This window comes from Curtobacterium sp. GD1, from assembly GCF_020882855.1.
GTDB lineage: Bacteria > Actinomycetota > Actinomycetes > Actinomycetales > Microbacteriaceae > Curtobacterium.
Map to the genome: position 1 here is coordinate 1 of NZ_JAFEVQ010000003.1, position 55,710 is coordinate 55,710.

56 protein-coding genes, 3 tRNA genes and 1 pseudogene are annotated in these 55,710 nt (G+C 70.6%); 39 read left to right on the top strand and 21 right to left on the bottom strand.

Annotated elements, in window-relative coordinates:
* Window positions 1-125, bottom strand: a pseudogene (locus tag JSX79_RS02375) (Asd/ArgC dimerization domain-containing protein); the annotation flags it as partial.
* A gap of 399 nt (window positions 126-524) precedes the next feature.
* On the opposite strand from JSX79_RS02375, the gene JSX79_RS02380 reads away from it, so the two are divergent.
* Window positions 525-1,085, top strand: coding sequence for an AAA family ATPase (locus tag JSX79_RS02380; protein ID WP_229085052.1), 561 nt, complete (start codon window positions 525-527; stop codon window positions 1,083-1,085).
* 14 nt (window positions 1,086-1,099) lie between these two features.
* A tRNA-Arg gene (locus tag JSX79_RS02385) sits at window positions 1,100-1,172 on the top strand.
* Window positions 1,173-1,230: 58 nt separating this feature from the next.
* Here JSX79_RS02385 and JSX79_RS02390 read toward each other — a convergent pair.
* Window positions 1,231-2,571: a hypothetical protein gene (locus JSX79_RS02390; RefSeq protein WP_229085053.1), complete on the bottom strand. Its 1,341-nt coding sequence runs from the start codon at window positions 2,569-2,571 to the stop codon at window positions 1,231-1,233.
* A 112-nt stretch (window positions 2,572-2,683) separates the two neighbouring features.
* On the bottom strand, window positions 2,684-2,950 hold the full coding sequence (locus tag JSX79_RS02395; RefSeq protein WP_070416608.1) for a hypothetical protein: 267 nt from the start codon (window positions 2,948-2,950) through the stop codon (window positions 2,684-2,686).
* Between the two features lie 164 nt (window positions 2,951-3,114).
* On the opposite strand from JSX79_RS02395, the gene msrA reads away from it, so the two are divergent.
* The 3 genes from msrA to JSX79_RS02410 all read left to right on the top strand — a co-directional run bounded on the left by msrA (window position 3,115) and on the right by JSX79_RS02410 (window position 4,639).
* A complete protein-coding gene (gene msrA / locus JSX79_RS02400) occupies window positions 3,115-3,642 on the top strand; it encodes a peptide-methionine (S)-S-oxide reductase MsrA (RefSeq protein ID WP_070416607.1) in 528 nt (175 codons plus the stop codon).
* A 38-nt stretch (window positions 3,643-3,680) separates the two neighbouring features.
* Window positions 3,681-3,884: a hypothetical protein gene (locus JSX79_RS02405; protein ID WP_070416606.1), complete on the top strand. Its 204-nt coding sequence runs from the start codon at window positions 3,681-3,683 to the stop codon at window positions 3,882-3,884.
* A 131-nt stretch (window positions 3,885-4,015) separates the two neighbouring features.
* Complete coding sequence (locus tag JSX79_RS02410) at window positions 4,016-4,639, top strand: single-stranded DNA-binding protein (protein WP_229085054.1); 624 nt, start codon at window positions 4,016-4,018, stop codon at window positions 4,637-4,639.
* A 28-nt stretch (window positions 4,640-4,667) separates the two neighbouring features.
* Here the strand turns inward: JSX79_RS02410 and JSX79_RS02415 are convergent, their stop codons facing one another.
* Window positions 4,668-5,390, bottom strand: a complete 723-nt coding sequence (locus JSX79_RS02415; RefSeq protein ID WP_070416604.1) for a hypothetical protein — start codon at window positions 5,388-5,390, stop codon at window positions 4,668-4,670.
* A 157-nt stretch (window positions 5,391-5,547) separates the two neighbouring features.
* Here JSX79_RS02415 and ettA point away from each other — a divergent pair, with 157 nt between their 5' ends.
* Entirely contained in the window at window positions 5,548-7,233 is a 1,686-nt protein-coding gene (ettA, locus tag JSX79_RS02420) for an energy-dependent translational throttle protein EttA (protein ID WP_071295909.1), read from the top strand.
* Window positions 7,234-7,262: 29 nt separating this feature from the next.
* Entirely contained in the window at window positions 7,263-7,718 is a 456-nt protein-coding gene (locus JSX79_RS02425) for a thioesterase family protein (RefSeq protein ID WP_070416602.1), read from the top strand.
* Window positions 7,719-7,744: 26 nt separating this feature from the next.
* On the opposite strand, the gene JSX79_RS02430 is transcribed toward JSX79_RS02425, so the two are convergent.
* Complete coding sequence (locus JSX79_RS02430) at window positions 7,745-8,602, bottom strand: acyl-CoA thioesterase II (RefSeq protein ID WP_071295908.1); 858 nt, start codon at window positions 8,600-8,602, stop codon at window positions 7,745-7,747.
* A 58-nt stretch (window positions 8,603-8,660) separates the two neighbouring features.
* On the opposite strand from JSX79_RS02430, the gene JSX79_RS02435 reads away from it, so the two are divergent.
* Window positions 8,661-9,362: a hypothetical protein gene (locus tag JSX79_RS02435; RefSeq protein WP_071295907.1), complete on the top strand. Its 702-nt coding sequence runs from the start codon at window positions 8,661-8,663 to the stop codon at window positions 9,360-9,362.
* A gap of 38 nt (window positions 9,363-9,400) precedes the next feature.
* On the top strand, window positions 9,401-10,243 hold the full coding sequence (locus tag JSX79_RS02440) for an NAD(P)H-binding protein (RefSeq protein ID WP_229085055.1): 843 nt from the start codon (window positions 9,401-9,403) through the stop codon (window positions 10,241-10,243).
* 90 nt (window positions 10,244-10,333) lie between these two features.
* Here JSX79_RS02440 and JSX79_RS02445 read toward each other — a convergent pair whose 3' ends face one another.
* From JSX79_RS02445 to pepN, 3 genes are all read right to left on the bottom strand, one after another.
* Window positions 10,334-10,774, bottom strand: a complete 441-nt coding sequence (locus JSX79_RS02445; RefSeq protein ID WP_229085056.1) for a globin — start codon at window positions 10,772-10,774, stop codon at window positions 10,334-10,336.
* Entirely contained in the window at window positions 10,771-11,847 is a 1,077-nt protein-coding gene (locus JSX79_RS02450; protein ID WP_229085057.1) for a mechanosensitive ion channel family protein, read from the bottom strand. The genes JSX79_RS02445 and JSX79_RS02450 overlap by 4 nt, the downstream gene beginning before the upstream one ends.
* A 77-nt stretch (window positions 11,848-11,924) precedes the next feature.
* Window positions 11,925-14,504, bottom strand: a complete 2,580-nt coding sequence (gene pepN, locus JSX79_RS02455) for an aminopeptidase N (RefSeq protein ID WP_229085058.1) — start codon at window positions 14,502-14,504, stop codon at window positions 11,925-11,927.
* 208 nt (window positions 14,505-14,712) lie between these two features.
* On the opposite strand from pepN, the gene JSX79_RS02460 reads away from it, so the two are divergent.
* Window positions 14,713-15,273 (top strand): disulfide bond formation protein DsbA, encoded by a 561-nt coding sequence (locus tag JSX79_RS02460; protein ID WP_229085137.1) that lies wholly within the window; start codon window positions 14,713-14,715, stop codon window positions 15,271-15,273.
* 146 nt (window positions 15,274-15,419) lie between these two features.
* Here the strand turns inward: JSX79_RS02460 and JSX79_RS02465 are convergent, their stop codons facing one another.
* The gene (locus JSX79_RS02465) at window positions 15,420-15,947 is read right to left on the bottom strand and encodes a GNAT family N-acetyltransferase (RefSeq protein WP_071301725.1); all 528 of its coding nucleotides are present in this window, start codon (window positions 15,945-15,947) and stop codon (window positions 15,420-15,422) included.
* Between JSX79_RS02465 and JSX79_RS02470 the strand changes: the two genes are divergently transcribed.
* From JSX79_RS02470 to JSX79_RS02480, 3 genes are read left to right on the top strand one after another with little or no spacing between them, the layout of a single operon-like run.
* Window positions 15,946-16,575 carry an XRE family transcriptional regulator gene (locus JSX79_RS02470; protein WP_229085059.1) on the top strand — a complete coding sequence of 210 codons (630 nt, stop codon included), beginning with the start codon at window positions 15,946-15,948 and terminating at the stop codon, window positions 16,573-16,575. The genes JSX79_RS02465 and JSX79_RS02470 overlap by 2 nt on opposite strands.
* Window positions 16,576-16,597: 22 nt before the next feature.
* Entirely contained in the window at window positions 16,598-17,086 is a 489-nt protein-coding gene (locus JSX79_RS02475; RefSeq protein ID WP_070416594.1) for a ribose-5-phosphate isomerase, read from the top strand.
* 19 nt (window positions 17,087-17,105) lie between these two features.
* Window positions 17,106-18,032, top strand: coding sequence for an Fpg/Nei family DNA glycosylase (locus JSX79_RS02480; protein WP_070416593.1), 927 nt, complete (start codon window positions 17,106-17,108; stop codon window positions 18,030-18,032).
* Window positions 18,033-18,038: 6 nt separating this feature from the next.
* Here JSX79_RS02480 and JSX79_RS02485 read toward each other — a convergent pair whose 3' ends face one another.
* A complete protein-coding gene (locus JSX79_RS02485; RefSeq protein WP_229085060.1) occupies window positions 18,039-19,514 on the bottom strand; it encodes an amidohydrolase in 1,476 nt (491 codons plus the stop codon).
* Window positions 19,511-20,170: an FMN-binding negative transcriptional regulator gene (locus JSX79_RS02490; protein WP_229085061.1), complete on the bottom strand. Its 660-nt coding sequence runs from the start codon at window positions 20,168-20,170 to the stop codon at window positions 19,511-19,513. The genes JSX79_RS02485 and JSX79_RS02490 overlap by 4 nt, the downstream gene beginning before the upstream one ends.
* Before the next feature lie 180 nt (window positions 20,171-20,350).
* On the opposite strand from JSX79_RS02490, the gene JSX79_RS02495 reads away from it, so the two are divergent.
* The 7 genes from JSX79_RS02495 to JSX79_RS02525 are packed head-to-tail and all read left to right on the top strand — an operon-like array spanning window position 20,351 to window position 28,891.
* The gene (locus JSX79_RS02495; protein WP_229085062.1) at window positions 20,351-21,943 is read left to right on the top strand and encodes an ABC transporter substrate-binding protein; all 1,593 of its coding nucleotides are present in this window, start codon (window positions 20,351-20,353) and stop codon (window positions 21,941-21,943) included.
* Window positions 21,944-21,959: 16 nt separating this feature from the next.
* On the top strand, window positions 21,960-23,387 hold the full coding sequence (locus tag JSX79_RS02500; protein WP_229085063.1) for a M14 family zinc carboxypeptidase: 1,428 nt from the start codon (window positions 21,960-21,962) through the stop codon (window positions 23,385-23,387).
* Entirely contained in the window at window positions 23,387-24,328 is a 942-nt protein-coding gene (locus JSX79_RS02505; RefSeq protein WP_229085064.1) for an ABC transporter permease, read from the top strand. The genes JSX79_RS02500 and JSX79_RS02505 overlap by 1 nt, the downstream gene beginning before the upstream one ends.
* Complete coding sequence (locus tag JSX79_RS02510; RefSeq protein ID WP_092384058.1) at window positions 24,325-25,215, top strand: ABC transporter permease; 891 nt, start codon at window positions 24,325-24,327, stop codon at window positions 25,213-25,215. Before JSX79_RS02505 ends, JSX79_RS02510 begins: the two co-directional genes overlap by 4 nt.
* A 39-nt stretch (window positions 25,216-25,254) precedes the next feature.
* The gene (locus JSX79_RS02515; RefSeq protein ID WP_229085065.1) at window positions 25,255-26,664 is read left to right on the top strand and encodes a serine hydrolase; all 1,410 of its coding nucleotides are present in this window, start codon (window positions 25,255-25,257) and stop codon (window positions 26,662-26,664) included.
* Window positions 26,661-27,242 (top strand): GbsR/MarR family transcriptional regulator, encoded by a 582-nt coding sequence (locus JSX79_RS02520; protein ID WP_092384056.1) that lies wholly within the window; start codon window positions 26,661-26,663, stop codon window positions 27,240-27,242. Before JSX79_RS02515 ends, JSX79_RS02520 begins: the two co-directional genes overlap by 4 nt.
* Window positions 27,239-28,891 carry an ABC transporter ATP-binding protein gene (locus JSX79_RS02525; protein ID WP_229085066.1) on the top strand — a complete coding sequence of 551 codons (1,653 nt, stop codon included), beginning with the start codon at window positions 27,239-27,241 and terminating at the stop codon, window positions 28,889-28,891. The genes JSX79_RS02520 and JSX79_RS02525 overlap by 4 nt, the downstream gene beginning before the upstream one ends.
* 77 nt (window positions 28,892-28,968) lie before the next feature.
* Here the strand turns inward: JSX79_RS02525 and JSX79_RS18565 are convergent, their stop codons facing one another.
* Both JSX79_RS18565 and JSX79_RS02535 read right to left on the bottom strand, forming a co-directional pair.
* The gene (locus JSX79_RS18565; RefSeq protein ID WP_229085067.1) at window positions 28,969-29,796 is read right to left on the bottom strand and encodes a helix-turn-helix domain-containing protein; all 828 of its coding nucleotides are present in this window, start codon (window positions 29,794-29,796) and stop codon (window positions 28,969-28,971) included.
* 66 nt (window positions 29,797-29,862) lie between these two features.
* Window positions 29,863-30,441 (bottom strand): hypothetical protein, encoded by a 579-nt coding sequence (locus tag JSX79_RS02535; protein WP_229085068.1) that lies wholly within the window; start codon window positions 30,439-30,441, stop codon window positions 29,863-29,865.
* Window positions 30,442-30,536: 95 nt separating this feature from the next.
* On the opposite strand from JSX79_RS02535, the gene JSX79_RS02540 reads away from it, so the two are divergent.
* From JSX79_RS02540 to JSX79_RS02550, 3 genes are read left to right on the top strand one after another with little or no spacing between them, the layout of a single operon-like run.
* Window positions 30,537-32,048, top strand: a complete 1,512-nt coding sequence (locus JSX79_RS02540) for a sensor histidine kinase (protein WP_229085069.1) — start codon at window positions 30,537-30,539, stop codon at window positions 32,046-32,048.
* A gap of 39 nt (window positions 32,049-32,087) precedes the next feature.
* Window positions 32,088-32,750 (top strand): response regulator transcription factor, encoded by a 663-nt coding sequence (locus JSX79_RS02545; protein ID WP_070416588.1) that lies wholly within the window; start codon window positions 32,088-32,090, stop codon window positions 32,748-32,750.
* A gap of 10 nt (window positions 32,751-32,760) precedes the next feature.
* Window positions 32,761-33,636, top strand: a complete 876-nt coding sequence (locus tag JSX79_RS02550) for a DMT family transporter (protein ID WP_229085070.1) — start codon at window positions 32,761-32,763, stop codon at window positions 33,634-33,636.
* A gap of 35 nt (window positions 33,637-33,671) precedes the next feature.
* On the opposite strand, the gene JSX79_RS02555 is transcribed toward JSX79_RS02550, so the two are convergent.
* The 3 genes from JSX79_RS02555 to JSX79_RS02565 form a co-directional block, all read right to left on the bottom strand.
* Window positions 33,672-33,824, bottom strand: coding sequence for a hypothetical protein (locus tag JSX79_RS02555; protein WP_156794738.1), 153 nt, complete (start codon window positions 33,822-33,824; stop codon window positions 33,672-33,674).
* A gap of 101 nt (window positions 33,825-33,925) precedes the next feature.
* Window positions 33,926-34,249, bottom strand: a complete 324-nt coding sequence (locus tag JSX79_RS02560; RefSeq protein ID WP_070416587.1) for a hypothetical protein — start codon at window positions 34,247-34,249, stop codon at window positions 33,926-33,928.
* A gap of 105 nt (window positions 34,250-34,354) precedes the next feature.
* Entirely contained in the window at window positions 34,355-35,386 is a 1,032-nt protein-coding gene (locus JSX79_RS02565; RefSeq protein ID WP_229085071.1) for a LacI family DNA-binding transcriptional regulator, read from the bottom strand.
* 111 nt (window positions 35,387-35,497) lie between these two features.
* On the opposite strand from JSX79_RS02565, the gene JSX79_RS02570 reads away from it, so the two are divergent.
* From JSX79_RS02570 to JSX79_RS02605, 8 genes are all read left to right on the top strand, one after another.
* Window positions 35,498-36,793: a sugar ABC transporter substrate-binding protein gene (locus JSX79_RS02570; RefSeq protein ID WP_229085072.1), complete on the top strand. Its 1,296-nt coding sequence runs from the start codon at window positions 35,498-35,500 to the stop codon at window positions 36,791-36,793.
* Window positions 36,793-37,671, top strand: a complete 879-nt coding sequence (locus tag JSX79_RS02575) for a carbohydrate ABC transporter permease (RefSeq protein ID WP_070416584.1) — start codon at window positions 36,793-36,795, stop codon at window positions 37,669-37,671. Before JSX79_RS02570 ends, JSX79_RS02575 begins: the two co-directional genes overlap by 1 nt.
* Window positions 37,668-38,654, top strand: coding sequence for a carbohydrate ABC transporter permease (locus JSX79_RS02580; protein WP_229085073.1), 987 nt, complete (start codon window positions 37,668-37,670; stop codon window positions 38,652-38,654). Before JSX79_RS02575 ends, JSX79_RS02580 begins: the two co-directional genes overlap by 4 nt.
* Window positions 38,654-40,039, top strand: coding sequence for a cellulase family glycosylhydrolase (locus tag JSX79_RS02585; protein WP_229085074.1), 1,386 nt, complete (start codon window positions 38,654-38,656; stop codon window positions 40,037-40,039). Before JSX79_RS02580 ends, JSX79_RS02585 begins: the two co-directional genes overlap by 1 nt.
* Window positions 40,040-40,105: 66 nt before the next feature.
* Window positions 40,106-43,114: a glycoside hydrolase family 38 C-terminal domain-containing protein gene (locus JSX79_RS02590; protein WP_229085075.1), complete on the top strand. Its 3,009-nt coding sequence runs from the start codon at window positions 40,106-40,108 to the stop codon at window positions 43,112-43,114.
* Window positions 43,115-43,142: 28 nt separating this feature from the next.
* On the top strand, window positions 43,143-44,057 hold the full coding sequence (locus tag JSX79_RS02595; protein WP_229085076.1) for an endo-beta-N-acetylglucosaminidase H: 915 nt from the start codon (window positions 43,143-43,145) through the stop codon (window positions 44,055-44,057).
* Between the two features lie 219 nt (window positions 44,058-44,276).
* The gene (locus tag JSX79_RS02600) at window positions 44,277-44,567 is read left to right on the top strand and encodes a DUF1905 domain-containing protein (RefSeq protein ID WP_229085077.1); all 291 of its coding nucleotides are present in this window, start codon (window positions 44,277-44,279) and stop codon (window positions 44,565-44,567) included.
* A 331-nt stretch (window positions 44,568-44,898) separates the two neighbouring features.
* A complete protein-coding gene (locus JSX79_RS02605; protein WP_229085078.1) occupies window positions 44,899-45,231 on the top strand; it encodes a hypothetical protein in 333 nt (110 codons plus the stop codon).
* 36 nt (window positions 45,232-45,267) lie between these two features.
* Here the strand turns inward: JSX79_RS02605 and JSX79_RS02610 are convergent, their stop codons facing one another.
* Both JSX79_RS02610 and JSX79_RS02615 read right to left on the bottom strand, forming a co-directional pair.
* A complete protein-coding gene (locus JSX79_RS02610) occupies window positions 45,268-45,504 on the bottom strand; it encodes a hypothetical protein (protein ID WP_070416577.1) in 237 nt (78 codons plus the stop codon).
* On the bottom strand, window positions 45,501-46,091 hold the full coding sequence (locus JSX79_RS02615) for a transcriptional regulator (protein WP_229085079.1): 591 nt from the start codon (window positions 46,089-46,091) through the stop codon (window positions 45,501-45,503). Before JSX79_RS02615 ends, JSX79_RS02610 begins: the two co-directional genes overlap by 4 nt.
* Window positions 46,092-46,323: 232 nt before the next feature.
* On the opposite strand from JSX79_RS02615, the gene JSX79_RS02620 reads away from it, so the two are divergent.
* Together JSX79_RS02620 and JSX79_RS02625 are read left to right on the top strand one after the other, a co-directional pair.
* Window positions 46,324-47,493 (top strand): hypothetical protein, encoded by a 1,170-nt coding sequence (locus tag JSX79_RS02620; RefSeq protein ID WP_229085080.1) that lies wholly within the window; start codon window positions 46,324-46,326, stop codon window positions 47,491-47,493.
* Complete coding sequence (locus JSX79_RS02625) at window positions 47,490-49,175, top strand: glycosyltransferase (protein WP_229085081.1); 1,686 nt, start codon at window positions 47,490-47,492, stop codon at window positions 49,173-49,175. The genes JSX79_RS02620 and JSX79_RS02625 overlap by 4 nt, the downstream gene beginning before the upstream one ends.
* A 16-nt stretch (window positions 49,176-49,191) precedes the next feature.
* Here the strand turns inward: JSX79_RS02625 and JSX79_RS02630 are convergent.
* Window positions 49,192-49,262 (bottom strand) — tRNA-Gly (locus JSX79_RS02630).
* 54 nt (window positions 49,263-49,316) lie between these two features.
* Between JSX79_RS02630 and JSX79_RS02635 the strand changes: the two genes are divergently transcribed.
* From JSX79_RS02635 to JSX79_RS02655, 5 genes are all read left to right on the top strand, one after another.
* Window positions 49,317-49,655 (top strand): hypothetical protein, encoded by a 339-nt coding sequence (locus tag JSX79_RS02635; RefSeq protein WP_229085082.1) that lies wholly within the window; start codon window positions 49,317-49,319, stop codon window positions 49,653-49,655.
* Window positions 49,656-49,713: 58 nt separating this feature from the next.
* Window positions 49,714-49,790, top strand: a tRNA-Pro gene (locus JSX79_RS02640).
* Between the two features lie 36 nt (window positions 49,791-49,826).
* The gene (tig, locus tag JSX79_RS02645) at window positions 49,827-51,134 is read left to right on the top strand and encodes a trigger factor (RefSeq protein ID WP_070416574.1); all 1,308 of its coding nucleotides are present in this window, start codon (window positions 49,827-49,829) and stop codon (window positions 51,132-51,134) included.
* Between the two features lie 168 nt (window positions 51,135-51,302).
* On the top strand, window positions 51,303-51,932 hold the full coding sequence (locus JSX79_RS02650; protein WP_070416573.1) for an ATP-dependent Clp protease proteolytic subunit: 630 nt from the start codon (window positions 51,303-51,305) through the stop codon (window positions 51,930-51,932).
* Between the two features lie 29 nt (window positions 51,933-51,961).
* Window positions 51,962-52,621 (top strand): ATP-dependent Clp protease proteolytic subunit, encoded by a 660-nt coding sequence (locus JSX79_RS02655; protein WP_070416572.1) that lies wholly within the window; start codon window positions 51,962-51,964, stop codon window positions 52,619-52,621.
* A gap of 65 nt (window positions 52,622-52,686) precedes the next feature.
* On the opposite strand, the gene JSX79_RS02660 is transcribed toward JSX79_RS02655, so the two are convergent.
* Both JSX79_RS02660 and JSX79_RS02665 read right to left on the bottom strand, forming a co-directional pair.
* Window positions 52,687-53,250: a copper resistance CopC family protein gene (locus JSX79_RS02660; protein WP_229085083.1), complete on the bottom strand. Its 564-nt coding sequence runs from the start codon at window positions 53,248-53,250 to the stop codon at window positions 52,687-52,689.
* A gap of 143 nt (window positions 53,251-53,393) precedes the next feature.
* Window positions 53,394-54,119, bottom strand: coding sequence for a YcnI family protein (locus tag JSX79_RS02665; RefSeq protein ID WP_229085084.1), 726 nt, complete (start codon window positions 54,117-54,119; stop codon window positions 53,394-53,396).
* Between the two features lie 216 nt (window positions 54,120-54,335).
* On the opposite strand from JSX79_RS02665, the gene clpX reads away from it, so the two are divergent.
* Entirely contained in the window at window positions 54,336-55,616 is a 1,281-nt protein-coding gene (gene clpX / locus JSX79_RS02670; protein WP_022907244.1) for an ATP-dependent Clp protease ATP-binding subunit ClpX, read from the top strand.
* Window positions 55,617-55,710: the final 94 nt, after the last annotated feature.

Genomic DNA, 55,710 nt, shown 5'->3' on the forward strand with positions numbered 1-55,710 from the left:
CCGAGCAGTTCCTCGACGCCGGCGAGCCCGGAACCCGAGACCGCCTGGTAGGTGGTGGCGACGAGACGACGGAGGCCGGCCTCGGTGTCGAGCACCTTGAGGACCGGCATGATCGCCATCGTCGTGCGGGTGGCGGCGGATTCGGTGGTGCCGGGAGCCTGCTCGGCGGGTCCACCGACGTCTCCTCGACGCTGCGGAAGGCGCTCCTGGAGGACGCCGACGACTACACCTGGGTCGCCGCCACCATCGGTTCGAACAGTGCCGCGACCTACCAGCTCGCGACCGGCGCCTCGGTGATGCCCATCGGCGGCTTCAACGGCTCGGACCCGTCACCCACCCTCGCGGAGTTCCAGGCAGACGTCGCTGCCGGGAAGATCCACTACTTCATCGCCGGTAGCGTCGGGCAGTCGAACGGCGGCAGCGACGCGGCGTCGGAGATCTCCGAGTGGGTCGAGTCGACCTTCACCTCGTCGACGATCGGAGGCGTCACGGTCTACGACCTCACGGCGGGCTAGGGTCGACGAGTGCTCGGAGCCGACGACCCCCTGGACCCGCTGCCCCGTCGCGTCCTCGTCGCCGGCACCACGGGCGTCGGGAAGACCACCACCGCAGGGCGGATCGGCCAGGTCCTCGGGATCCCGCACACCGAGATCGACTCGCTCTACCACGGGCCCGGCTGGGTCCCGCGGGACACCTTCGTCGCCGACGTCGAGCGGTACACGAGCGAACCCGCGTGGGTGACGGAATGGCAGTACACCTCCGTCCGGGCGATGCTCGCGGAGCGGGCGGACACCCTCGTGTGGATCGACCTGCCGACTGCCCAGGCGCTCTGGCGGCTGCTGCGTCGGACGCTCCACCGTCGGTTCGGGCGCATCGAGATGTGGAACGGCAACGTCGAACCGTCGTTGTGGACGTTCTTCACCGATCGCGGCCACATCCTCCGCTGGGGCATCAGCACCCGGAACGTGACGCGTCGTCGGGTGCCCGAGCTCGTCGAGACCGCGCCGCACCTGCGCATCGTCCACCTCCGGTCGCAGCGGGAGGTCGACCGGTTCGTGCAGCACCTCGGCGAGGGTCGCGGATAGAATCGGGGCCGTCCGCCTCCGTAGCTCAGTGGATAGAGCAGGTGGTTTCTACCCACCGTGCCGCGGGTTCGATTCCTGCCGGGGGCACACACGACGAAGGCCGCCGTCCATCGGGACGGCGGCCTTCGTGTCGTTCGGCGACTGCCTACTCGTCGTCGTCGGCAGCGCGTCGACGGAGTTCGCTCGCGCTGATCGGCTGCGTGTAGGGCGCTTCCGAGGTCTCGTTCGCGTCGGCCGGTTCGGCGGGACCGTCCGCGATGCGGGTCGGGATCGACCGGGTGTGTGCGGTGGTCGAGGTGTCGACACCGCGGGCGTCGGACTCCGTGGTGCGGTTGACGTGCGCGTCCGCCGACGTCGGCTTGGCGACCGGCGGTGCTGCGCTCGCGTCGGGACCGGTCGTGTCCGTCCCGCGGGGCCCGCTGCTCCGGGGGTCCGTGGTCGGACGGTCGGTGCCGCGAGGGCTGCTCGGCCGGACGTCGTCGACGGCGTCGGCGTTGTCGGTGTCCGTGCCGGACGCGGCCGACTCGGTCGCCGAGCCGCGGCGGCCGGCGGGCGATGCCGGCGAACCCAGGGGCGCCCGGGTCGGGGCGGCGGCGGCGTCGCCGTACGCGCGGGTCGCGCCCTCGCCGTACGCGCGCGTGGCGTTCGTGTCGGAGATCGGGGTCGTCCGGTTCGTGCTGGAGGTGTCCGAGATCGGCGTCGTCGCGTTCGGGTCGACCGGTGCGGAGCCGCCGCGGGTGACCGAGAAGCCTGCGCCCGCGGACGGGGCAGCAGTGGTGCCTGCCGCGGCGGCGCCGGTGCCGGGGGCTGCGGCGGCCGTGCTCGACGGGGCGGGCGTGCTCGCCGGAGCGGGCCGGAGGGAGGTCGTCGTCGGCGTCGGGCGCTCGGCGGGGACGGCGGTGGTCGTACCAGCGTCCGTCGGTCGCGCGGGGGCGGCCTGGTCGGCGTTCCAGTCCTGCTGTCGCGTGATCAGCTCGGCGTCGGGGTCGGGCGAATCGAACTTCCAGCGCTCGAGGTCGCTCTTGAAGAGCTTGCGCGCCCGGTTCGGTCGTGCCTGCCACTCGAGGATGCGGTCACGGAACTCGGCGAGCGACTGCTCCGCCTGGAAGCTGAAGGTCGAGGAGTTCTTCTTGATGTCCGCGATCTCGTGCTGCGTCCAGTTCGCCGCGAGGGGCGCACCGGCAACGGGGAGCAGACGGAGTCGGATGTCGGCGTCCTCGGCGAGGTGGTCGGCGTACGCGCGCTCGTCGTGCCCGAGGGAACCCCAGGTCGCGGCCTTGCGTGCAGCCGAGACGATGCCCGCGACGGCGGCGTTCCGCGCTTCGCGTTCCTGCATCGCCACGACCCGCTTCGTCGCCCCGCGGCCGATGAGCGCCGCGATGACGCCCGCCACGACGATCGCGACGAACGGGATGAGCGCGCCGGAGATCACGCGCCAGCCGTTGTCGGACGAGATCCAGTCGGTCAGGTCGTTCCACCAGTCCATGCGCGCACCCTACTCACGAAACGGTCAGGCATCGGGGAGGTCGGGCGGTGTTCCGCGCATCCGACCGGACATGATTCCAATGTGGAACATCATGTCGTCCGGTGAGGCCGGATCAGCCCCAGCGCAGGCAGTCCACGGCGTCGTCGGCCGACCAGACGTTCGGGAGCTCGACGAAGCGTCGCTCGGTCGACACGTACCGACGGGCGCGGTAGGCGGTGCCCCCGGCGACGTCGACGCGGTCCACGTACCCGACGATCTCGCCGTTCGCCCGGGTCACGCGGCTGAGGTCGTCGCGGACGTCGAGGATCCGGAGGTCGCCGCGGGAGCGGGCCACGGGCGCGGTACGGATCCGGAAGACCGGTTCGTTCGTCGTCTGCATCGTGGTGCCTCCTGCTCGTCGGTGTGTCTTCGACGGTACGGCCCACCACCGACACGCCGAGTGCGCTCGGACGATCCGGGGAGCGTTGCCGGGGACGTGCGCGTTGTGGAGGAGGCGTGCCCCGGTCGCGGCTCGCTCCGAGCGGGGAGCGGTAGGTTGCGGCCATGACGACCTTCGTGCTCGCAGGTGGATGTTTCTGGTGTCTCGACGCCGTGTACCGCACGCTCCAGGGCGTGCAGGACGTGGTGTCCGGCTACGTCGGCGGCGAGGTCGAGAACCCCTCGTACGAGTCGGTGTGCACGGGGACGACCGGTCACGCCGAGGCGGTGGCGGTCACCTTCGACGAGACGGTCATCCCGGCCGACGTCATCCTCGACGTGTTCTTCACGCTGCACGACCCGCGGCAGCTGAACCGCCAGGGAGCCGACGTCGGCACGCAGTACCGCTCGGCGATGTTCCCGGCCGACGACGACCAGAAGGCCCTGTTCGAGCGGGCGATCGCGCGCGCCTCGGACATCTGGGACGGCGGCATCGTGACGACGATCGAACCGCTCGGTACCTTCTACCGTGCGGAGGAGTACCACCAGGACTTCTTCGCGAAGAACCCCGGTCAGGGCTACTGCCTCGCGGTGGCACTGCCCAAGGTGAACAAGGTCCGCAAGGCCTACAGTCAGTACATCCTGGCGTCCTGAGACTCCGGACGTCGGGGCCACGAGGAGGTGGTCGAACGATGACGAACAACACCGGGACCTGGGTCGCGGTCGGACCAGCGGGAGCGGTCGGCAGCATCCACCGAGCAGACGGCGGGTTCCGCGTCGAGCTCTACGGTCGGAGCGCGGGCGGTGGGACGTACCCGTCGCTCGAGTCGGCGAAGGGTGCTGTGCACGCAGCGCTCGGCCCGTTGGCGGACCGACCCGAGTTCCGCGCGCACTGAACGCGCGGTGCCCACGTCTCGACCAGGAGGCGCGGGGGACTCGTCCTCCACAACGCACCTGATCGAGTCATCCAGTCACAGATCGAGCCCCGGGTCGCTTCCGCGACCCGGGGCTCGATGACGATCGACGCATGAACGACACCATCACCGTCTGCGGGATCATCGCCACCGAGCCACGTCACCTCGTGACCGACACCGGCATCGCCATCACGAGCATGCGCCTCGCCTCACCGTCCCGACGCTGGGACCGAGCGACCTCGACCTGGACCAACGGCGCCACGAACTGGTACACCGTCACGGCCTTCCGATCGCTCGCGGCCAACGTGCACCGTTCCCTGAAGAAGGGCGACCGCATCGTCGTCACCGGGCGCATCCGCATCCGGACGTGGGAGCGGGACGGTCGCGGCGGCACCTCCGTGGAGATCGACGCAGAGGCACTCGGGCACGACCTCGCCTGGGGCATCAGCAACTGGGTGCGCGTCCCGCGGCACACGGGTGAGGCGACCGCGCCTCCGGGGAGCACCTCGGGCGTCCTGCCGAACGTCGACCCGGTCACCGGCGAGGTCGGCGCGGTGGGCACGGACCGCACCCCCGTGCCGGGTGTCGACCCCGACCCGACGGAGCCGGACGTCCGCGAGGAACTGCCCGACGGCGCCGAGGCCGCTCGCCACGCCGCGGCGGCGATCGGTCACGAGTTCGACGTCGTCGTGGGCGTCGACCCGGTGGTGGACGGGGACGAGCGTGCCGCGGCCTGAGCCGGTCCCCGTCCCCGCTCCCGGGCGCCTACCGCCAGTTCTGGGCGATCATCGCGATGCCCGCGACCTCGGTGGTGTCCCAGTTGCCGCCGCGGGGGAGCCCCGAGACCCGTCCGTCGATCGAGAAGCTCGCACCCTGGACCTTCGGGCTGTTCGTCTGCTTCGCCTTGAGCCCGTGGAACGAGAAGCTCGTGTTCCACGTGCCGGCGAGCCCCGTCCGACCGGACGAGTCGCCGACCTTGATCGAGATGTCGTTCACCTGCGAGTGCACGACGTCACCGTTGAGCCGGGCGTTCGCCTCGGCGTTGAAGAAGAGCCGCCCGTCGAGGTTCAGGGCGATCGTGCCGACCGTGCGGTTGTTGAGGATGACCGACGCGACGTCGTTCTTGTACCAGCGCAGCCCCACCGACGTCTTGCTGTGCGAGGCGCCGCCCATGTAGCCGTACGTGAACTTGCCGTTCTGCACCCGCTCCCAGATGAACCGGGGCTGCCCCTTGCTCACGGACGAGGCGGTGTCGGACTGGATCCCCACGGCGAACGCGTTGTTGTGGGCGTCGTGGACGTTGATGTACGACGAGTACCCGGTGCCCGAGCCGCTCTCGATGAGGTGCGCGGTGTACTGGACGTAGGGGTTGCCGCGCGGGACGGGCGACGCTGCCGAGGCAGCCGTCGCGGGGGCGAGCAGCGCGACGGTGAGCGCGGTGGCTCCCGCGAGGGGGAGCGCGAGACGGCGCAGACGCTTGGTGAACATGTCCTGATCCTCTCCGGTGGTCGATCGACCGTGCTCCCGGTGCGGAGCGGGGAAACGGTACGTCGAAGTCGGCGAGCGCAACAGCCCCCGTGCGTGATCCGGCGAACCGGCGACCGGGCAGACGGACGCCCCGCACTGTCAGTACACTTGGCGCGATATGGCTGAGTACATCTACCAGATGGTCCGCGCCCGCAAGGCGGTCGGCGACAAGCTGATCCTCGACGACGTCACGATGTCGTTCCTCCCCGGCGCCAAGATCGGCGTCGTCGGGCCGAACGGCGCGGGCAAGTCGACGATCCTGAAGATCATGGCGGGTCTCGACCAGCCGTCCAACGGCGAGGCGAAGCTCACCCCGGGCTTCACCGTCGGCATCCTCATGCAGGAGCCCGAGCTCGACGAGTCGAAGACGGTGCTCGAGAACGTGCAGGAAGGCGTCGGCGAGATCCACGCGAAGATCACGCGCTTCAACGAGATCTCCGCGCAGATGGCCGAGCCGGACGCCGACTTCGACGCGCTCCTCGCCGAGATGGGCACCCTGCAGGAGGACATCGACGCGGCGGACGCGTGGGATCTCGACTCGCAGCTCGAGCAGGCCATGGCCGCGCTCCAGTGCCCCCCGGGGGACGAGCTCGTCACGCACCTGTCCGGTGGTGAGAAGCGTCGCGTGGCGCTCTGCAAGCTGTTGCTCCAGAAGCCGGACCTGCTCCTCCTCGACGAGCCCACCAACCACCTCGACGCCGAGTCCGTCCTCTGGCTCGAGCAGCACCTGCAGCAGTACCACGGTGCCGTCCTGGCCGTGACCCACGACCGGTACTTCCTCGACCACGTCGCGCAGTGGATCGCCGAGGTCGACCGCGGTCGTCTCTACCCGTACGAGGGCAACTACTCGACCTACCTCGAGAAGAAGCGTGCCCGGCTCGAGGTCCAGGGCAAGAAGGACGCCAAGCTCGCGAAGCGCCTCTCCTCGGAGCTCGACTGGGTCCGCAGCAACACGAAGGGCCGCCAGGCGAAGTCCAAGGCCCGTCTCGCCCGCTACGAGGAGATGGTCACCGAGGCCGAGCGCACGCGCAAGCTCGACTTCGAGGAGATCGTGATCCCCGTCGGCCCGCGCCTGGGCTCGCAGGTCATCGACGCCGAGAAGCTGCACAAGCAGTTCGGCGAGCGCATCATCATCGACGACCTGTCCTTCACGCTGCCCCGCAACGGCATCGTCGGCGTGATCGGCCCGAACGGCGTCGGCAAGACCACGCTGTTCAAGACGATCGTCGGCCTCGAGCCGCTCGACGGCGGCACGCTGAAGATCGGCGACACGGTCGACATCTCGTACGTCGACCAGAGCCGTGGTGGCATCGACCCGAACAAGAACCTGTGGGAGGTCGTGTCCGACGGACTCGACTACATCCAGGTCGGCAAGACCGAGATCCCGTCGCGTGCGTACGTGTCGCAGTTCGGGTTCAAGGGTCCGGACCAGCAGAAGAAGGCCGGGGTGCTCTCCGGTGGTGAGCGCAACCGTCTGAACCTGGCGCTGACGCTCAAGCAGGGCGGCAACCTGCTGCTCCTCGACGAGCCGACGAACGACCTCGACGTCGAGACCCTCGGCAGCCTCGAGAACGCGCTGCTCGAGTACCCGGGTTGTGCCGTGGTCATCACGCACGACCGGTGGTTCCTCGACCGCATCGCGACGCACATCCTCGCGTGGGAAGGCCTGAACGAGGACGGCACGCCGAACTGGTACTGGTTCGAGGGCAACTTCGAGGCGTACGAGGAGAACAAGATCGAGCGGCTCGGCGCCGACGCGGCGAAGCCGGGTCGGGCGACCTACCGCAAGCTCACCCGCGACTGACCGTGGCGCGGTTGCACGCTCCGGTCCGCATGCGGTGGAGCGACATCGACGCCTACGGTCACGTCAACAACTCCGCGATGCTGCGCCTCCTGGAAGAGGCGCGCATCGTGGGGTTCTGGGGACCCGACCCGGAAGAGCGCGCTCCGGACGGGTCGGTCCCGGAGCCGATCATCGACGGGCGGCCGGGTTCCGGTACCATGACCGTGATCGCGGCGCAGCGCCTCGAGTACCTCGCGTCGATCCCGTACCTGCGGCAGCCGCTCGACATCCAGATGTGGATCGGGCGGCTCGGCGGCGCGAGCATCGACGTCTCGTACGAGGTCTGGTCGCCGGTCGGGCACGAGCCCGCGGTGCTGTACACCCGGGCGACGACCGCGCTCGTGATGGTCGACGCCGTCAGCAACCGTCCGCGTCGGCTGACCGAGGCCGAGCGGGACGCGTGCGCCGCCTACGTCGAAGCCCCGGTGGAGTTCTCCCGCCCGTAGAGCGGACCGCAGCACCGTCGGCCGGGTCAGCGCGGGACGCGCATCATCCCCTCCTGCGCGACCGATGCCAGCAGCCGTCCGTCCGGCGAGAACATCCGCCCGAACGCGAGTCCCCGACCGCCCTGCGCGCTCGGGGACTCCTGCGTGTAGAGCACCCACTCGTCGGCCCGGCCGTCACGGTGCCACCACATCGCGTGGTCGAGGCTCGCGCTCTTCACACCGGGGGTGCCCCAGGCCACCCCGTGACGCCGCATGATCGGCTCGAGGATGGACAGGTCGCTCGCGTACGCGAGGACGGCACGGTGCAGCGCCGGGTCGGCGGGGAGGTCGCCGTCGACCCGGAACCACACCGCCTGGTGGGCGATGTGCTCGCCCTGGACGTCGACGAAGACCGGGCCCTCGACGTGCCGCAGGTCGATGGAGCGTTCGGCCCACGCCCGAGCGACCGGGTGGTCGATGGCCGACAGGATCGACGCGGCCGAGGGCAGGGACTCCGGTTCGGGCACGTCGACGGGGAACGGGTCCTGGTGCTCGACGCCGACGTCCGGGCGCTGGAACGAGGCGATCATCGAGAAGATCGGCACACCGCGCTGGTAGGCCTGCACCCGCCGCGCGGCGAACGATCGCCCGTCGTGGATGCGTTCGACACCGAAGGTGATCGGGACGTCGATGTCGCCGGGGCGGAGGAAGTAGCCGTGCATCGAGTGGATGTCGCGGTCCTCGATGGTGGCCTGCGCGGCGACGATGCACTGCGCGAGCACCTGCCCGCCGAACACCCGGCCGCCGGGGGACCAGTGGCTCGCGCCGGTGAGGATGGTCTCGCCGGTGCTCGCGCCGGTGTCCTCGAGTCTGAGGGTCCGCAGGAAGTCCGGTTCGCCGTTCACACCGAGCAGTCTACGAACGCCCCGGCGCCGAGCCGTGCCCGGTAGGCTGCTGGGTGACATGGGCACCTCGTTCACGCTTCCCGACGCAGCCTCCCTCGGGGACCTGCGCACCTACCTCGGACGGGCCGCCCGCATCGAGGACGGCTCCGTCCGACTCATCGCGGACTCCGGCGTCCTCGCGGTCTACACCGCGATCCTCTACCCGCTCGGGCTGCTCGACGAACTGCCGACGGTCCTCGGGCTGCGGACGTTCTCGCTCGCGCAGCCGGCGACCGTCGACGCGGTCGTCCCGCTGGCCTCGCTGCAGGAACGCCTGCGGCTGCTCGCCGACGCGCACGACGCCGAGCACGCCGACGGCGCCGACCCCACCCGGGCGACCCCGATCGAGGTGGAACTCCCGCTCGAGGTCCACACCGTCACCTGGGCAGCGATCTCCCCGCCCCGCGGTGGCTGGGTCCCGCTGCCCGACGTCTCGCCGGAGCTCCTCCGCCGTGCCGCGCGCGACGGCATCGCCGAGGTCGCCGACGCCGTCCCGACGAACGCCGGCGAGGCCATCGTCCGCAAGGTCCGATCAGAGGTCTGGGGCCGTCCGGTCGCGGGCATCGAGCACGTCCCCGCCGGCGCCGGCTTCGCGGGGGAGAGCCTCGGCTTCCTCGGCCACGACCCGGTGCGGCTCTTCGAGACCGGCCCGTGGAGCCGCCTGACCACCTCGCGCGGGCACGTGCTCGTCAAGCGCCGCGCCTGGACCCTCAACTCGTAGGCAGCCGGTTCCCGGACCGGTCGTGGTTGGCTGGCTCCATGCACGTCTTCCTCACCGGCGCGTCCGGGTACATCGGTTCCTCGGTCCTCCGCGCACTCGTCGCCCACGAGCACGAGGTCACCGCCCTCGTCCGCACGGACGAGAAGGCACAGGCGGTCCGCGACGCGGGCGGCCGCGCCCTCGTCGGTGACGTCACCGACACCGACGTCGTCCGCCGGCTCGCACACGAGGCGGACGCCGTCGTGCACACGGCCTCGGCCCAGGGCATCGACGCGGACTTCATCGCGACCGTGCTCACGGCGCTCGAGGGCACCCCGAAGCCGTTCGTGCACACCGGCGGGATCTTCACCTTCGGCGACTCGACCGACATCTCCGAGCAGTCGCCGCTGTCGCCGCCGGCACTGACCGCCTGGCGCGTGCCGAACGAGGCGACGGTGCGGGCGAGCAGCGTCCGGACGACGATCATCGCCCCCGGCATCGTGTACGGCCGCGGCGCCGGCATCCCCGCGATGTTCGTCGGGGACGGCGAGCACGAGGTCCGACTCGTCGGTGACGGTTCGCAGCGCTGGACGACGGTGCACACCGACGACCTCGGCGAGCTCTACGTCCTCGCCCTGCACCGCGGTGAGCAGGACGGTTACGTCGTCGCGGCCACCGGGGACAACCCGACGGTCCGCGAGATCGCGGAGGCGGGAGCGCACGGTTCGCCGCTCGTGGCGGAGAGCGTCGACGCCAGCCGCGAGCGTCTGGGCACCGAGTACGCCGACGCGCTGCTGCTCCACCAGGAGGCCTCTGGTGCCCACGCGCGCAGCGCGTTCGGGTGGAACCCGACCCGGCCCCCGCTCGTCGAGGACCTCGCCGACGGCTCCTACGTCCGCTGACGCGACCGGTGACGGACTGGAGGCGCGGCGCCAGCTGGCACCGCGCCTCCAGTCCGTCAGCCGCGCCCGTCCGTCAGCCGCGCACGTCCGTCAGTCGAACGTGTTCGTCATGGCGTGTGCCGCCCGGTCGAGGTAGGCCCAGAGCTCTGCCTCGTCGAGGGGCGCGAGCTGGAGGGACTCGACCGCCTCGCGCATGTGGTGGAGCCAACGCTCACGGGCCTCGGACGTGATCCGGAACGGCATGTGCCGCATCCGCAGACGGGGGTGCCCGCGTTCTTCGCTGTAGGTCCCCGGGCCGCCCCAGTACTGCTGCAGGAAGGCCGAGAGACGCCAGATCGCCCCCTCGAGGTCGTCCGCCGGGTACATCGGCCAGATGACGTCGTCCTGCTGCACGCCCTCGTAGAAGCGCCGGACGAGCCGGTCGAAGGTGGGTGCGCCGCCGATGCGCTCGTAGAGGGAGCCGGTGGCCGAGGCGCCGTGCTCGCCGACCCGCAGCGTGATCGGCTGTGCGGGCGGGGTGGGGTCGGTCATCGCGGGTCCTTCCCGGCGTCGGGGTCGTCGGTCCGGATCGGCGGACCGAGGACGTTCTTGCGGCCGCGTCGGGGCTTGGTCGGCGCCGGCGTGGGCTGGGTCCGCACGGTGCGCAGACCGTTGATCGAGGTCGCGTTCTCCCACCCGGCGGGCATGATCATCGCCATCGCGGGCAGGGTCACGCCGAGTTCGTCGACGGCGTGCTTCAGTCGGACGCGGAGCTCGCGGCCGACGACGTCGAGCTCGGACGCCCGCGTCTTCACGACGAGCCGGAACACCATGCCGGCGTCCGTGATCGACTGCAGGCCCCAGATCTCCGGCTTCTCGACGATGCGTTGGCGCCACCGGGGCTCTTGCGACATCGTGACCGCGGCCTTGAGGAGGGCGTCCTGCACGGCGTCGATGTCGGTGTCGTACGGGACCGTGATGTCGACGAGGACGCGCGACCAGCCCTGTGAGAGGTTGCCGACGCGCAGGATCTGCCCGTTCGGCACGAACCAGAGGATGCCGTTCACGTCGCGGATCTGCATGACCCGCAGCCCGACGTTCTCGACGACGCCGGTGGCCTGGCCGGTGTCGACGACGTCGCCGACGCCGGCCTGGTCCTCGAGGATCATGAACACGCCGGAGAGCAGGTCGCGCACGATGCTCTGTGCGCCGACCGCGAGCCCGGCGGCGACGAGCGAGGCGCCACCGACGATCCCGACGGCCGCGTTCGGGATGACGAGCGGGATGATGACGACGAGTGCGAGCACGACGACGATCACCGTCGCGAGGTTCTCGAGCACGCTGCCGAGCGTGCGGGTGCGCTGGACGACGCGGGCGGTCTGGATCGGCGACGCGATGAGTGCCTGCGTGTCGGTCGCGCCCTGGCGCTTCTTCACGCCGTTCACGACGCGGTCGACGACGCCCTTGATCGAGTGCCGCAGGATGATCCGCAGGACCAGCGCGGCGAGGATCGTGATGACGATCGTGATCGGGACGTGCCAGGTGTCGACGAACTCGCCGAACGTCTGCGAGACGGCCTCTGCCGGGCCTGACGGGGTCGGGGAGGGAACTGCAACCAAGGTCATGATCCGGTCGATGCTAGAGGGCGGGGCCCTGGCGTCCCCTGGGGAACGCCAGGACCCCGCCGATCCTCATCCGAGACTCAGGCGTCCGCCGCCTGGACCCGCAGGGCACGCTCGGTCCCCGCCAGGCTCTCGGACACGATGCGACGCAGCGCCGGGGTCTCCGGGTGCGCCTCGAGCCACGCGGCCGCGGCGTCCCGCAGCTCGGCCGACGCGAGCGGCGCCGGGTAGAGCCCCGAGACGATGGTGTCGGCCATGTGGTAGCTGCGCTCGGCCCAGATGCGCGTGAGCACGTCGAAGTACTTCGGGACGAGCCCCTCGAGCACGACCGGGCTGTTCACGTGCTGGTACCCGACCGTGGTCTGGCGCACGATCGCGTTGGGCAGCTCGGACGAGTCCACGAGCGACGAGAACGCGGCGAGCTTGCCCTCGGCCGTCGGGATCGTCGCACGGGCACGTGCGGCGGCCTGCTCACCCGACGCGGTCTTGTCCGCAGCGAGCTCGGCGTCGACCTCGGCTCCGGAGGCGGCACCCGCGAGCACGAGGCCCTCGAGCAGCTCCCAGCGCAGGTCGGTGTCGATCTCGAGCCCGTTCAGCGTCACCGAGCCGTCGCGCAGGCCGCTCAGGGTGGCCACGTGCTCGGGCGTGGAGGCGATCTGCGCGAAGAACTTCACGAACTGGAACTGCGCGTCGGAACCGGCCTCGGCGCTCGACGCGAGGTTCCAGAGCGTGTCGCCGACGGTGCGCACGGTCTGGTCGACCTTCGCCGGCGCGACGTAGTTGCGCGCGGTCAGGAGCAGCTGCGAGAGCGTCGTGCGGATCGTGGTCGACTCGGTCTCGGTGGCGATGTTGCCGAGCACCAGGCGGACGTAGTCGCTGGCGGGCGACTCGGCGTCACGCGTGGCGTCCCACATCGCGCCCCACACGATCGAGCGGGCGAGCGGGTTCGCGATCGAGGCGAGGTGCTCGATGGCGGTCCGGCGCGAGTGCTCGTCGAGACGGATCTTGGCGTAGGCGAGGTCGTCGTCGTTGAGGAGCACGAGGTCGCCGCGCTGCACGCCGACGAGCTCCGGGACCTCGGTGCGGGCACCGTCGACGTCGATCTCGACGCGGTGCACGCGCTCGAGCTTGCCGCCGGAGGACGCGGTGTCGGCGCCGAACGGTGCGTCCGAGTCCTGCGTGACGGCGTAGACGCCGATCGCCAGACGGTGCGGACGGAGCGTCGGGTAGTCGGCCGGCGCTTCCTGCAGCACGGCGAACGACGTGATCGCGCCGGACTCGTCGACCTCGATCTCGGGGCGGAGCGTGTTCACCCCGGCGGTCTCGAGCCAGGCCTTCGACCACTCGGAGAGGTCACGGCCGCTGGTGGCCTCGAGCTCGACGAGCAGGTCGCGCAGCTCGGTGTTCGAGTGGTGGTGCTTCTTGAAGTACGCCGAGACGCCCGCGAAGAACGCATCGATGCCGACCCACGCCACGAGCTGCTTCAGGACGGAGCCGCCCTTGGCGTACGTGATGCCGTCGAAGTTGACCTGGACGTCCTCGAGGTCGTTGATCGTCGCGACGATCGGGTGCGTCGAGGGGAGCTGGTCCTGGCGGTAGGCCCAGGACTTCTCCATCGCCTGGAACGTGGTCCACGCCTCGGTCCACTCGGTGGCCTCGGCCGTGGCGATCGTCGACGCCCACTCGGCGAAGGACTCGTTGAGCCACAGGTCGTTCCACCACTTCATGGTGACGAGGTCGCCGAACCACATGTGGGCGAGCTCGTGCAGGATCGTGACGACCCGGCGTTCCTTGATGGCGTCGGTCACCTTCGACCGGAAGACGTAGGTCTCGGTGAAGGTGACGGCCCCGGCGTTCTCCATCGCGCCGGCGTTGAACTCCGGCACGAACAGCTGGTCGTACTTCTCGAAGGGGTACGGGACGTCGAACTTCTCCTCGTAGTAGGCGAAGCCCTTCTTCGTGGTCTCGAAGACGTACTCGGGGTCGAGGTACTCGGCCAGCGACTTCCGCGCGAAGACGCCGAGCGGGATGGTCCGGCCGTCGCGGCTCGTCAGTTCGTCGCGAACGACCTCGTACGGGCCGGCGACGAGCGCGGTGATGTAGCTGGAGATCTTCGCCGTCGGGGGGAAGGCCCACGTGGCGATGTCGCCGTCGGCGTGCGGCTCGGGCGTGGGGGAGTTCGAGACGACCTGCCACCGGGACGGCGCCGTCACGGTGAAGGTGAACTCGGCCTTGAGGTCGGGCTGCTCGAACACGGCGAACATGCGACGCGAGTCGGGCACCTCGAACTGGGAGTACAGGTACACCTCGTCGTCGACCGGGTCGACGAAGCGGTGCAGGCCCTCGCCCGTGTTCGTGTAGAGCGCGTCGCTGACGACCACGAGCTCGTTCTGCTCCTGCAGGCCGTCGAGCTGGATGCGGACCCCGTCGTTCACGGCGGCGACGTCGAGCGCCGTGCCGTTCAGCGTGATCGAGTGCACCGACTTCGTGATGGCGTCGATGAACGTGGACGCACCGGCGGTGGCGGTGAAGCGCACCCGCGTGGTGCTGCCGAACGTCTCGGCGCCGCGGGTCAGGTCGAGCTCGACGTCGTACGTCTGCACGTCGACGATCGCGGCACGTTCCTGGGCTTCGATTCGGGTGAGGTTCTCTCCGGGCACGGACGCTCCATCTTCGCGGTTGCACACGGACGGTCCTTGTCCGCGTGAGGGGGGTCCCGGCACGGCGTCGTGCACCGGCGGGACGGTCGCCTCCAGCCTAGCGAGCACGCGTACGCTCGCATCCGTGACCGACACGACTGTGGACAAGACGACCGCCGACCGCACCGCTGTGGAGTTCTGGTTCGACCCGAACTGCCCCTGGGCCTGGATGACGAGCCGCTGGGTCGGCGAGGTCGCTCGGCACCGCGACCTCGACGTCACCTGGAACGTGATGAGCCTGTTCGTCCTCAACGAGGACCAGGACGTCCCGGACACCTACCGCGAGCGGCTCGTGGCCGGGCAGGTCTACCCGCGCATCGTGACCGCTGCACGGCTCCGCCTCGGCCAGGAGATCGTCAAGCCGCTCTACGACGCGCTCGGCGAGCACATCCACCACCGCCAGGAGCAGGACCCGGAGCAGGTCGTGCCGGCGGTGCTCGCGGAGCTCGGCCTCGACGCCGACCTGCTCGAGTACGCCTGGACGGACGAGGTCGATCAGGCCGTCCGCGTCAGCCACCAGGACGGCATCGACCGGGTCGGCCAGGATGTCGGCACGCCGGTCATCGCCGTCGAGGGCACCGCCTTCTTCGGCCCGGTCATCTCGCCCGCGCCGAAGGGCCAGGAGGCGCTCGACCTCTGGGACGGCGTCGTCGCGGTCGCCAAGTACCCGGGCTTCTTCGAGCTCAAGCGCTCGCGGACCGTCGGACCGATCTTCGACACCACCGACTGACGTCGGCCCGGCGGCGCCGTCACGCGGCGCGGATGGTCGCCGCACAACCGGAGTGCACCCGAACCGCGGGAACGTCCGGTTCGGATGCACTTTCGTTGTGCGCGGGGCCCAGGAGGCGCGGCGCGCGTCCGCCCCGCCGGCCCGGCTCAGGCGAGCGGGAGCCGCATGAGCGTCAGGTCGAGCCAGCGGTCGAACTTGCGTCCGACCTCGGGCACGACGGCCACCGTGTCGAACCCGAGCTTGGTGTGCAGTGCGATCGACCCGGCGTTCTCGCTGCAGATCCCCGCCATCAGGACGTGCCGCCCCTCCGCCCGTGCCCGTGCGACGAGGGCGTCCATGAGGACGGTCGCGATGCCCCGCCCGCGGAACGCCTCGACGACGTACACGCTGTGCTCCACCGTCAGCCGGTACCCCTGGTGCGGCCGCCACTGCGAGTACGTCGCGTAGCCGGCGACCTGCCCGCCGACCTCGGCGACGAGGACCGGCCAGCCGTCGGCGCGACGCTCGGCGAGCCAGCCGTCGAAGTACGAGCGCGGGTGCGGCTCCTCCTGCCAGATGGCGGTGGAGTGCAGGACGGCGTCGACGTGCAGCGCGTGGACGACGTCGAGGTCGCGCGGCTCGCACTCCCGGACGGTGACCGGACCCGACCCGTTCGTCGCATATGCTGTCGTCATGTCTCACATCGTAGACGCACCGGAGTCGGAACCGGAAACGGCGGACGACGCCGACCAGCGACGGCTCGGCGAGCGTCTGCAGCGCCTCCGAACGGAACGGAAGTGGAGCCTCACCGAGCTCGCCGAGGAGTCCGGGGTCTCCCGCGCCATGATCAACCGCGTCGAACGCGGGGTGTCGAGCCCGACGGCGACCATCCTCGGGCGGCTGTCGGGAGCGTTCGGACTCACGGTCTCACAGCTCCTCGACGAGTCCCTCGACCACGAGGTGCCCCGGGCGACCGATCCCGACGACGCGCGGGGCGTCCAGCGCGGCGCGACCGCCGACTCCTGGACCGATCCCGAGACCGGGTACCGGCGTCGACCGGTCTCGAGTGCGGCCTTCCCCGCGGACGTCACCGAGGTGCGCCTCCCGTCCGGCCGCGAAGTGGCCTACCCGGCGTCCGCGTACGCGTTCCTGCGCCACTGCATCTGGGTGGTCGACGGCGTGCTCGAACTCGTCGTCGGCGGCGAGCCGACGCGGCTCGCCACGGGGGACCGCATCGAGCTCGGGGACCCCGCCGACGTCGTCTACCGGAACCCGGGCGAGGAGCCCACGCGGTACGTCGTGGTCGTGGTCCGGGGGCAGTAGTCGCAGGAATAGGATCGAACCCATGCGCATCCACCTCGGAACGGACCACGCCGGCCTCGAGTTCAACAAGACCCTCGCCACCCACCTGACGGAGGCCGGGCACGAGGTGGTGGACCACGGTCCGACCGAGTACGACGCGCTCGACGACTACCCCTCGTTCTGCATCAACGCCGCGCACGCCGTGGTGCAGGACCAGCGTGCGGGCGTCCAGGCGCTCGGTGTCGTGTTCGGGGGGTCCGGCAACGGCGAGCAGATCGCCGCGAACAAGGTCGAGGGCGTCCGCGCCGCGCTCGTGTGGAACGAGTCCACCGCGCTCCTCGCCCGCCAGCACAACGACGCCAACGTCATCTCGATCGGCGCCCGCCAGCACACCGAGGACGAAGCGATCCGGTTCGTCGACCTGTTCATCGCCGAGCCGTTCTCGGGCGAGGAGCGTCACGCCCGCCGCATCGCGCAGCTCGCCGAGTACGAGACCACCGGCCTGATCGCCGGCAAGCAGATCGACCAGTAAGGCCGAGTAGACAAGAGCAATGCCCGAGGGTCACTCCGTCCACCGCATCGCCAACCAGTTCACCCGGCACTTCGTCGGCAAACGCTGCGAGGTGTCGAGTCCGCAGGGACGGTTCGCCGCCGGCGCCGCCCAGCTCGACGGCACGCGCATGGTCGCCGCCCGGGCCGTCGGCAAGCAGATGTTCCTCGAGTTCGAGGGCGATCGGTTCCTGCGCGTCCACCTCGGCCTCTACGGGGCGTGGGACTTCGCGGGGGACCTCTCCACCGCCGGGGCGCTGTCGGACGACGACGGCGAGGAGTCCCTGACGTCGATCGGCGCTCCCCGTCTCGCCCGCTACCGGATGGCCGAGCAGGAGAAGGTCGAGGACCCGATCGAGGCGTTCCCGCCGGACCCCGTCGGACAGGTGCGCGTGCGGCTGCTCACCGAGGACACCGTCGCCGACCTGCGCGGCCCGACGGCGTGCGTCGTCGAGGACCCGGCCGGCGTGCAGAAGGCGCTCGACAAGCTCGGCCCGGACCCGATCAACGACGACGGCCCCGAGGCCGAGAAGACCTTCGTCGACAACGTCCGGAAGCGGAACGTCGCGATCGGGCAGCTGCTCATGGACCAGGCCGTCGTGAGCGGCATCGGCAACATCTACCGCGCCGAGCTGCTGTTCCGGCAGCGCATCGACCCCTACAAGCCGGGCAAGCAGCTCACCGTCAAGCAGGCGAAGGCGCTCTGGCACGACTGGTCGAAGCTCCTGCACGAGGGTGTCCGCGACGGCCTCATGCTGACCATGGACGGCCTGTCGAAGAGCGAGCACGCGAAGGCCGTCCGGTCCCGGAAGGACCGGCACTGGGTGTACCACCGTCAGGGCGAACCCTGCCGGGTGTGCGGCACCGAGATCCGGATGGCCGACATGGCCGGCCGCAAGCTCTACTGGTGCCCGAAGGACCAGAAGTAGCGCGGGTCAGACGTCGCGGTACGTGAACCGTCCGGCGATCGCGGTCGCCAGCACCCGTGCTCGCCGGAGCTGCCCGGACCCGGTCGCCGCGAGCGGGTCCGCCTCGAGCAGCACGAGGTCCGCGACGTCGCCGACGGCCACCCCGACCCGACCGCCCTCGGTCGACCCGCGCCAGGCCGTCAGCACGCCGAGGCGCTCGGCCGGGTGCCACGGTTCGCGGCCGTCCCGGTCGCGTCCGACGGCCGCGGCCATCGACACCCACGGGTCGAGCGGCGCGACCGGTGCGTCCGAGCCGAGCAGCAGCCGGGCACCGGCACGGTCGAGGGACGCGAACGGGAACGCCCGCTCGGTCATCCCGGCCCAGTAGCGGTCGGCGATGTCGCGGTCGTCCATCGCGTGCTCGGGCTGCACCGACGCGGCCACCCCGAGCCGTGCGAACCGCTCCAGGTCGGTGTCCGCCAGCAACTGCGCGTGCTCGATCGTGCCGCGTGCGCCGACGGCCTCGAAGACGTCGAGCGCGAGGGTGTTCGCCCGGTCGCCGATCGCGTGCACCGCGGGGACGAGTCCGGCGTCGACCGCCCGACGGACCATCGCCACGAGGTCCTCGAACGACCACACGAGCACGCCGTCGCCGGAGGCCGTCGCCGCCGTCCGGGTGCCGAGCGAGCCGTCGGTGATCACCTTGAACGGTCCCGTCCGGACGAGCCCGCGGGTGCCCTCGACGACGTCGCCGGTGCGGAGTCCCCGTCGGATCGCGGCGTCGAGGTCGGCCGGGTAGACCCCCGAGTCGACGCGGAGGCCGTCCGTGCCGGCCTGCACACGACGGGTCCAGCGGTCGAGTCCGAAGGTCATCTCGAGGTCGGTCACCCGGGTCACGCCGCGGGCGGCGGCCGCCTCGACGGCGTCGGCGACGAAGCCGTCGAGCACCTCGTCCGGCACGCGGGAGAGCGCGCCGGTCACGTCGAACGCGTCCTGCTCGCGGAGCACCCCGTCGTCACCGGCGACGAGCGGGCGGCCGACGACGCCGGAGAAGTGCTCCAGCGCGGCGGCGTTGCACCAGACGGCGTGCAGGTCACCGCTGATGACGACGATCGGGAGGCGCGGCTCGATCCGGTCGAGCAGCGCACGTCGTGCAGGGCGGGGCCACATCCCGTCGCGGTAGCCGTGGCCGATCAGGACGCGGTCCGCCACACCGGTGCGTGCCACCTCCGCCAGCAGGTCGGCGGTCGCCTCCGCCGAGTCGCAGGCCGACACGTCGACGCGACGGCGGACGAGGGCCCACTGGTCGAAGTGCACGTGGTGGTCGACGAGTCCGGGGCCGAGCCAGGCGCCGGCCGTCTCGACGACGTCGGTGTCGGCGTCCGTGGGGTCGAGCGTGCCGGCCGGCGCGATCGCGGTGACCAGCCCGTCGACGATCCGGACGTCGGACGGGGCGCCGGACGTGCCCACCCGTCGGACGGTGCGGAGCAGGACCTCGTTCACCGCGCCTCCTGGGCTGCCGCGCGTGCCGCGTAGGCGCGCTCCATCTCGTCGGCGAGTGCCGGCGAGGCGTACGGACCGTCGCCGCGCAGCCCCGCGACGATCCGGTCCACCACCTCCGGTGCCTTGTTCTGGGAGAGCTTCGCGCGGGCGTCGAACCGGGTGACCCGGATGCGGATCCCGACGGTGCCCTTCGCCATCCGGCGTGCCGTCTCCTCGTCGACCTCGAGGGAGACCGGCTCCGGCATCACCCGCTCGAAGTGGTCGACGAGTTCGCCGAGGACGCGGAAGTTCTCCTCGTCGGACAGGATCTCCGGCGTGCCCCAGCAGTGCGCCGTCACGTGGTTCCAGGTCGGCACGAACTGCTCCGGCGGGTACCAGGCGGGCGAGACGTAGCCGTGCGGGCCCTGGAACACGACGAGCACCTCGTGTCGACCGAGTTCGTGGGCCACCTCGTCCGGGCGGCCGACGTGCGACACGAGGACGAGCTCGTCGGGGTCGGCAGCGTCGCCCGCTGCGGGCGTCTCGAGCAGGAACGGGTAGTGCGACGCGACCAGCCCGGCCTCGGTGTGCGAGACGATCGTCGCCCACGGGTTGCCCCCGATGAGGCGTCGCACCTCGTCGACGTCGGTCATCAGGAAGTGCGGTGTGTGTCGCATGCCCGCCAGCGTGGCACACGCGGTGACCACGGCGCGAGGGCCGCCGTTTCCGGTGTGTTTCAGAACGGTAAAGCTTTCAGAGATCACTGAAAGAAGTCTTGTGTTCGGGTTTCCGCCGGGCCTAGCTTCTCGGTCAACGACGACCGGGCCGGACCCGGGAGCGGGACTCGAGGAGCACACATGCGACGCAGGACGATCGCCGCGCTGGCTGCAGCAGCCACGCTGGCGCTGGTGGCCACGGGCTGTTCGGCCACCGGGAACGCGGACGACCAGGCCGGCTCCGGCGGGAGCCTCGTCTACGCCACCGGCGAGCCCGACCACCTCACACCGGGTCGCCAGACCGTGGCCTTCACCCAGGTGCTCAGCCTGTTCGCGCCGCTCACCGAGACCGACTCGAAGGGGAAGCTCCACGACGTCGCCGCGAAGAGCGTGGAGTCGACCGACAACACCACGTGGACGATCACCCTCCGCGACGGGTGGACGTTCCAGAACGGCGAGGAGGTCACGCCGGAGAGCTACGTCAAGGCGTGGAACCACACCGCCTACGGCCCGAACGCGTGGGAGAACAGCGGGGAGCTCGCCGCGATCGTCGGCTACGAGGACCTCAACCCGGCGTCCGGAACGCCGAAGACGAAGGAGATGTCGGGACTCAAGGTGACCGGGAAGGACACCTTCACCGTGACGCTCGACCACGCGGACAGCCAGTTCCCGCTCCAGCTCAGCCAGGCGCAGACCGCGTTCTACCCGATGCCCGAGGCCGCGTACGAGGACCTCAAGGCCTACGACGCGAAGCCGATCGGCAACGGCCCCTACGAGATGACCGAGGCGTGGAAGGCGAACCAGCCGTTCACCGTCACCGCGTGGAAGGGCTACGAGGGCACGAAGGCGAAGACGAAGGACGTCACGTTCAAGAGCTACTCCGACATGAACACCGCGTACACCGACGTCCTCGCGGGCAACGCCGACGTCCTCTTCCTGCCGGCCGACAAGATGACGAGCGCCGGCGCGGACTTCGGCGACCGCCTGCACTCCTTCGACGCCCCCGGCATCGACTACCTCGGCTTCCCGCTCTGGGACGAGCGCTACTCGGACCCCGACGTGCGCCGGGCGATCTCGATGTCGATCAACCGCAAGCAGGTCAACAAGGCGATCTACGGTGGGCTGTACGAACCCGCCACGGCGCTGACCCCGCCGAACATGTCCGGGACCGAGGAGGGCATCTGCGGCGAGGCGTGCGAGTTCTCGCCGACGAAGGCCAAGGCGCTGCTCGCGAAGGCCGGCGGATTCGACGGCACCATCACCCTCGTCTACCCCGGCGGCAACGGCCTCGACTCGCTCTACCAGGCGTACGCGAACCAGATCCGGCAGAACCTCGGCGTCGACACCGTCGCGAAGGCCACCACCGACTGGGCCTCGTACTACTCCGAGCTCACCGACAAGAAGATCGAAGGGCCGCACTTCGGGCACTGGGGCGCGCTCTACGCCAGCCAGCAGAACACCCTCCGCGCACTGTTCACCTCCGCGGGTGGCTGCGCCCCCTGCACCGGGTACTACCAGTCGGACGAGGTCGACCAGCTCCTCGCGAAGGCGGACTCCGCCGGCTCGCAGGACGAGGCGAACGACTACTACGCCCAGACGCAGAAGGCCGTGCTCGAGGACTTCCCGATCGTCCCGACGTTCTTCGACAAGTACTCGTACGTGGTGAGCGACAAGATCGCCTCGCTGCCCGCGGTCGACGGCAGCCCGGTCGTCCCCGCGATCACCGTCAAGTAGGGACCGGCACCACCGCATGGACCAGCGCACCATCCTCCGCCTCGTCGCCGAGGTCCCCGAGCACGAGGGCTTCCCGCTCGTCGACGACCTGCACGCCCGGTTCGACGCGCTCGCCGCGGCCCATCCGGAGCAGGTCACCGTCACCCGGATCGGCACCAGTCGGCTCGGCGAGCCACTCCACTCCTACCGCATCGGTTCCGGGTCGCACGCCGCCGTCGTCGTCGGCGGCGTGCACCCGAACGAACCGATCGGCTCGTGGACGGCGCTGCACCTCGCCGAGACGATGGTCGGCGACGAGGCGACGGCCCGGGCACTGGACACGACGTGGCACATCGTCCCGACGATCGACCCGGACGGCATGCGGTTGAACGAGGCGTGGTTCCGCGACCCGTTCGACCGGGCCTGGTACGCGCGGCACTTCTACCGTCCGGCACCGGACAGCCAGGTGGAGTGGACGTTCCCGAACAGCTACCGGTCGGTGTACTTCGACCAGGTGCTGCCGGAGACCCTGGCGTTCATGCGGCTCATCGACGACACCCGGCCGGACCTGCTCGTGTCGCTGCACAACGGCGAGATGGGCGGGGTCTACTACTACCTGTCCGAGGACCTGCCGGACGTGATCGACACCCTGCACGCGGTGCCGGCCTCGCTGGGGCTCCCGCTGGACACGGGTGAGCCGGAGTCGCCGTACCTGCGGGAGCTCGCCCCGGCGGTGTTCGCGATGGACGGCATCGAGACGGCGTACGACTACCTCGAGGGCCTCGGCGTCGACCCCGGCGAGCACATCCACGGGGCGTCCAGCGCCGCGTGGGCGATGCGCCACGGTGCGCTGTGCATGGTCGCCGAGCTGCCGTTCTGGAGCCACCCGGACGCCGACGACCAGACCCCGACGTCGGAGTCCTACGCGGATCTGCTCCGCCGCTGCGCCGACGACCTCGGTGCGTCGGGCGCGGAACTGCAGGAGATCCTCGACGACGCCTCGCCGATGCTCACGATCGAGTCACCGTTCCTCGAGGGGTCCCGCGCGTTCATCCCGATGATCGCCGGGATGACCGACACCGACCGGGCCCGCGCCGACCGTGAGCCCGCGGACCGGACGGCCACCGTCGCCGAGCGGTTCGGCTGCGAGGACCTGGTGCGCTGCTTCCGCCTGCGGTACGGCGGGATGCTGCTCCGGGCACTCGAGGCCGAGACGACCGCGGGGACCGCGCCCGCGCCGCTGCGGCGGCTCCGCGACCGCCTCGCGGAGCGGTACGCGACCTGGCAGGCCGACGAGGCGACCGGCGCTGAGCCGATCCCGATCAGCAAGCTGGTGGGGGTGCAGTTCGGCGCGATCCTCGCCTGCGCGAGTCACGTCGCCGAAGGCGACGACGGCAGGCACGGCGCGGGGCCGACCCGCGCCTCCCGTCCGTCCCTCGCGACGTCCGTGCCAGGAGGCGCGTGATGCGCCCGGCGCTCGCCGTCGGTCGCCGGGTCGGTGGCCTGGTCGTCGTCTTCCTCGGGGTGACCTTCCTCATCTACGCGATGACGTTCGCGCTGCCGGGAGACCCCATCAAGGCGCTCGGCGGCGACCGGCCGCTCAGCGACGCCGTCGTCCGGGCGCTGCGCGCCGAGTACCACCTCGACCAGCCGCTGTGGTTGCAGTACGTGCAGTACCTCGCGGGGCTGTTCCGAGGCGACTTCGGCACGGACTTCAGCGGCCAGTCCGTCGGCCAGCAGATGGCCTCGCGCTGGCCGGTCACCATCACGCTCGCGCTGACGGCCTGGGCGATCGAGATCCTGCTCGGCATCGGGCTCGGCGTGGTCTCGGCCCTCCGCCGAGGAACCGTCCTCGACAAGACGGTCCTGGTCGGGACGATCGTGGTCGGTGCCGTCCCCGTCTTCGTGCTCGGCGTCGCGCTGCAGCTCGTGTTCTCGGTCCGGCTCCACTGGTTCCCGGTCGCGGGCGCCACGGCGGGGTGGCCGACGGCCTACGTGCTGCCGGCGTTCGTGATCGCACTGTTCGGTCTCGCGGCGGTGTCCCGGCTGACACGGACGTCGATGATCGAGACGCTCGACGCGGACTTCGTGCGGACCGCCCGGGCGAAGGGACTCGCTCCGGGACGGATCGTCGGCGTGCACGTGATGCGCAACTCGCTCATCCCGACGGCGACCTACCTCGCCACGGACCTGGGCTACCTGATGGGCGGGACCGTGATCATCGAGGGCATCTTCAACCTCCCCGGTGTCGGGAACCTGCTGTTCCAGGGCATCCGGTCGCACGAAGGGGCCGTCGTCGTCGGCATCTCGACGGCACTCATCCTGGTGTTCCTCGTCACGAGCGTGCTCGTCGACCTGCTGCACGCCGCCCTCGACCCGCACGTCCGGACAGGAGCCTCCGCATGACCACCTCCGCGATCGGCGCGACCGTCCCGTCGTCCGTCGTCACGAAGCGGCGTCCCCTGCGTGCGGCCGTCCGTCGTCCGGGGTTCTGGCTGCCGGCCGGGGTCCTCGCCGTCGTCGTGCTCGTCGCCGTCTTCCCGGGGTTCTTCGCCGGCTTCTTCGGCCACGGCGACCCGCGGGTGTGCGACCTCGGTCGGAGCGGCGCGTCGCCGACCGGCGGTCACCCGTTCGGCTTCGACCTGCAGGGCTGCGACGTGTACGCCAACGTGGTCTACGGGACGCGGTCGTCGATCGCCGTCGCCGTGCTCACCACGGTCCTCGCCGGGGTCGTCGCCGTCGTTGTCGGCACCGTCGCGGGCATGGTCGGCGGCTGGGTCGACGCGGTGCTCGCGCGGCTCACCGACGTGTTCCTCGGCTTCCCGTTCCTGCTCGGCGCCGTCGTCGTCCTGAACAGCGTTGGGGAGCGCTCGGTGCTGACGGTCTCGCTCGTGCTCGCGCTGTTCGGCTGGCCGACGATGGCCCGGCTCGTGCGGTCGAGCGTGCGGAGCGTCCGGAACGCCGAGTTCGTGCTCGCCGCGCGGACGATGGGGCTCTCCACGTGGCGGATCACGACGCGGTACGTCCTGCCGTCCTCGATCTCGCCCCTGCTCGTGCTCGCGACGATCACCGTCGGCGGCGTCATCGTGTCGGAGTCGTCCTTGACGTACCTCGGCATCGGGCTCGAGAGTCCGGCGATCTCGTGGGGGCTGCAGCTCTCCGCCGCGACGAGCCAGTTCCTCCGAGCGCCGCACATGCTCATCGCGCCCGCGGTGTTCCTCGCCGTGACGGTGCTCTGCGTCATCGCGCTCGGGGACACGCTCCGCGCCGCGCTCGACCCACGACGGCGCTGATCCGTCAGACTCGACCCACCGCCCCTCGAAAGGACCACCGTGACAGACACCCTCGCCGCCTACCGGAAGACCCTGCCCTACATCCACGAGTGGGTGTCGTACAAGGTGTGGCAGCTCCGCGTCCCCGGCGTGCAGGTCGCGATCGGGTACGGCAACGAGGTCCTCTTCGACGAGGCCTGGGGCTACGCGGACGTCGAGGCCGGGCGACGCCTCACCACCACCGATCTGTTCCGCATCGCCTCGCACTCGAAGACCTTCACCGCCACCGCGCTCCTGCAGCTCGCCGAGCGTGGGTCGCTGCGGCTCGACGACACGGTGGGCACGTACCTCCCGGCGCTCGTCGACGGGGGCTCGCCCCTCGCCGACGCCACGATCCGGGAGCTCATGGAGATGGGGGCCGGCGTGATCCGGGACGGTCACGACGGCGACTACTGGTCGCTGCTCCGGCCCTTCCCGGACGAACAAGAACTCCTCGCGCTCGTCCTCGACCGCGGGCAGAAGGTGCCCACCGGATCGTCGTTCAACTACTCGAACCTCGGGTACTCCCTGCTCGGACTCGTCATCGCCGCGGTGTCCGGTCGGTCGTACAACGACTTCGTCCGCGAGTCGATCACCGAACCGCTCGGCCTGCGGAACACCGGGCCCGACTGGGACGCCGCGCGCGCCGACGACTTCGTGGTCGGGTACACCGGGTTCCACGTCGCTCGGCAGCGTCGGCGGATCGACCACGTCGACACCCGCGCGATGGCAGCGGCGACGGGCTTCCACGGCACCGCCTCCGACCTCGTCCGGTACTTCTCGCAGCACGTCATCGGGCAGGGCACCCTGCTCGACGACCACTCGAAGCGGCTCGCGCAGCGCAAGGCGTGGAGCGCGACGGACGACCCCGCGGCGCGCGGCTACGGTGCCGGGTTCATCGTCGACCGGATCGGTGGCCGGGAGATCCGCGGCCACTCCGGCGGCTTCCCCGGGCACATCACGCAGTCGATGTTCGACCCGGCCTCCGGTCTCGTCGTCTCGGTGCTCACCAGCGCCGCGGCCGGCCCGGCGACGCTCATCGCCACCGCGATCATCCGGATGCTCGACGCCGCGGCGGACGACGACGCCCCCGGGACGCCGGTACCCGACGACGTCGACACCGACACGTTCACGGGCCGCTTCGCGAACCCGTGGGGCGTCACCGACATCGCCCGGATCGGGGACCGACTCGTCGAGGTCGACCCGTCGGGCCCCGAGCCGCTCGACACCCCGACCCGGCTCGAGGTCGTCGACGCCGACACGCTCCGGATGACCCACGGCAACCGCTTCGGGTCGATCGACGAGGACATCACCTACGAGCGCGATGCCGACGGCACCGTGGTGTCGATCCGCGGAGCCGGCGGCATGAGCGAGGAACCCTGGACGATCCCGTCCGAGCGACCCGAGGTCGCGGCTGGACTGGCACCGTGAGCGGCGACGACCGCGCCGGTGTCCGCGCGCACACCGACGAGCACCCCGTCGACGACGTCGTCCTCGAACCGGAGCGGCAGACCTTCGTCGAGGAGTTCGCCCTCATGCTCAACGACGCCGCGGGCATGCCCCTCACCGACGCCCGGGTGCTCGGGTACCTCATGATGACGCGCGCTCCGCACTCGTCGTCCGCCGACCTGCAGGCCGCTCTCGGCGCCAGCTCGGGCTCGGTGTCGATGGCGACCAGGCGGCTCGTCGACTCCGGCTTCGTGAAGCGGCACACCGTCCCCGGCGAGCGCAGCCACTACTTCCGCGCCGAGGCCGACGTGTGGGGGTCCTGGCTCGCGAGCGAGCGGAAGTACCTCGACCGCCAGCGCGACATCATCGGCCACGGTCTCGCCGTCGTCGAGGCGGCGGGCCGGACCGGTTCCGGCGACGTCGACGCCGAGGTCCGCGAGCGCCTGCTCAACGGCCGCGACTACATGCAGTGGCTGCAGGGCTACCACCGCAAGATGCTCGAGGAGTGGGAGGCGTTCAAGGACGCCCGTGACCACCCCGACCGATCGGAGACCCCATGAGCGACGTCCTCACCGTCGAGCACCTCAGCGTCACGTTCGACGTCGACGGCACCGTGGTCCGCGCGGTCGACGACGCCTCGTTCACCGTCGGTCGCGGCGAGGTGGTCGCCGTCGTCGGCGAGTCCGGCTCCGGCAAGAGCATGACCGCTATGACGGCGATGGGCATCGCCCCGGACGGCGCACGTGCCACCGGCAGCATCCGCCTCGGTGACCTCGAGGTCCTCGGCGCCGACGAGCGCACCCTCCGAGCGGCACGTGGCCGCCGGGTCTCGATGATCTTCCAAGACCCGTCCGCCGCACTGAACCCGGTCTTCACGGTCGGGTTCCAGCTCGCGGAGGCCGTCCGTCGCGCCGAGGACGGCCTCGACCGTGCCGCGGTGCGGGAACGGTCGCTCGACCTCCTCCGCGCCGTCGAGGTCCCGGAGCCCGAACGCCGACTCGGCCAGTACCCGCACGAACTCTCCGGCGGCCAGTGCCAGCGCGTCATGATCGCGATGGCGCTCGCGGCCGACCCGGACCTCCTCATCGCGGACGAGCCGACGACCGCGCTCGACGTGACCGTGCAGGCCGAGGTCCTCGACGTCCTCCGCCGGCTGCGCGAACGCACCGGGACCGCGATCCTGCTCATCACGCACGACATGGGCGTCGTGGCGGACATCGCCGACCGCGTGGTGGTCATGCGCCGCGGAAGCGTCGTCGAGACCGGCTCGGCGAGCACGGTCTTCGCCGCACCCGCCGCCGACTACACGCGCGAACTCCTCGCCGCCGTCCCGCGGATGGGCACCGGTGCGGTCCAGGAGGCGCGGGTCGACCCCGCCGCGGAGGTCGCCACACCCGTCCTGGACGTCCGGCACCTCGTGGTCGAGTACGGCGGAGCACTCCGTGGGCGCTTCCGTGCGGTCGACGACGTGTCGTTCACCGTCGGCCGGGGAGAGATCGTCGGCCTGGTCGGGGAGTCCGGCAGCGGCAAGACCACCATCGGCCGAGCCGCCGTCGGACTCGCACCGATCACCGCGGGCGCCGTCCTCGTCGAGGGGACGGACGTGGCGGGCGCGCACCGTGCCTCCCGGCGTGCCATGCGCCGTCGCGTCGGCGTCGTCTTCCAGAACCCGCTGCGTTCCCTGAACCCGCGGTACACGGTCGGGCAGACGGTCGCCGAACCGCTCCGGCAGATCCTCGGTCTGCCCGCGGACGAGGTCCGGGAGCGGGTGGAGCGCCTGCTCGCGGACGTCGGGCTCGACGGCGGCTTCCGCGAGCGCTTCCCGCACGAGCTCTCCGGCGGCCAGCGGCAGCGCGTCGCGATCGCCCGTGCCGTCGCGTTGGACCCCGCGCTGCTCATCGCGGACGAGCCCACCAGCGCGCTCGACGTCTCGGTTCAGGCACGGGTGCTCGACGTCTTCCGGGAGCTCCAGGAACGACTCGGGTTCGCCTGCCTCTTCGTCACGCACGACCTGGCCGTGGTGGACACGCTCTGCGACCGGGTCGTGGTGCTGCACGGCGGACGGGTCGCCGAGCAGGGGAGCCGCGACGCGATCCTGCGCGCGCCGCAGGACCCGTACACGCGGCGGCTCATCCAGGCGGCACCCGTGCCGGACCCGGTCGAGCAGGCCGCGCGTCGCTCCGAACGGCTGGCGTCGCTCGGCGCGTGAGCCCCGCGCGACCGCACGTTCTGTCCGGCGATTGACCGTTCTGGTTCGCGGATCCCGGGATCCGCGAACCAGAACGGTCAGAGCGCGGATGGAACACGGACATCGGGCGCTCGCACGCGCCGGAGCGAGCGTCGCATCGAACTCGTGGTGCTGAACCCGGCGTGGGCAGCGACGGCGGCCGGATCGGCGTCGTCGGCGGCGAGTGCGGCACGGAGGGCGAGCGACCGGAACCACCGCCGGAGCTCCTCGGGCGAGCAGCCGGTCGTCGCGCGGAACCGGCGCCGCACGGTGCTCGCCGACATGCCGGTGCCGCGCCGCAGCTCGTCGATCGGCACGGGGTCGCCGCCATCGAGGAGCCGATCGATGCACGGGGTCAGGCTCGCATCCGCGAGGAACGACGGTGGGTTGTCGCCGAGCACGGTCATGACGACGACACGCGCGAGGGCATCCCGGCGCGATGCCCTCCACCGGCCACCGACGAGCGACGCGATGTGGGCGAGGGCGAGCACCACGTCCTCGTGCGGTGCCTCGGGTGGCTCGGTGTGGACGAGCGCGCCGAGCCCGAGCGCTTCGTCGACGAACGGGCCGAACGACGCGGTCCCGAGGTGGACGCCCGTCGGACTGCACCACGCATCGTCGGCCGTCGGTGCTGGTGAGCGATCCGGGCCGGTGCCCACCGTCACCGGGACTCCCGGCGCGACGATCGCTGCGGTCCCCGGCGCGACCACCCAGACGTCGCCGCCGCGTCGGAGCCACACCTCGGTGCGGGCGGTCGACGCAACCCAGACGTGGTCGGTCGTCGAGCCGAGGTCGAGTGTCCACCGCTCGTCGTCGGCGAGGACCTCGTCGCCGTAGCGAACGTCGAGGCCGACGGCGTCCACCAGTGCTCGGAGTGCATCTTCCACGCCATGACGCTGCCATGTCGGACACCCGGGCGAGGGCGCCGGTGTCCGACCTGTGGAGCGTGCGGGTCAACGGACCTCGGCGGAGGACCAGAGCGACCCCGCACCGGTGCCGACCGGGCGGAGCAGGGGCACGGCGACGAGGACGGCCGCCGCGAGGAACGCGACCGCCTGCAGCACGCCGGGGACCGCGTACACGACGGCGAGGACCTCCTGCGCGGTGGAGGGCGGCGGGACCGTCTGCGTCAGGACGGACACGACGAACCACAGCGCCGCGGCGATCGTCACGACCCAGCCGAGCACGCGCTGCGGTCCGCGCAGACCACGGACGGTGAGCACGCCGAACGCCACGAGCGCCGCCCGGGCGATCCAGTACAGCCCGTCGCCGATCGGCCCGGGGACGGCCCAGGCCAGGGCGAACGCGAGCACGGCGACCCCGAACGCGAGGGCGCGGCGGTCCCGGGAACGCAGGGCGGCGACGAGCACGACCGCTCCGCAGACACCGGCGACGACCGTTCCGGCGAGCCGCAACGCCGGTGGGCCGAAGGCGAGGGCCCCCCACGCGTCGCCTAGCCCCTCGGCACCGAAGACGAGCGCTGCGACAATGGCGGCCGCCGACGCGACCCGGACCCCCGTGGTGTTCCCCATGGCCACACGGTACGCCGGTGCGGGGGATAACCCCACCTCCGGTTCGGGAGGGGGCAGGATGGGGGATCGAGCCGGTGATCGCGAGGCTTGGTGTCATGACCGACACCGCCCGCCTCGACCAGGCCGAGACCGTCCCGCTGCACGACTCCGTCCCGCCAGGAGCCACCGAACCGATGCCCGCACAGCCGAACCAGACGCCCCCGACGTGGTCGTCGACGCCGCCCGCGAGCGGCCAGGGCCCGAGCGTCCCGCCGGCACACCCGACCGCGCCCGGTGGGTCCGGATCGGGCACGGGCACGACCGCCGGTGCGTTCTACCGCGAGGCGTGGAAGCGCCTGCCGCGCGACTTCGGCTACATGGCCCTCACGGCGGTGCTGCTCTGCACGCTCTACGCCGCGTTCCCCGCGGCGATCTTCGGCGGCGGCTTCCGCGACCTCTTCAACCCGTTCGTCCTGCTGATGTTCTTCATCGCGCTGTTCGTCGCGCGGTGGCTCGGACAGTTCGAGAAGCTCCGCATCGGGTGGGCCGACAGCCGCCCGATCCGACCGGTCGACTGGACGCCCCGGTGGCAGCAGAACTGGTGGACGCGCACGGGCTCTGCCGTCGCCAACCCGCACTACTGGCTGTACCTGCTGCACGCGGCGGTCGTGTACCCGATCGCGGCGCTCTGCACGGTGGGCGCCGGCGCACTGCTCCTCGCCGGCTTCCTCTGGCCGATCGGCCTCGCCGGGGTCGCGTTCGTGAACGGCATGAGCGCGCAGTACTTCGGGTGGGACATGACGTCCGTCGTGGGCTTCGGGTTCCTCGGACTCCTGTCGATGGCCGCCTCGGTGGTGCTCTTCCCGCTGTGGGCCCGCGGTTCCGTGATCGCGCACTTCTGGATCGACTTCGGTCTGCTCGGCGGGTTCCGTGCGGAGCAGCTCGAGCGTCGGGTCGCCGGGCTCCAGGCCTCCCGTGCCGGTGCCGTCACCGCCGAGGGCCAGGCACTCCGCCAGATCGAGCGCGACCTGCACGACGGCCCGCAGCAGCGACTCGTCCGCCTGCGCATGGACCTGTCCGCGGCCGAGCGCGCCTTCGACAAGGACCCGGTGAAGGCGAAGCAGCTCATCGGCGAGGCGTCGGAGCACGCCCAGGACGCCCTCGACGAACTGCGTGCCCTTTCCCGCGGGTTCGCACCGCCCATCCTGCTCGACCGCGGGCTCGTCGCCGCGCTCGAGGCCCTCGTCGCCCGGACCCCGATCCCCGTCGGCCTGGACGTCCGCCTGCCCGACGGGCTCGAGCTCGCGACCGAGATCCAGCGCAACGTGTACTTCACGGTGAGCGAGCTGCTGACGAACACCACGAAGCACGCCGGTGCCTCGACTGCCGGGGTGTACCTCGGACTCGTGGTCGACGCCTCCGGACTCTGGTACCTCACGGTCAGCGTCACCGACGACGGCCGCGGTGGGGCCCGCCCGCAGGAGGGGCACGGCATCGAGGGGCTGATGGGTCGGATGCGCGCCCTCGATGGCGAGCTGACGGTCTCGAGCCCCGAGGGCGGTCCGACCGAGGCGACGGCACGGATCCCGCTCGGCGCCCTGAACGGCGTGCCCACGACGCGCTCGTGAGCCCCCGGGAGCGTCCGCGCTCCCACTAGGCTGGTCGGCATGAGCGACGGCCCGGATGCAGCACGCATCCGGGCCGTCGTCGTCGACGACGCCGTGCTCCTGCGCGAAGGACTCTCGCGCGTGCTCGACGAAGCGGGCATCGACGTCATCGGGCAGTACGCCGACGCCGACTCCTTCCTCGCCACGCTCCCCGACGGTGCGCCCGACGTCGTGGTGATGGACGTGCGGATGCCGCCGACCTTCACCGACGAGGGCGTCCGCGCCGCCGTCGAGACCCGGCGCCGGGCTCCGCGCACCGGCGTGCTCCTGCTGTCCCAGTACGTCGAGGCCACCTACGCCGAGGACGTCCTCGCGGCGGGCGCGACCGGCATCGGCTACCTGCTCAAGGACCGCGTCACCCGGCTCGAGGAGATCGACGACGCCGTCCGCCGCATCGCCGCCGGCGGCACCGTCCTCGACCCCGAGGTCGTCACCCAGCTCATGAGCCGCCGCCGTGACCCGCTCGCAGCGCTCACGCCGCGCGAGCGCGACGTCCTCGGGCTCATGGCCGAGGGCCGCACCAACGCCGCGATCGCCCGCGCGCTCGTGATCGGCACCGGCGCGGTCGAGAAGCACGTCTCGAGCATCTTCGGCAAGCTCGCGCTCGAGGACACGGGCGAGGACCACCGTCGGGTCCTCGCCGTGCTCGCCTACCTCGGGTGACGGCGCACCGGTGAACCGCGTCCCGGCGCCGCTCCTCGCCCTCGCGGCGATGGTGTCCGTGCAGCTCGGCGCCGCGATCGCGAAGACCCGGTTCGACGACGTCGGCTCGGTCGGCGCCGCCACACTGCGGCTCGTCATCGGGGCCGTCGTCCTCGCGCTCGTGGTCCGGCCGCGCGTCCGGCACTGGACCCGGCAGCAGTGGCTCGGTGCGATCGGCCTCGGGCTGGCGCTCGGCGGCATGAACGTCTTCATCTACGTGGCGTTCGCGAGCATCCCGATCGGGGTCGCGGTGACGATCGAGTTCCTCGGCCCGCTCGCCCTCTCCCTCGTGCACACCCGACGGTGGCGCGACGTGCTCTGGGCGGTGCTGGCGCTCGCCGGGGTCGTGCTGCTCGGGGTCGGTCCGGCGGCGGTGACCGCGGTCGGCGGTGTCGTGTTCGCCGTCCTCGCCGCGGTGTGCTGGGCGGGCTACATCGTCATGAACCGGCACGTGGGCGCCGCGATCCCCGGCGTGGACGGGCTCGCCGTGTCGATGCTCGTCGCGATGCTCGTGTCGCTGCCGTTCGGGCTCCGGTCGGCGGTCGACGGGGTCGTCCGTGAACCGGTGCTCCTCCTCGTGTTCGGCGGCGTCGCCGTGCTGTCGAGCGTCCTGCCCTACGCGCTCGAGATGCTCGCGCTCCGGCGGATGCCGACCCGTGTCTTCGGGGTCCTGCAGAGCCTCGGGCCGGCGATCGCGGCCCTCGCGGGCCTGCTGATCCTGCACGAAGCGCTCGCGCTGCTCGAGGTCGTCGCCCTCGCGTGCGTCACCGCCGCGAGCGTGGGCGTGACGCTGTCCGCGCGTCGTGATCGGGGCGGTCGAACGGGAGGCGCGGATCCCGTTCCGTGAGTCAAGAACGTGTGCCGCGCCTCCGGAAAGACCGTCTACTCGTCGCGGAGGAAGTCCGCGTACGTGGGTTCCGTGTGTTCACCCGTCAGCAACGCCGGGTCGTTGACCCGTCGTTCGACGTAGGCCGCGATGACCTCGGGCGGGGTGAGCACGTGGGCGACCCAGGACGGCACCTCGCTCTTCTTCATGGTGCCTCCTCCCAGCGTCAGCACTCGGACCGAATGTCTCGATCAGTGAGTTACTTGCTGTACCGGTGTTCCGTAAACGATCCTCGCGATGTCGGGGGAAGTCAACGTGGTGCGTTCTGCGGACTGCGCCGCGCCGCGTCGGCACGCAGGGTGCGGTGCTTCACCGCGGACCGCCACACCCACGCGTTCGCCTGCTGCCCGAACTGCGCCCACTCGACGAGGACAGCGTCGCGGGTCCAGCTCTTCGCGAAGGCCTTCACGCGGACGTGGAACGTGGGGAATTGGATCCACGCCCAGACCGGCACGGGGGTGACGGCGTGGCAGACGTCCGGACCGCGGGCGTCCTCGGAGAGGGAGTAGGCGCGCGGACGCTCGACCTCCGGGTGTTCCGGGGGCTGCCACCGGTTCTCGCGACGCCGTCCCACGAGAGTATTCGAACGTGTGTTCGAACCGGCGTCAAGTCGGCCGCGCTGCCCGTGCGCACGCGATGCCCAGGATCGGCGTGTCGACGGGGCCGCGGGACGGGCGGGTCAGGGGTGCACGCGGCCGGTCGACTCGCGCACGCTCAGCGTCAGCGACGGCCCCGGGCGCGACGGCAGCGGCGAGCCGGCGTCGATCTGCTCGCGCAGGAGCGTCGCCGCCCGCTGCCCGAGCTCGACCGTGTCACGCGTGAGCGAGGTGATCGACGGCCGCACGAGCCGGACCATCGCCGAGTCGTCGAACGACACGATCGAGACGTCACCTGGGACGCGCACGCCCATCTCGCTCGCCACGCCCAGTCCGGCGACCGCGAGCACGTCGTTGTCGTACACGATCGCGGTGGGGCGGACGCTCTGCGAGAGCAGGGACCTGGTCGCGCTCGCCCCGGCCTCGGCGGAGTAGTCGGTCGGGATCGACACGGCGTCCTCGAGCCCCTCGGCCGCGGTGAACTCGCGGAGGCGGTCGATCCGCATCGCCGTGTGCTCGAACTCCGGTCGTCCGGCGACGTGCGCGATCCGCCGGTGCCCGAGCGCGTGCAGGTACCGCAGCACGGTGTCGGTCGCGTCGGAGTCGTCGATCCAGACCGTCGGTGCCGCGGGCTCGGCCGAGGGGTGCGACCCGACGACGACGGTGGGCATCCCGAGCTCGGTGAGCAGCGTGAGCCGGTCGTCGTCGCGGCGGGGGTCGATCACGATCACGCCGTCGACCCGGTGTCCGCGCCACCAGTCCCGGTAGGTCTGGAGCTCCTCGGCGGCGTCCCGCGCGACGAGGAGGTTCATGCCGACGTGACTGCCGGCGAGCCCGAGCTGGATCCCCGAGATGAGGTCGCCGAAGAACGACTCGGTGCCGAGTGTCCGGGCCGGCCGGTTCAGCACGAAGCCGATCGACCCGGCCTTCGCACCGCCCAGGGCGCGTGCGGCGGTGTGCGGCTGCCAGTCGAGTTCGCGGGCGATGGCCTGCACCCGCGCGCGGGTCTCGTCGGACACGCCGGGGCGGTCGTTGAGCGCGAACGAGACGGCGCTGATGGACACGCCGGCTCGTGCGGCGATGTCGGCGATCGTCGTGCGACGGTTCTGGGCCACGGGGTTGACTATAACGCTTTAGTCGGAAATCATCGCTCCATTCACACGGATCGGTGACGGGGACTGAACCGGTTCAGCACGACGCGCACCACGACGAAGGAGTCACGAGCGATGAAGAACACCACACGCAGGACGACGGGACGCGCCCTCGCGGTCCTCGCCGGAGCGGCCGTCACGGCCCTCGCGCTGACCGCGTGCTCGAGCGGCAGCAGCGCGGGCAGCGGCGGCGGGAGCGGCAAGGTCGACGGATCCATCACCCTGCAGACCTGGGCGCTGACCCCGACCTACACGGACTACCTCAACGGCGTGATCAAGGACTTCGAGGCGAAGTACCCGGACGCGAAGGTGAAGCTCGTCGACCAGCCCGGCGACGGCTACGCCGACAAGGTCCTCAGCCAGGCGTCGTCGAACTCCCTGCCCGACGTGATCAACCTGCCGCCGGACATCGCCCTGCCCCTCGCCAAGCGCGGCTTCCTGCAGGACGTCGCGAAAGACGACTCGAAGCTCTCGAGCACCTACGTCAAGGGCGCGCTCGCCGCGTACAACTACAAGGGCGTCGACGGCACCTTCGGCTACCCGTGGTACCTCAACACGGACGTCGACTACTGGAACAAGACGATGTTCGAGCAGTGCGGTCTCGACCCGGCGAACCCGCCGAAGACGACCGACGAGCTCTTCGCGCAGGCCGAGACCATGCACCAGAAGTGCCCGGACGACTACCTGATGAGCCGCAAGCCCGGCCTGTCGGACTTCTCGCTCGCCGGCGTCAAGATCATCAACGACCAGGGCACGAAGTTCACCTTCGCGAACTCGTCGAAGGCGGCCGACCTCATCGCGAAGTACGCGAAGGCCTACAAGGAGGGCCTGATGCCCTCGTCCGTCCTGAACACCGACTACCTCGGCAACTCCACCCTGTTCACGCAGGGCAAGGTCGCCTGGACCACCGGTGGCGCCACCGCGATCAGCGACTTCGAGAAGAACAACCCGTCACTCAAGGGCAACATCGTCGTGTCGTCGGCCCTCGACAACCCGCCGCTCTACGTGCAGGGCCTCAGCGTCAGCGCGAAGAGCAAGCACATCGCCACGGCCGAGGCGCTCGCCGCCTTCATGACGAACGCGAAGAACCAGGAGGCCTTCGCGCACCTGGTCAACATCTTCCCGTCGACCACCTCGTCGCAGTCCGACCCGTACTTCTCGAAGGACGACGGCACCGTCGAGGCCAAGGCCCGCGTGCTCGCCAACGACGCCCTGAAGACGGCGAAGAACCTCAACCCGGTCGAGGCGAACTCGGCGATGACCGACTTCCTCGACCAGCAGATCGCGCTGGCGATGAAGGGCGGCACGACGCCGGAGCAGGCGCTGCAGACCGCGCAGACCAAGATGAACAGCCTGCTGGCGAACAGCTGATGCGCGCCAACCGCTGGTTCACGCCCTGGCTGCTCGTCCTGCCGGCACTCGTCTGGTTGCTCGCGTTCAGTCTCTGGCCGTCGATCAACACCGTCCGGCTGTCGTTCACGAACGCCAGCCCGCTCGGGGGCGTGAGCCAGTGGGTGGGCCTCAAGAACTTCGAGACGCTGCTCGCCGACCCGCAGGTGTGGGAGGCGCTCCTCAACAGCGTCATCTACATGGCGGTGTGCCTGCCGCTGCTGACGGTGCTCCCGCTGCTCATGGCGGTGCTCGTCGAGCGGAAGCTCCCCGGCATCGCGTTCTTCCGGACCGCGTACTACACGCCGGTGATCGCCAGTGCCGTGGTCGTCGGGCTCATCTGGAACTGGATCCTCGACGACCGCGGGGTCATCAACGAGATGGCGCAGTCCCTCGGGATCGTGCAGAGCTCCATCCCGTTCCTCACCGACCGGTGGCTGCTCGTCTTCAGCGCGATCAGCCTGACGGTCTGGAAGGGCCTCGGGTACTACATGATCATCTTCCTGGCGGCCCTCGGGAACGTCGGCAAGGACCTGCACGAAGCCGCGGCCCTCGACGGCGCCGGCTCCGTCCGCCGGTTCTGGTCCGTGACCATGCCCGGTGTCCGAGGGACCATGACCCTCGTCGGCATCCTCGTGTGCGTGAGCGCGCTCCGGGTGTTCAGCGAGCTCTACATCCTCACCAACGGCACCGGCGGACCGGGCGGGCAGGACAACTCGCTCGTCATGCTCATCCAGCAGTACGCCCGCGGCTTCACCGGCAACCTCGGCTACGCGTCCGCCCTGAGCCTCCTGCTCTTCGTCGTGACGCTCATCCCGATGCTCGCCCTCGCCCGGATGAACAGCAAGGCGGACAAGTGACCAACACGACCTCGACCACCGAACCCGTCCTCGGGGGCGCCGCCGGCGCGGCCGCACCCGCGCCGGACGTGACCGGCGCGACCGACGGGAGCCGCGCCTCCCGACCGAACGGACGCAACGGACGCAACGGGCGCACGCGGCGCCGCGCCGCGTGGGGCGTCATGTCCACCCGCGAGAAGGTGCTCCGCTACGTCCTGCTCGTCGTGGTGCTCTTCATCACGATCGGGCCGTTCCTCTGGCAGCTGTCGACCTCGCTCAAGGGCACGGGGGAGGACATCTACACGGCGAACCCGTCCTTCATCCCCACGCAGCCGACCTTCGGCAACTACCTGCGGGTGGGCGAGGCGATCCCCGTGTTCGGGTACATCGGCAACTCCCTCGTCGTCGCCGCGATCGACGTGCTCGGCAACATCGTGTTCGCGACCCTCGCGGGCTTCGCGCTCGCCCGGCTGCAGTGGCGCTTCCGCAAGGCCGTGCTCGGGCTCTTCCTGGCCACCCTGGTGCTCCCGGGCGAGGCGACGATCATCTCCCAGTTCGTCACCGTGAAGGACCTCGGCCTCGCCGATTCCCTCGTCGGCGTCGCCCTGCCCGGCATGATCGCGGCGCTCAACGTCCTGCTCATGTTCAACGCGTTCCGGCAGATCCCCGAGGAGATCGACCAGGCAGCCGTGATGGACGGCGCGAACGCCCTGCAGCGCCTCCGGTACATCTCGCTGCCCGCCGTGCAGGGGACCATCGCCGTCATCGCGATCTTCTCGTTCATCGGCGCGTGGGACGACTTCCTCTGGCCGCTCATCGTGCTGCAGTCGCCGGACAAGCTGACGCTGACCGTCGGGCTGCAGTACCTGCAGGGCACGTTCGCGACCGACCAGCGCATGATCGCGGCCGGCACGATGATCGCGTTCATCCCGATCGCGGTGATCTTCGCGATCCTGCAGCGGTTCTTCTTCAAGGGCGTCGAAGAGGGCGGGGTGAAGGGCTGATGCGCTTCGGCGTCAACCACACCCCCTCGGTCGGCTGGTTCCACTCGTGGCTCGACTTCTCGCCGTCGGACACGGCGCGGGACATGGAGCAGATCGCGTCGCTCGGCGCGGACCACGTGCGGATCTTCCCGCTCTGGCCGGTCGTGCAGCCGAACCGGACGCTCATCCGGCGGTCGGCGCTCCGGGACGTCGCGACGGTCGTCGACATCGCGGGCTCGTTCGGGCTCGACGTCAACGTCGATGCGCTGCAGGGGCACCTGTCGAGCTTCGACTTCGTGCCCTCGTGGCTCGAGAGCTGGCACCGCCGGAACATGTTCACCGACCCGGACGTGGTCGCGTCGACGGCGGCCTACGTCGAGGCGCTCGCCGCGTCCGTCGCCGACAAACCGAACCTGCTCGGCATCACCATCGGCAACGAGGTGAACCAGTTCGCGCACGCGCCGCACCCGACGCCGCACGACATCACGGCGGAGCAGGGGCACGCGTGGGCAGCAGCGATGGTCGCGGCAGCGCGGGCCGGGCTGTCGAGTCCGGTCGGCCTGGAGGCGCGGCTCGGCTCGGCACCGTCCGCCCGCCCCGGCACCGGGTCGCGTCCACGGCCCCTGGTCACCGTCGCGCAGTACGACGCCGCCTGGTACGACGACGCCCAGCCGTTCGGCCCCGAACACGCGGCCGACCACGGCGACGCGACCGTCACGCACTCGTGGGTGTTCAACGGCTCGGCGACCCTGCACGGCGCACTCGGGGCCGGCTCGGTCCGCCACGGTGAGTACCTGCTGCAGCTCGCGAGCGCGTGGAACCGCGAACCGGAGCGCCCGAACTGGCTGCAGGAGGTGGGCGCCCCGACGAACGTGGTCGACCCCGCCGACGCCGCCGCGTTCACCGAGCAGACGATCCGGCACGTGCTCGACGCGCAGCACGTGCTCGGCGTCACGTGGTGGTGCTCGCACGACGTCTCGCGGTCGCTCGCGGACTTCCCGGAGCTCGAGTACGACCTCGGCCTCTTCACGAACGACGGTCGGCTGAAGCCGGCGGGGGAGGCCTTCGCCGCCCTCGCCCGCGAGCACGGCACCCGCGGCCGGGCCGACACGACCGGTGCCGTGTCCGCGCCGCCGGCCACCGCCCTCGTGCTGGACGACGTGCTCGCGGACGGCACCGCACGCGGCGGCCTCCGGGCCGACTGCGCGCCGGGAGGCCGGTTCGCCGCCGCCTGGCTCGACCTCGCCTCGACGGCCCCGGACGGACGCGGCCCCCAGGTGGTCCTGCGCTCGCGGGTCGACGACCACGCGCTGCTCGCCGCCCGGGGCATCACCCGGTGCGTCGACGTCCCCGAGGACACCGCCACCGAGCTCCTGTCGGTGGCCCACCCGGCCACGATGGCCTGAGCCGCACACCCCGCACGCCCCGCACACCCCGCACGCCCAGCACCACCGCACGACAGGAAGGTCCCCATGCACGACGACATCCCCCTCACCACCGGCCGGGCGCGACGCGTCCTCGACGAACGCATCCTGCCGGCGGTGCACGCCACCGCGACGCCGCTCGACACCGCGTGGCACGAGCTGCCGGGGGAGCCGATCCCGCCCGCGGCCGGGCTCGCGCTCGAGTTCACGCCGTACGAGGTGGGCACGACGTGGGGTGCAGCATGGGGGACGACCTGGTTCCGGCTGACCGGGACCGTGCCGGACGAGTGGGCCGGCCGCCGTGTGGAGGCCGTCGTCGACCTCGGCTTCGACAAGAACATGCCCGGGTTCCAGTGCGAGGGACTCGTCTACCGCGCGGACGGCACGCCCGTGAAGTCGATCAACCCCCGGAACCAGTGGGTGCTCGTCGCGGAGGAGGCCGTCGGCGGCGAGACCGTCGAGCTCTTCGTCGAGGCGGCGTCGAACCCCGTCCTGCTCGACTACCACCCCTTCCTCCCGACGCAGGAGGGCGACGTCCAGACCTCGTCGTCGACGCGCCTCTACACGAGCCGCCGGATGGACCTCGCCGTCTTCGAGTCCGAGGTGCACGAACTCGCGCTCGACATCGACGTCCTGCTCGAACTGCAGGCCGAGCTCCCGGAGGGGCCGCGGCGGATGCGGATCCTGCAGGCGCTCGACGACGCCCTCGACCGGCTCGACCTGCAGCACATCGCCGCGACCGCCCCCGAGGCCCGAGCGGCCCTCGCGGACGTCCTCGCCGCGCCCGCCGAGGCCTCCGCCCACACGATCTCCGCCGTCGGGCACGCGCACATCGACTCCGCCTGGCTCTGGCCGGTCCGCGAGACGATCCGCAAGGTCGCCCGCACCACCTCGACGATGACCGAGCTCATCGACCAGACCGACGACTTCCTGTACGGCATGTCGAGCGCGCAGCAGTACGCGTGGATCAAGGAGCACCGGCCCGAGGTCTACGCCCGGGTCAAGGCCGCCGTGGCGGCCGGACGCTTCCTGCCGATCGGCGGCATGTGGGTCGAGTCCGACACCGTGATGCCGACGGGCGAGAGCATCGTCCGTCAGTTCTCCCAGGGGCAGCGGTTCTTCGAGCGCGAGTTCGGGATCCGGCCGAAGGGCGTCTGGCTGCCGGACAGCTTCGGGTACTCCCCGGCACTGCCGCAGCTCATGCGTCGCGCGGGCTTCGAGTGGTTCTTCACGCAGAAGATCTCGTGGAACCAGGTGAACAAGTTCCCGCACCACACCTTCCTCTGGGAGGGCATCGACGGCTCGCGGGTGTTCTCGCACTTCCCGTCGATGGACACGTACAACTCGCGATTGTCCGGCAGCGAGGTCGCGAAGGCCTCCCGGCAGTTCCGCGAGAACCGGCTCGCCTCCGGGTCGATCGCGCCGGTCGGCTGGGGCGACGGCGGCGGTGGCACGACCCGCGAGATGACCGGCACGGCGAAGCGCCTCGCCGACCTCGAGGGGAGTGCGAAGGTCCGCTGGGAGCACCCGGACACGTTCTTCGACCGGGCGAAGTCCGAGCTGCCCGACCCGCCGGTGTGGGTGGGGGAGCTCTACCTCGAGCTGCACCGTGCGACCCTGACCAGCCAGCACGGCACGAAGCAGGGCAACCGCCGTTCCGAGCAGCTCCTCATCGAGGCCGAGCTCTGGGCCACGACCGCCGCATCCCGGACCGAGTTCGAGTACCCGTACGACGAGCTCGACGCGCTCTGGCAGCAGGTCCTGCTCCAGCAGTTCCACGACATCCTCCCGGGGACCTCGATCGCGTGGGTGCACCGCGAAGCGGTCGCGAAGTACGCCGAGACGGACCGCGCCCTGACCGCGATCATCGACCAGGCGCTGTCGGCGCTCGCCGGTACCGGGGATGCGGCCGTCGTCGTGAACCCGGCCCCGTTCCTCCAGGCCGGCGCACCCGCGCAGGGCGCGGTCCTGGCGACCGACGTGCCGGAGCCGACCGCCGTGGCACTGACCGAGGAGGACGGCGGCTACGTGCTCGCCAACGACCTCGTCCGGATCGTGGTCGACGCACAGGGGCTCGTGACGAGCGCCGTCGACCGGGCGACCGGGCGTGAAGCGATCGCTCCGGGGCAGGCGGCGAACCTGCTGCAGCTGCACCAGGACTTCCCGAACATGTGGGACGCCTGGGACGTCGACCGCTACTACCGGAACCGGGTCGAGGACCTCGTGTCGGTCACCGGGCTGCACGGTTCGGTCGACGCGGACGGTGTCGCGCGCGTCGTCGTCGAGCGGGCGTTCGGCGACTCGACGGTCCGGCAGGAGCTCGTGCTCGCGCCGGACTCCCGCACGCTGGAGTTCGACCAGACGACCGACTGGCACGAGACCGAGAAGTTCCTCAAGGTCGCGTTCCCGCTCGACGTCCGCGCCGAGCACACCGTCGCCGAGACGCAGTTCGGGGCGCAGAAGCGGGTGACGCACACGAACACCTCGTGGGAGGCCGCGAAGTTCGAGACCTCGATGCACCGCTACGTGCTCGTGTCCGAGCCGGGCTTCGGCGTCGCCCTCGTGAACGACTCGATCCACGGGTTCGACACCACACGCGACGCCGTCGACGGGCACGTGACCACCACCGTGCGGCTCTCGCTGCTGCGGGCACCGCGGTTCCCCGACCCCGAGACCGACCAGGGCGTGCAGACGCACCGGTACGGGATCGTCATCGGCACCGACCAGCTCGGGGCGACGGCGGCCGGCGTGGTCATGAACGCCGCTGCGCGGGTGACCACCGGTGGGCACGGGTTCGACCCGCTCGTGCAGGTCTCCGGGGACGTCGTGCTGTCGAGCGTCAAGCTCGCCGACGACCGGTCCGGCGACCTGGTCGTGCGGGTGTACGAGCCGTCCGGGCAGCGGGGGACCGGCGGGCTCGTGGTCGACGGCCCGTTCGGTGCGGGGGCGGAGGTCACCTTGCTCGAAGAGCCACTGGCCTCGGCCGGGACCGTCGACGCGTCCTCGTTCGCCGTCGACGCCTACGAGGTGCGGACCTTCCGCTTCCCACACAACTGAACGACCGACCCATTCAAGGAGGAATGTGATGAAGAAGACGATCAAGTTCGGCATCGTGGCGGCCATCGCCGCGATGGTGGCGGCACCACTCGTGCCGTCCGCAGCGTCGGCTGACCCGGCGCGAGCGACCGCGTCTGCGACCAGCGCGACGAAGTCCGGGCCCACGAGCATCGCGTACGTCGAGGTCAACAACGACCAGCTCGCGAACGTCGGCCGCTACCAGCTGGCGAACGGGGCGAACGCGTTCGACGTGGCGATCATCTTCGCCGCGAACATCAACTGGAACGGCTCGAAGGCCGTCCTGTACAACAACGACAAGGTGCAGGCGACGCTCGACGCCGCGGCGACGCAGATCAAGCCGCTGCAGGCCAAGGGCATCAAGGTCTCGCTGTCGATCCTCGGCAACCACCAGGGTGCCGGGATCGCCAACTTCCCGACCCAGGCAGCCGCCGCGGACTTCGCGTCCCAGGTCACCGCCACGGTCACGAAGTACGGCCTCGACGGGGTCGACCTCGACGACGAGTACTCCGACTACGGCACGAACGGCACGCCGCAGCCGAACCAGCAGTCGATCGGCTGGCTCATCACCGCGCTCCGTGCCCAGATGCCCGGCAAGCTCATCTCGTTCTACGACATCGGCCCGGCGTCCTCGTCGCTCTCGTCGTCGAGCAGCGCCATCGGCTCGAAGCTCGACTACGCCTGGAACCCGTACTACGGCACCTACTCGGCGCCGTCGATCCCGGGCCTCGGGAAGGCGAAGCTGTCCGCCGCCGCGGTCGACATCCAGAACACGGCGCAGTCCACCGCGGTGTCGCTCGCACAGCGCACGAAGGCCGACGGGTACGGCGTCTTCATGACGTACAACCTGCCGGACGGTGACGTCTCGTCGTACGTGTCGGCGATGACGCAGGTGCTCTACGGGCAGGCCGCGACGTACCACTGACGTCGCGTCCGGTGCGGCGGCTCGCGCCCCGCGTCTCCTCGGCACGGTCCAGGAGGCGCGGGGCGCGTCCGTCCCGTCCCTCGCCTCCCGTCGCTGGAGCAGGATTCGCGCGTGCGCGTTGACCGTCCTGGTTCGCGGAACCCGGGGATCGTGAACCGGAACGGTCACGAACGCGGCAGAACCCGCCCGTCCGCGTGCGGTGCGCCGTACGATCGCGACGTGGAGCTCCAGTTCACCGGCGAGGTCATCGAGTGGCGCGGTCCGGCGCCGTTCTTCTACGCCGTCGTGCCGCCGGACGCCGCCGAGGTGATCCACGACCTCGCTCCGATGCTCACCTACGGCTGGGGCGTGATCCCGGCCCGCGTCACGATCGGGTCGGTGACCTGGACGACCTCGCTCTTCCCGAAGGGTGGCGGGTACCTCGTGCCCCTCCGGGCCGCGGAACGTCGCCGCGCGGGTGTCGAGCTGGGCGACGAACCGGCGATCACCCTCGAGCTCGCAGGTCCCTGACACTCCTCCACAGCGTGGGCTGTCTCGGACCAGTTCCACAACGTCTCCCGCCGACCTTCGGCACCTCCCCGTCGCTCCCTACCGTCGCAGGCAGTGGGGGGGAGGTGCCGATGGTCGAACGGCCACGACATCCCAAGAAGGAGATCGAGCACGTGATGCGCACCGCCGAAGCGCGCGGGTGGCGCTTCGTGAAGGCGCGGAAGTACTACAAGGCCTATTGCCCGTGTGGTGTGCACCTGCACACGGTCCACATGACGCCGTCGAACCCCTGGTACGTTGTGCATCTGAAGTATCGGCTCGCGCGAACAGACTGCTGGGACAGGAGAACGTCATGACGAACTACCTCGTACGCGTCGAGTGCGCAGCATTGCTCGGAGCATCGGACGACTTCCGGGCAGAGCTCCCGACGGACTTCGACGTCATCGCTGAAGCGCTGTTCGATCTCGAGGACATCCACGATCAGGACCTGACCGCCGACCTCGCGACCGGCACCCTCACCTTCTCGATCGGTGTCGTCGCCGACGACGAGTTCGGTGCGCTCGATCGGGCGCTCGGCGCCGTCAGGACGGCGCTGCACGCCGCCGGCCGGGGTACGCCCGGATGGGAGCGGCACTACCGGATGCTGCGGCAGGAAGTCGAAGAGGAGCCGGTGGGCGCTCGCTAGCAGTCCCGAGATCCGGCGGGAACTGTGCCGGCCGGGTCACCAGCGCCGACGGAGCTCGGCCGCGACCAGGTCGGTCGTGGTGCTCGTGATCGCCGGGGCCTGCTCACCGAGCGCGCGACGGAGGGCGCGTTCGCGGGCCGTGACGGCTCGGAGGGCACGGCGTTCGGCGTGCCGGAGGCTCCAGCGGACGAGCGCGGTGCCGAGTCGGTTGGTCAGGACCTCGACCGGCGAGATCGGCGGGACCGGGAGCGTGCGGGGCTGGTAGGTGGTCACGGTGTCGGCTCCTCGTCGATGATCGGGACGCTGCGGACCTGGGCGAACACACGACGGACGCCCTCGGGCAGATCGGCGGCCTGCCCGCGGATGGCGCGGTACCGCTCGATGACGGCCTCGAACTCCCGCCACATCGCGCCGTACTCGTCGGGAGTGAGCGCGACGTAGGTCGACGACCCCGAGACGCCACGCCAGTCGGCCGGGACGGTGTCGGGGTCACGGGTGGTCCACTCGCGCACCAGGTCGTTCTCGGCGTCCATCACGGCGAGGCTCGCGAGCTGCGTCGCCGTCTGCTGCGCGGGGGAGGCCGGGCCCTGGTCGGGGCTGCCGATGCTGATCCGACCGGCGGTGCGTTCCCACCAGCGCTCGCGGGCGTTGCCGCGGTCGGGGAGCTCGTGGACGAACCCGTGGCGCTCGAGCTGCCGGAGGTGGTAGCTCGTCGAGCCGCTGGACTCGCCCAGCTTCGCGCCGAGCGACGTCGCGGTCGAGGGGCCGTTCTGGGAGAGCAGGTCGAGCAGGCGCGCCCGGAGCGGGTGCGCCAGCGCCTTGAGGGCGGCGACGTCGAGGATGCGGGTCTCGTCGGTCATGACATGACCGTACACCGCAAAGAGATGTTTGCAAACAGTTCGTTGCAAACATGTCTTTGCTGATGGTCCACGCCCGGCGGTGAGGACCGGAAGGGGAATTCCCCCCGGATGGGTCACAAGTGGGCCGTAATGGGGACAAGTTTGTACCCCGTACGTGGTCTGTCGGCGGAACGGTCCGTGCACTGGGATGGAGGGGCAGGGCTCGTACGTCTGCTCACCCGAAGGAGCACGCATGACCGTCTCGGTTCCCCGACGCATCGTCGTCCCGACGCCAGCGCGTTCGGTTCCCCGCGCCGCGCTCCGGCCGCTCCCCGCGACCACGACGCGGTGGCTCCTCCGCGCGGCGTTCGCGCTGCCGTACGTGACGGTGGCACTGCTCACCGTCGGTGCCGCGACGACTCCGCAGCTCGCGGCCACCGGCAACCAGGCCACCCTGGACCGGGCGACCGCCGCGCTCGACGGAGGAGTCGTCCAGGCGATCGGACAGCTCTACCCACTGCTCTCCGGCGTCCTGCTGCGGTTCCTGCCGTTCGGCGTGCACGGCGCCGCGGTGCTCGGGGGTGTCGCGGCAGGTGTCTTCCTCCAGGTCCTCGCACAGGCGATGCTCCGGCGCGGTGTCCGGATGCGCAAGGTCGTCGTGTTCACCGTCGCGCTCGGGGCGAACCCCCTCTACGCGTTCGTGGCGCTGAACGACCTGCAGGCCTTCCTCGGCATCGCGCTCTTCGCCGTCGCGCTGACGGACATGGTGCGGTTCTCGTCCTACGGCGACACGCAGGCGGGCTTCCGGGCCGGGCTGTCGCTCATGCTCTCGACACTGCTCGACCCGATGGGACTCGTCTACGTCGTCGTCGCAGCCGTGACCGTCCCGCTGCTCGAGGTGGCCCGGCAGGGGCAGCACGGGCTCCGGCGCGCGAACACGATGGTCCTCGTCTTCCCGAGCGTCGCGGTCCTCGGCTCCGTGGCCGTCCTCGACCTGCTCGTCCTGCGGGATCCGTTCGCGGCCCTCCGGCGCACCGTGAGCCTCGACACCCAGCGTCTGGCGGTCCTGGACCACCTCTTCACCTCGTTCGACGGGCTCCTGCTCGGTGCGATGGTGCTGGCCGGGTGCCTGCTCGCCCTCCTCGTGCACCGCCCGGGAGCGATCGCGATCGTGTTCGCCCTGTTCGCCGGGATCCTCGCCGGGTACGCGATCGGCCTGATCCCGGCTGCGACCGCCGGCAACACCTTCGTGACGATGCTCGCGGTCGCGGTGGCGATCCTGCCCCGAGCGACGACCCGGACCACGAGCATGCTGATCACCGTGCTCGCGGCGCTGCAGATCCCGCTCGCCTGGGCAGCGGCGTTCCAGCGGGAGGTCGTCCTCGAGTGGATGCACGTCCTCGTCGCGGCGGTGGCCTCGTGACCGCGCTCGTGCCGACCGACGCACCCACGGCGGCCCCGCGCCACCGTGGCGCGGACACCGACTGGCGACCCGTCCACCGGTGCTCGGTCCGTCGGCACGTCGACGAGGGCTGGGTCGCCTCGGCCCGGGTCCGTGACGGCGTGCTCGTGCTCACCAGCGGTCGGTCCGACCCCGACGTGCTGCGAGCGGCGCTGACCGAGGAGTTCGGCGAGCCCGTCGTGCTCCGGACCGTCGACGAGTCCGTCGTCCGCCAGCGCATCATGTGGGAGCTGGACGACGAGCTCGCGGACATCGCTGCCCACGACCTCGCCCGCACGAACCCGGCGATGTCGGCACGCACGGTGCTGTCGCGCGGACAGCAGGTCGGCGGTGCCGCGGCCCTGCTGGTGTTCGTCCTCTGCCTCGTCCTCGCCCCGGGCACCACGGCCGCGATCGCGACGGCGGTCCTCTCGCTCGGCTTCCTCGCCGGGATCGTCTTCAAGTTCTGGGTGTCGATGGTCGGGGCGCGGTTCGACCTCGTCGAGCAGGTGTCGACCGCGGACATCGAGGCGCTCGACGAATCGACCCTGCCGACGTACACCGTGCTCGTGCCCGTCTTCCGCGAGGCGAACATCGTGCACGACCTGGTGCGCAACCTCGAGGTGCTCGACTGGCCGAAGGACCGGCTCGAGGTCCTCGTGCTCGTGGAGGCCGAGGACCACGAGACCCGCCAGGCCGTCCTCGACGCGAGCCCGCCGCCGTGGATGCGCGTCGTCATCGTCCCGCCGGGCAGCCCGCAGACGAAGCCCCGCGCGTGCAACGTCGGGCTCGCCATCGCGCGCGGCGAGTACGTCGTGATCTACGACGCCGAGGACCGACCGGACCCGGACCAGCTCAAGAAGGTCTTCGTGTCGTTCGGCCGTGCCGGCGCCGACACCGTGTGCGTGCAGGCCGCCCTGAGCTACTTCAACGCCGACGAGAACGCTCTCACCCGGATGTTCACGCTCGAGTACTCGTACTGGTTCGACTACATGCTCGCCGGCCTGGATGCCCGGAACCTCCCGATCCCGCTCGGCGGCACCTCGAACCACTTCCGCACCGAGCTCCTGCGCGAACTCGGCGGCTGGGATCCCTACAACGTCACCGAGGACGCCGACCTCGGGATCCGTGCGTCCGCCGTGGGCTACCGCGTGTCCGTCGTCAACTCCACGACGATGGAGGAGGCGAACACGTCGATCCCGAACTTCGTCCGGCAGCGGTCGCGGTGGATCAAGGGCTACATGCAGACGGCCCTCGTGCACGCCCGCCGACCCCGCGCGCTCGTCCGGGAGATCGGGTTGCGCCGCGCCGCCGCGTTCACGCTGCTCATCGCGGGGACGCCGCTGACGTTCCTCGGGATGCTGCCCGGGATCGTCGTCACCATCGCGACGTTCGTGCTCCCGAGCTCGTGGACGGCGCCGGTGTTCCCGACGCCCGTGCTCTGGCTCTGCGTGCTCGACTTCCTGCTCGGCAACGCGACGATGATCTACCTGACCATGATGGGGCCGTACAAGCGTGCGCGCTTCGACCTGATGGGGTGGGCGCTGCTCAACCCGTTCTACTGGGTCCTGCATTCGATCGCGGCGTACAAGGGCCTCTGGCAGCTGATCACGCGCCCGCACTACTGGGAGAAGACCGAGCACGGACTCACGAAGACGACTTGAGCCGGACGGGAACCGGAGGGGATGACGGGAATCGAACCCGCGTGGCCAGTTTGGAAGACTGGGGCTCTACCATTGAGCTACATCCCCGCGCCTGCGCACCAGGCGCAGCCCGACCATCGTAGCGGACGAACGAGCACCGACATGTCACCACGTACCGTGTCGTCCCGGGTCGTGCTCCCGCCGAGCGACCGGGACGCCCGGCGGATCAAGCGCTCGCGCGTGCTCTCCTACGCGTTGGTCGTCCTCGCCGCGATCGTCCTCTCGTTGCGGCCGGAGCTGTTCGGGGACCCGCAGACCCAGCCCGCGCACGCGCTCCTGCACGCGTGGCGCATCGTCGCCGGCATCCTGCTCGCGGTGGCCGCGCTCGGCGTGCAGGTCGTCGTCGGCGTGCGGTGGCGGACGGGCCTGCGACGACGCGCGCAGGACGACGCCGAAGACGGCTCCGAACCTGCCGGGAACCGCGCGCCCGGGGACCGCTAGACTCATCGGCGTCGCATGCGCCCCACCGGCGTGCGCGGACACCCCTGGCCCAGTCAAACGGGGCGTAGCTCAGCTTGGTAGAGCGCCCGCTTTGGGAGCGGGAGGTCGCAGGTTCAAATCCTGTCGCCCCGACCAGGACCACACGAACGTCAACCAACAGGAGAACATCCCTTGGCCACCAGCACCGTCGACAAGGTGAGCGACACCCGCGTCAAGCTCACCGTGAACGTGACGCCGGAAGATCTCAAGCCGAGCATCGACCACGCGTACAAGCACATCGCCGAGCAGATCAACATCCCCGGCTTCCGCAAGGGCAAGGTCCCGCCGGCGATCGTCGACCAGCGCGTCGGCCGCGGCGAGGTCCTGAACCACGCCGTCGGCGACGCCATCGACAACTTCTACCGCCAGGCGGTGGAGGAGCAGGAGCTGCGCATCCTCGGTCGTGCCGAGGCCGACGTCGCCGAGCTCCCGAACGTCAAGGACTTCACGGGCGACCTCGTCCTCACCTTCGAGGTGGACGTCCGTCCCGAGTTCGACCTGCCGGAGTACGACAAGTACGAGCTCACCGTCGACGCGGTCGAGGTCTCGGACGACGAGATCGAAGAGGAGCTGCAGAACCTGCGCACCCGCTTCGGCACGCTCGTCACGGTCGACCGTCCGGCGACCACGGGTGACTTCGCCCAGATCGACCTCACCGCCACCATCGGCGACGACGAGGTCGACTCGGCCACCGGCGTCTCCTACGAGATCGGCTCCGGCGACCTGCTCGAGGGCATCGACGAGGCGCTCGAGTCCCTCACCGCCGGCGAGTCCACCACCTTCGAGTCGAAGCTCGTCGGTGGCGACCGCGAAGGCGAGATCGCCCAGATCGCCGTGACCGTCACCGCCGTCAAGGAGCGCGAGCTCCCCGAGGCCGACGACGAGTTCGCGCAGATCGCCAGCCAGTTCGACACGATCGACGAGCTCAAGGCGGACCTCAAGGAGCAGATCGCGAAGTCCAAGACCTTCGGTCAGGGCGCCGCGGCTCGCGACAAGCTCGTCGAGAAGCTCATCGAGGACGTCAACATCCCGATCTCAGAGCAGCTCATCGAGGACGAGGTGCACCGTCACCTCGAGCAGGAGAACCGCCTCGAGGACGACGAGCACCGCAAGGAGGTCTCCGAGTCCAGCGAGAAGGCCTTCCGCTCGCAGATCCTCCTCGACTCGATCGCCGAGAAGGAAGAGATCCAGGTCTCGCAGGAAGAGCTCACGCAGTACCTCATCCAGGCCGCTGCGCAGTACGGCATGGAGCCGGGCGAGTTCATCAAGGTCATCGACCAGAACGGGCAGATCCCGGGCATGGTCGGCGAGGTCGCGCGCTCCAAGGCCGTCGCGACCGTCCTCTCCAAGGTGACCGTCAAGGACACCAACGGTGACGACGTCGACCTCTCCGCCTTCACGGCGGGGGTCGCGCAGACGCCTGCGGAGGACGCCGAGTAACGATCTCGACGCCACCAGCACGACGGACGGGAGGCGCGGTGCCAGCTGGCACCGCGCCTCCCGTCCCGTATTTCGGCACCACCGCATTGCCGACAGCGAACAGACGAGAAGTGGTGCGTTGCACCCGATAAGTTCGACAACAAGCGACAACTGAACGGGAGCTTTTCCATGGCCGAAGCGACACTGAACCCCAGTGTTTTTGACCGCCTTCTGAGAGACCGGATCGTGTGGCTCGGCTCCGAGGTCCGCGACGACAACTCGAACGAGATCGCAGCCAAGCTGCTGATGCTCGCCGCCGAGGACCCTGAGAAGGACATCTACCTCTACATCAACTCGCCCGGTGGCTCGATCACCGCCGGTATGGCGATCTACGACACGATGCAGTTCGTGCCGAACGACATCGTCACGGTGGGCATCGGCCTCGCCGCCTCGATGGGGCAGTTCCTGCTCTCGTCGGGCACCCCGGGCAAGCGCTACATCACCCCGAACGCGCGTGTGCTCCTGCACCAGCCGTCGGGTGGGTTCGGTGGTACGGCCGCCGACATCCAGACGCAGGCGAAGGTCATCCTCGACATGAAGCAGCGGATGGCCGAGCTCACGGCGGAGCAGACCGGCAAGTCGATCGAGCAGATCCTCAAGGACAACGACCGCGACAACTGGTTCACGGCGCAGGAAGCCCTCGAGTACGGCTTCGTCGACCACCTCCGCGCATCGTCGACCGAGGTCATCGGCGGTGGTGGCACCGTCGGCGACGGCGAGACCCCCACCGACGCGGCCGAGCCCGACGCCCAGTCCTGACCCCACCCACCGAAGAAAAGGAAACGAGAATGCATCTCCCCATGCTCGGTGGCGCGCAGAACGTCCCGGCCCCCACTGATCGGTACATCCTGCCGAGCTTCGAAGAGCGCACGGCCTACGGCTACAAGCGGCAGGACCCGTACGCGAAGCTGTTCGAGGACCGCATCGTGTTCCTCGGCGTCCAGGTCGACGACGCGTCGGCCGACGACGTCATGGCCCAGCTGCTCGTGCTCGAGTCGATGGACCCGGACCGCGACATCGTCATGTACATCAACTCGCCCGGTGGCTCGTTCACCGCGATGACGGCGATCTACGACACGATGCAGTACATCCGTCCGCAGATCCAGACGGTCTGCCTCGGTCAGGCTGCCTCGGCGGCGTCGGTGCTCCTCGCTGCCGGTACCCCCGGCAAGCGTCTGGCGCTCCCGAACGCCCGCGTGCTCATCCACCAGCCGGCGGTCCAGCAGGGCGGCGGTCAGGCCTCCGACATCGAGATCCAGGCAGCGGAGATCCTCCGCATGCGCACCTGGCTCGAGGAGACCCTGTCGAAGCACTCGAACCGCACGCCGGAGCAGGTCAACAACGACATCGAGCGCGACAAGATCATGTCCGCCGAAGAGGCGCTCGAGTACGGCCTGATCGACCAGGTCCTCACGAGCCGCAAGAACCTGCCGGCGCTCGTCAAGTAGTACCGGCGACCCGCACGACGAAGGCCCCGCACCGATCGGTGCGGGGCCTTCGTCGTGCCGTGGGGTCAGTCGTCGGTGGGGTCGTCGTCGGCCGCGGGGGCGGGGCGACGACGCAGGAGCAGCAGGAGCGCGACGACGAGCCCGACGAGCACGACGCCGCCGGCACCGATCCAGAGGGCGTCGGACGTCGTGGAGTCGGTGTCGCCCGAGGCGGTGCCCGTGGTGTCGGCACTGGCACTCGCCGCACTGCCGGCCGTGGCGCAGACGGGCGGGGTGGACGAGCCCTTCGACGGGGTGAACCCGGCGGGGGCGTCCCACGTGAAGCGGTACTCGTCGGACACGGTGTGCCCGTCGGCGGAGACGATCTGCCACTCGACGGTGTACTTCCCCGAGGCGCCGAGTGCCGCCTTCGTGGTCATCGAGGGGCCGTCCACGTCGAGGCAGCCGTCCTCGTAGTACTTCCCGTCGGGGCCGACGATCCGGTAGGCGAAGCCCGAGTTCGTGTCGTCGATGTCGAGCAGCTTGTCGTTCGTCGTGATCTCGAAGGCCTTCGGCAGCGCGGTCAGCGTGCCGTCGACCTTCGGGGTCGAGGCGATCATGTAGTTGTGCGCGCTGGCGGGGCCGGCCAAGCCGAGGACCGCACCGCCTGCGATGGCGAGGGTGGCGGCGACACCGGCACCGCGCCTCCAGGCCCGCCGGAGGCGCGGTGACCGCTCCGTTGACGTGACGCGGTCCGTCGACGTGACGCGCCTCGTCGAGGTGTCGCGCTCCGTCACTTGGAGGCGCTCCGACGGCGGGTGCCGGCGACGGCGACGACCAGGGCGGCTGCGCCGAGCACCAGGCCGCCGAGGCCGAGGAAGCGTCCGACGAGGTCGGGGTCGGCGGGCGTGGACTCCGCTGCCGCTGCGGCCGTGGGGGTGGCGGCGACGAGGTCACCGTCGTCGTCGGTGGCCTCGGCCGCGGTCAGCGTGATCGAGGGCGCGGGGTGCTCGGGCTCGGCTTCTCCGGCCTTCTGCTCCTGGTTCCACTCGACCGAGCCCTTCTCGCAGGTCTGCAGGGCCGGGAACTCGACGAGGTCGCCGGGCTTGCCGTCCGGGAGCGAGAAGGACAGCGCGAAGGTGTCGCGCTCGTCGGCGGGGAGCGGGGTCTTCGCCGTGTAGGTGACGCTCGTGACGCGTTCGCCCGCGTCCTCGGCGGACTCGTCGTCCGCGGAGGCCGACGGGCTCGTGTACGGCGCCGTGGCCTTCGTGATCGTCCAGTTCGGGTTGACGGTCGGCGTGACCTCGATGACGGACTCCGGCACCTGGAACTCGATCTTCGTCGTGGGGGAGCCGTCGCAGCCGTGCGGGACCGAGAAGGTGGCCGTCGTGTACGAGTTCGCCGCGGTCGAGGTGGCCGTCGCCGAGACGTGGGCGCTGGCGACACCCGCGGTGCCGAGGACGATCGCAGCGGTGACGCCGAGGGTCGCGGTGCCGACGACGGCGAGGCGCTTGGACATGGGGTTCCTTCCGGGACTGCGGGTCCTCCGACCCGCGACTGCGGCTTCTACAACTTGTAGAGAAGTCGTGGACACGGTAGCAGGATCGAACGCCCTGGGCGAACGCGCCGGGCGAAACCGGCTCGGCGTCGCGGTCGGTGTCACCGGTTGCGATTAGGCTCGGTACGAGTCGGGCAGGTCGTCGACCTGCATCGGTCTACCAAGGAGGGCACCGACATGGCACGCATCGGAGAGAGCGCTGACCTGCTCAAGTGCTCCTTCTGCGGCAAGAGCCAGAAGCAGGTCCAGCAGCTGATCGCCGGTCCCGGGGTGTACATCTGCGACGAGTGCGTCGAGTTGTGCAACGAGATCATCGAAGAGCGACTGGCCGAAGCCGGCGAGGACACCGCCAGCGGTGACTTCGAGCTCCCCAAGCCGCGCGAGATCTTCGACTTCCTGCAGGAGTACGTCATCGGGCAGGACCCGGCGAAGCGCTCCCTCGCAGTGGCGGTCTACAACCACTACAAGCGTATCCGCGCGCAGGGGCAGATCACCGCAGCCGAAGACCGCGACGACATCGAGATCGCGAAGTCGAACATCCTGCTCATCGGGCCGACCGGTTGCGGCAAGACCTACCTCGCCCAGACCCTCGCGAAGCGGCTCAACGTGCCCTTCGCCGTCGCGGACGCCACTGCCCTGACCGAGGCCGGGTACGTCGGCGAAGACGTCGAGAACATCCTGCTCAAGCTCATCCAGGCGGCCGACTACGACGTGAAGCGTGCCGAGACCGGCATCATCTACATCGACGAGGTCGACAAGATCGCACGCAAGGCCGAGAACCCGTCGATCACGCGCGACGTCTCGGGCGAAGGCGTGCAGCAGGCGCTGCTCAAGATCCTCGAGGGCACGGTCGCCTCCGTCCCGCCGCAGGGCGGTCGGAAGCACCCGCATCAGGAGTTCATCCAGATCGACACGACGAACGTGCTGTTCATCGTGGCGGGGGCGTTCGCCGGGCTCGAGGACATCGTCTCGTCGCGCGTCGGCAAGCGGGGCATCGGCTTCGGTGCACCCTTGCACAGCCCGCTCGACCAGCAGGACCTCTACGCCGACGTCCTGCCGGAAGACCTGCACAAGTTCGGGCTCATCCCGGAGTTCATCGGGCGTCTCCCCGTCGTGACCACGGTGTCGCAGCTCGACCAGTCGGCGCTCATGCAGATCCTGACCGAGCCGAAGAACGCGCTCGTGAAGCAGTACCAGCGGATGTTCCAGATCGACGGGGTGGAGCTCGAGTTCGATCGGGGTGCGCTCGAGGCGATCGCGGACCTCGCGGTGTTGCGGCAGACGGGTGCTCGTGGGCTCCGGGCGATCCTCGAAGAGGTGCTCGGGCCGGTGATGTTCGACGTGCCGTCGGACGACGATGTCGCACGTGTCGTGATCACCCGCGAGTCGGTGCTCGAGAACGCTGCGCCGACGATCGTCCCGCGGCCGAGGGCGAAGCGCGTCGAGAAGTCCGCGTAGCGCAGGGCGCGCGGCGCGCGCTTGCGCGCCGCGCTGCGCTTCGCACAACGCGGGTCACCCCGAACTGCGCATCCGCGCGGTTCGGGGTGACTTC

Bases quoted from the DNA above. Each gene is read 5' to 3' on its own strand.
- JSX79_RS02390 (WP_229085053.1), bottom strand. From the start codon at position 2,571: ATGGACTGGTGGAACGACCTGACCGACTGGATCTCGTCCGACAACGGC.
- JSX79_RS02395 (WP_070416608.1), bottom strand. From the start codon at position 2,950: ATGCAGACGACGAACGAACCGGTCTTCCGGATCCGTACCGCGCCCGTG.
- msrA (WP_070416607.1), top strand. From the start codon at position 3,115: ATGACGACCTTCGTGCTCGCAGGTGGATGTTTCTGGTGTCTCGACGCC.
- JSX79_RS02405 (WP_070416606.1), top strand. From the start codon at position 3,681: ATGACGAACAACACCGGGACCTGGGTCGCGGTCGGACCAGCGGGAGCG.
- JSX79_RS02410 (WP_229085054.1), top strand. From the start codon at position 4,016: ATGAACGACACCATCACCGTCTGCGGGATCATCGCCACCGAGCCACGT.
- JSX79_RS02415 (WP_070416604.1), bottom strand. From the start codon at position 5,390: ATGTTCACCAAGCGTCTGCGCCGTCTCGCGCTCCCCCTCGCGGGAGCC.
- ettA (WP_071295909.1), top strand. From the start codon at position 5,548: ATGGCTGAGTACATCTACCAGATGGTCCGCGCCCGCAAGGCGGTCGGC.
- JSX79_RS02425 (WP_070416602.1), top strand. From the start codon at position 7,263: ATGCGGTGGAGCGACATCGACGCCTACGGTCACGTCAACAACTCCGCG.
- JSX79_RS02435 (WP_071295907.1), top strand. From the start codon at position 8,661: ATGGGCACCTCGTTCACGCTTCCCGACGCAGCCTCCCTCGGGGACCTG.
- JSX79_RS02440 (WP_229085055.1), top strand. From the start codon at position 9,401: ATGCACGTCTTCCTCACCGGCGCGTCCGGGTACATCGGTTCCTCGGTC.
- JSX79_RS02445 (WP_229085056.1), bottom strand. From the start codon at position 10,774: ATGACCGACCCCACCCCGCCCGCACAGCCGATCACGCTGCGGGTCGGC.
- JSX79_RS02450 (WP_229085057.1), bottom strand. From the start codon at position 11,847: ATGACCTTGGTTGCAGTTCCCTCCCCGACCCCGTCAGGCCCGGCAGAG.
- JSX79_RS02460 (WP_229085137.1), top strand. From the start codon at position 14,713: ATGACGAGCCGCTGGGTCGGCGAGGTCGCTCGGCACCGCGACCTCGAC.
- JSX79_RS02470 (WP_229085059.1), top strand. From the start codon at position 15,946: ATGTCTCACATCGTAGACGCACCGGAGTCGGAACCGGAAACGGCGGAC.
- JSX79_RS02465 (WP_071301725.1), bottom strand. From the start codon at position 15,947: ATGACGACAGCATATGCGACGAACGGGTCGGGTCCGGTCACCGTCCGG.
- JSX79_RS02475 (WP_070416594.1), top strand. From the start codon at position 16,598: ATGCGCATCCACCTCGGAACGGACCACGCCGGCCTCGAGTTCAACAAG.
- JSX79_RS02480 (WP_070416593.1), top strand. From the start codon at position 17,106: ATGCCCGAGGGTCACTCCGTCCACCGCATCGCCAACCAGTTCACCCGG.
- JSX79_RS02490 (WP_229085061.1), bottom strand. From the start codon at position 20,170: ATGCGACACACACCGCACTTCCTGATGACCGACGTCGACGAGGTGCGA.
- JSX79_RS02495 (WP_229085062.1), top strand. From the start codon at position 20,351: ATGCGACGCAGGACGATCGCCGCGCTGGCTGCAGCAGCCACGCTGGCG.
- JSX79_RS02500 (WP_229085063.1), top strand. From the start codon at position 21,960: ATGGACCAGCGCACCATCCTCCGCCTCGTCGCCGAGGTCCCCGAGCAC.
- JSX79_RS02505 (WP_229085064.1), top strand. From the start codon at position 23,387: ATGCGCCCGGCGCTCGCCGTCGGTCGCCGGGTCGGTGGCCTGGTCGTC.
- JSX79_RS02510 (WP_092384058.1), top strand. From the start codon at position 24,325: ATGACCACCTCCGCGATCGGCGCGACCGTCCCGTCGTCCGTCGTCACG.
- JSX79_RS02525 (WP_229085066.1), top strand. From the start codon at position 27,239: ATGAGCGACGTCCTCACCGTCGAGCACCTCAGCGTCACGTTCGACGTC.
- JSX79_RS02535 (WP_229085068.1), bottom strand. From the start codon at position 30,441: ATGGGGAACACCACGGGGGTCCGGGTCGCGTCGGCGGCCGCCATTGTC.
- JSX79_RS02540 (WP_229085069.1), top strand. From the start codon at position 30,537: ATGACCGACACCGCCCGCCTCGACCAGGCCGAGACCGTCCCGCTGCAC.
- JSX79_RS02545 (WP_070416588.1), top strand. From the start codon at position 32,088: ATGAGCGACGGCCCGGATGCAGCACGCATCCGGGCCGTCGTCGTCGAC.
- JSX79_RS02555 (WP_156794738.1), bottom strand. From the start codon at position 33,824: ATGAAGAAGAGCGAGGTGCCGTCCTGGGTCGCCCACGTGCTCACCCCG.
- JSX79_RS02570 (WP_229085072.1), top strand. From the start codon at position 35,498: ATGAAGAACACCACACGCAGGACGACGGGACGCGCCCTCGCGGTCCTC.
- JSX79_RS02575 (WP_070416584.1), top strand. From the start codon at position 36,793: ATGCGCGCCAACCGCTGGTTCACGCCCTGGCTGCTCGTCCTGCCGGCA.
- JSX79_RS02585 (WP_229085074.1), top strand. From the start codon at position 38,654: ATGCGCTTCGGCGTCAACCACACCCCCTCGGTCGGCTGGTTCCACTCG.
- JSX79_RS02590 (WP_229085075.1), top strand. From the start codon at position 40,106: ATGCACGACGACATCCCCCTCACCACCGGCCGGGCGCGACGCGTCCTC.
- JSX79_RS02595 (WP_229085076.1), top strand. From the start codon at position 43,143: ATGAAGAAGACGATCAAGTTCGGCATCGTGGCGGCCATCGCCGCGATG.
- JSX79_RS02605 (WP_229085078.1), top strand. From the start codon at position 44,899: ATGACGAACTACCTCGTACGCGTCGAGTGCGCAGCATTGCTCGGAGCA.
- JSX79_RS02615 (WP_229085079.1), bottom strand. From the start codon at position 46,091: ATGACCGACGAGACCCGCATCCTCGACGTCGCCGCCCTCAAGGCGCTG.
- JSX79_RS02620 (WP_229085080.1), top strand. From the start codon at position 46,324: ATGACCGTCTCGGTTCCCCGACGCATCGTCGTCCCGACGCCAGCGCGT.
- JSX79_RS02635 (WP_229085082.1), top strand. From the start codon at position 49,317: ATGTCACCACGTACCGTGTCGTCCCGGGTCGTGCTCCCGCCGAGCGAC.
- JSX79_RS02650 (WP_070416573.1), top strand. From the start codon at position 51,303: ATGGCCGAAGCGACACTGAACCCCAGTGTTTTTGACCGCCTTCTGAGA.
- JSX79_RS02655 (WP_070416572.1), top strand. From the start codon at position 51,962: ATGCATCTCCCCATGCTCGGTGGCGCGCAGAACGTCCCGGCCCCCACT.
- JSX79_RS02665 (WP_229085084.1), bottom strand. From the start codon at position 54,119: ATGTCCAAGCGCCTCGCCGTCGTCGGCACCGCGACCCTCGGCGTCACC.
- clpX (WP_022907244.1), top strand. From the start codon at position 54,336: ATGGCACGCATCGGAGAGAGCGCTGACCTGCTCAAGTGCTCCTTCTGC.